The 55,487-nt window shown below is 72.6% G+C and carries 49 protein-coding genes (2 of these 49 running past the window's edge); 28 read left to right on the top strand and 21 right to left on the bottom strand.

Going from position 1 to position 55,487, the window contains the following annotated elements; all coding sequences use genetic code 11:
• Positions 1 to 1,270 carry the 5' portion of an adenylosuccinate lyase gene (gene purB, locus ACFFF6_RS04965; protein WP_376978772.1) on the bottom strand. 122 nt of this gene lie to the left of the window's left edge, so the window shows 1,270 of its 1,392 coding nt (coding positions 1–1,270); its start codon is at positions 1,268 to 1,270; the stop codon falls past the left edge of the window.
• 320 nt (positions 1,271 to 1,590) lie between these two features.
• Between purB and ACFFF6_RS04960 the strand changes: the two genes are divergently transcribed.
• Together ACFFF6_RS04960 and ACFFF6_RS04955 are read left to right on the top strand one after the other, a co-directional pair.
• A complete protein-coding gene (locus tag ACFFF6_RS04960) occupies positions 1,591 to 2,031 on the top strand; it encodes an NUDIX hydrolase (RefSeq protein ID WP_376978770.1) in 441 nt (146 codons plus the stop codon).
• A complete protein-coding gene (locus tag ACFFF6_RS04955) occupies positions 2,028 to 3,200 on the top strand; it encodes an erythromycin esterase family protein (RefSeq protein ID WP_376978768.1) in 1,173 nt (390 codons plus the stop codon). The genes ACFFF6_RS04960 and ACFFF6_RS04955 overlap by 4 nt, the downstream gene beginning before the upstream one ends.
• On the opposite strand, the gene ACFFF6_RS04950 is transcribed toward ACFFF6_RS04955, so the two are convergent.
• A complete protein-coding gene (locus tag ACFFF6_RS04950) occupies positions 3,151 to 4,062 on the bottom strand; it encodes an ArgP/LysG family DNA-binding transcriptional regulator (protein ID WP_376978766.1) in 912 nt (303 codons plus the stop codon). The two genes, ACFFF6_RS04955 and ACFFF6_RS04950, sit on opposite strands and share 50 nt — an antisense overlap.
• A gap of 84 nt (positions 4,063 to 4,146) precedes the next feature.
• Here ACFFF6_RS04950 and ACFFF6_RS04945 point away from each other — a divergent pair, with 84 nt between their 5' ends.
• From ACFFF6_RS04945 to ACFFF6_RS04930, 4 genes are all read left to right on the top strand, one after another.
• Positions 4,147 to 4,752 carry a LysE/ArgO family amino acid transporter gene (locus ACFFF6_RS04945; RefSeq protein WP_376978764.1) on the top strand — a complete coding sequence of 202 codons (606 nt, stop codon included), beginning with the start codon at positions 4,147 to 4,149 and terminating at the stop codon, positions 4,750 to 4,752.
• A 121-nt stretch (positions 4,753 to 4,873) separates the two neighbouring features.
• Positions 4,874 to 5,875 (top strand): ABC transporter ATP-binding protein, encoded by a 1,002-nt coding sequence (locus ACFFF6_RS04940; RefSeq protein ID WP_376978763.1) that lies wholly within the window; start codon positions 4,874 to 4,876, stop codon positions 5,873 to 5,875.
• Positions 5,872 to 6,699 carry an ABC transporter permease gene (locus ACFFF6_RS04935; protein WP_376978761.1) on the top strand — a complete coding sequence of 276 codons (828 nt, stop codon included), beginning with the start codon at positions 5,872 to 5,874 and terminating at the stop codon, positions 6,697 to 6,699. The genes ACFFF6_RS04940 and ACFFF6_RS04935 overlap by 4 nt, the downstream gene beginning before the upstream one ends.
• Entirely contained in the window at positions 6,692 to 7,537 is an 846-nt protein-coding gene (locus tag ACFFF6_RS04930) for an ABC transporter permease (RefSeq protein ID WP_376978759.1), read from the top strand. Before ACFFF6_RS04935 ends, ACFFF6_RS04930 begins: the two co-directional genes overlap by 8 nt.
• 61 nt (positions 7,538 to 7,598) lie before the next feature.
• Here the strand turns inward: ACFFF6_RS04930 and ACFFF6_RS04925 are convergent, their stop codons facing one another.
• On the bottom strand, positions 7,599 to 8,576 hold the full coding sequence (locus tag ACFFF6_RS04925; RefSeq protein ID WP_376978758.1) for an ArsR/SmtB family transcription factor: 978 nt from the start codon (positions 8,574 to 8,576) through the stop codon (positions 7,599 to 7,601).
• 115 nt (positions 8,577 to 8,691) lie between these two features.
• Here ACFFF6_RS04925 and ACFFF6_RS04920 point away from each other — a divergent pair, with 115 nt between their 5' ends.
• Positions 8,692 to 9,966: an MFS transporter gene (locus ACFFF6_RS04920; protein ID WP_376978756.1), complete on the top strand. Its 1,275-nt coding sequence runs from the start codon at positions 8,692 to 8,694 to the stop codon at positions 9,964 to 9,966.
• Between the two features lie 25 nt (positions 9,967 to 9,991).
• Here the strand turns inward: ACFFF6_RS04920 and ACFFF6_RS04915 are convergent, their stop codons facing one another.
• The 6 genes from ACFFF6_RS04915 to ACFFF6_RS04890 all read right to left on the bottom strand — a co-directional run bounded on the left by ACFFF6_RS04915 (position 9,992) and on the right by ACFFF6_RS04890 (position 15,627).
• Positions 9,992 to 10,837, bottom strand: coding sequence for an alpha/beta fold hydrolase (locus ACFFF6_RS04915; protein WP_376978755.1), 846 nt, complete (start codon positions 10,835 to 10,837; stop codon positions 9,992 to 9,994).
• 177 nt (positions 10,838 to 11,014) lie between these two features.
• Positions 11,015 to 11,956, bottom strand: coding sequence for a sugar phosphate isomerase/epimerase family protein (locus ACFFF6_RS04910; protein WP_376978754.1), 942 nt, complete (start codon positions 11,954 to 11,956; stop codon positions 11,015 to 11,017).
• 133 nt (positions 11,957 to 12,089) lie between these two features.
• Positions 12,090 to 12,728 (bottom strand): M23 family metallopeptidase, encoded by a 639-nt coding sequence (locus tag ACFFF6_RS04905; RefSeq protein WP_376978753.1) that lies wholly within the window; start codon positions 12,726 to 12,728, stop codon positions 12,090 to 12,092.
• 15 nt (positions 12,729 to 12,743) lie between these two features.
• Positions 12,744 to 13,685 carry a glycerophosphodiester phosphodiesterase family protein gene (locus ACFFF6_RS04900; RefSeq protein WP_376978751.1) on the bottom strand — a complete coding sequence of 314 codons (942 nt, stop codon included), beginning with the start codon at positions 13,683 to 13,685 and terminating at the stop codon, positions 12,744 to 12,746.
• 47 nt (positions 13,686 to 13,732) lie between these two features.
• The gene (locus ACFFF6_RS04895; RefSeq protein WP_376978750.1) at positions 13,733 to 14,425 is read right to left on the bottom strand and encodes a hypothetical protein; all 693 of its coding nucleotides are present in this window, start codon (positions 14,423 to 14,425) and stop codon (positions 13,733 to 13,735) included.
• A gap of 266 nt (positions 14,426 to 14,691) precedes the next feature.
• Positions 14,692 to 15,627 (bottom strand): hypothetical protein, encoded by a 936-nt coding sequence (locus ACFFF6_RS04890; RefSeq protein ID WP_376978748.1) that lies wholly within the window; start codon positions 15,625 to 15,627, stop codon positions 14,692 to 14,694.
• A 928-nt stretch (positions 15,628 to 16,555) separates the two neighbouring features.
• Between ACFFF6_RS04890 and ACFFF6_RS04885 the strand changes: the two genes are divergently transcribed.
• Positions 16,556 to 17,776 (top strand): RtcB family protein, encoded by a 1,221-nt coding sequence (locus ACFFF6_RS04885; RefSeq protein WP_376978746.1) that lies wholly within the window; start codon positions 16,556 to 16,558, stop codon positions 17,774 to 17,776.
• A 49-nt stretch (positions 17,777 to 17,825) separates the two neighbouring features.
• Entirely contained in the window at positions 17,826 to 18,350 is a 525-nt protein-coding gene (locus ACFFF6_RS04880; protein WP_376978744.1) for an HNH endonuclease, read from the top strand.
• A gap of 133 nt (positions 18,351 to 18,483) precedes the next feature.
• Here the strand turns inward: ACFFF6_RS04880 and ACFFF6_RS04875 are convergent, their stop codons facing one another.
• From ACFFF6_RS04875 to ACFFF6_RS04860, 4 genes are read right to left on the bottom strand one after another with little or no spacing between them, the layout of a single operon-like run.
• Positions 18,484 to 19,752, bottom strand: a complete 1,269-nt coding sequence (locus tag ACFFF6_RS04875) for a sialidase family protein (RefSeq protein ID WP_376978742.1) — start codon at positions 19,750 to 19,752, stop codon at positions 18,484 to 18,486.
• Positions 19,753 to 19,758: 6 nt separating this feature from the next.
• Positions 19,759 to 20,634: a carbohydrate ABC transporter permease gene (locus tag ACFFF6_RS04870; protein ID WP_446680629.1), complete on the bottom strand. Its 876-nt coding sequence runs from the start codon at positions 20,632 to 20,634 to the stop codon at positions 19,759 to 19,761.
• A 10-nt stretch (positions 20,635 to 20,644) separates the two neighbouring features.
• Positions 20,645 to 21,634, bottom strand: coding sequence for an ABC transporter permease (locus ACFFF6_RS04865; protein ID WP_376978738.1), 990 nt, complete (start codon positions 21,632 to 21,634; stop codon positions 20,645 to 20,647).
• A gap of 5 nt (positions 21,635 to 21,639) precedes the next feature.
• Positions 21,640 to 23,259: an extracellular solute-binding protein gene (locus ACFFF6_RS04860; protein ID WP_376978737.1), complete on the bottom strand. Its 1,620-nt coding sequence runs from the start codon at positions 23,257 to 23,259 to the stop codon at positions 21,640 to 21,642.
• 248 nt (positions 23,260 to 23,507) lie between these two features.
• On the opposite strand from ACFFF6_RS04860, the gene ACFFF6_RS04855 reads away from it, so the two are divergent.
• The 3 genes from ACFFF6_RS04855 to ACFFF6_RS04845 are packed head-to-tail and all read left to right on the top strand — an operon-like array spanning position 23,508 to position 26,472.
• On the top strand, positions 23,508 to 24,755 hold the full coding sequence (locus tag ACFFF6_RS04855; RefSeq protein WP_376978735.1) for an exo-alpha-sialidase: 1,248 nt from the start codon (positions 23,508 to 23,510) through the stop codon (positions 24,753 to 24,755).
• On the top strand, positions 24,752 to 25,729 hold the full coding sequence (locus ACFFF6_RS04850; RefSeq protein WP_376978734.1) for a dihydrodipicolinate synthase family protein: 978 nt from the start codon (positions 24,752 to 24,754) through the stop codon (positions 25,727 to 25,729). The genes ACFFF6_RS04855 and ACFFF6_RS04850 overlap by 4 nt, the downstream gene beginning before the upstream one ends.
• Positions 25,726 to 26,472: a FadR/GntR family transcriptional regulator gene (locus ACFFF6_RS04845; RefSeq protein ID WP_376978733.1), complete on the top strand. Its 747-nt coding sequence runs from the start codon at positions 25,726 to 25,728 to the stop codon at positions 26,470 to 26,472. The genes ACFFF6_RS04850 and ACFFF6_RS04845 overlap by 4 nt, the downstream gene beginning before the upstream one ends.
• 40 nt (positions 26,473 to 26,512) lie before the next feature.
• Here ACFFF6_RS04845 and ACFFF6_RS04840 read toward each other — a convergent pair whose 3' ends face one another.
• On the bottom strand, positions 26,513 to 27,718 hold the full coding sequence (locus tag ACFFF6_RS04840; RefSeq protein WP_376978731.1) for an ROK family protein: 1,206 nt from the start codon (positions 27,716 to 27,718) through the stop codon (positions 26,513 to 26,515).
• Positions 27,719 to 28,033: 315 nt separating this feature from the next.
• Between ACFFF6_RS04840 and ACFFF6_RS04835 the strand changes: the two genes are divergently transcribed.
• The 8 genes from ACFFF6_RS04835 (at position 28,034) to ACFFF6_RS04800 (ending at position 37,781) form a co-directional block, all read left to right on the top strand.
• Positions 28,034 to 29,302 (top strand): ABC transporter substrate-binding protein, encoded by a 1,269-nt coding sequence (locus ACFFF6_RS04835; RefSeq protein ID WP_376978729.1) that lies wholly within the window; start codon positions 28,034 to 28,036, stop codon positions 29,300 to 29,302.
• A gap of 37 nt (positions 29,303 to 29,339) precedes the next feature.
• Positions 29,340 to 30,281 (top strand): carbohydrate ABC transporter permease, encoded by a 942-nt coding sequence (locus ACFFF6_RS04830; RefSeq protein ID WP_376978727.1) that lies wholly within the window; start codon positions 29,340 to 29,342, stop codon positions 30,279 to 30,281.
• Positions 30,278 to 31,144: a carbohydrate ABC transporter permease gene (locus tag ACFFF6_RS04825; protein ID WP_376978725.1), complete on the top strand. Its 867-nt coding sequence runs from the start codon at positions 30,278 to 30,280 to the stop codon at positions 31,142 to 31,144. Before ACFFF6_RS04830 ends, ACFFF6_RS04825 begins: the two co-directional genes overlap by 4 nt.
• 108 nt (positions 31,145 to 31,252) lie before the next feature.
• On the top strand, positions 31,253 to 32,974 hold the full coding sequence (locus ACFFF6_RS04820) for a glycoside hydrolase family 13 protein (RefSeq protein WP_376978723.1): 1,722 nt from the start codon (positions 31,253 to 31,255) through the stop codon (positions 32,972 to 32,974).
• Positions 32,975 to 33,068: 94 nt separating this feature from the next.
• Positions 33,069 to 34,199, top strand: coding sequence for a Gfo/Idh/MocA family protein (locus ACFFF6_RS04815; RefSeq protein WP_376978722.1), 1,131 nt, complete (start codon positions 33,069 to 33,071; stop codon positions 34,197 to 34,199).
• Positions 34,196 to 34,963, top strand: coding sequence for a ThuA domain-containing protein (locus tag ACFFF6_RS04810; protein ID WP_376978720.1), 768 nt, complete (start codon positions 34,196 to 34,198; stop codon positions 34,961 to 34,963). The genes ACFFF6_RS04815 and ACFFF6_RS04810 overlap by 4 nt, the downstream gene beginning before the upstream one ends.
• On the top strand, positions 34,960 to 36,000 hold the full coding sequence (locus ACFFF6_RS04805) for a Gfo/Idh/MocA family protein (RefSeq protein WP_376978718.1): 1,041 nt from the start codon (positions 34,960 to 34,962) through the stop codon (positions 35,998 to 36,000). The genes ACFFF6_RS04810 and ACFFF6_RS04805 overlap by 4 nt, the downstream gene beginning before the upstream one ends.
• A 284-nt stretch (positions 36,001 to 36,284) precedes the next feature.
• On the top strand, positions 36,285 to 37,781 hold the full coding sequence (locus ACFFF6_RS04800) for a UDP-N-acetylglucosamine 1-carboxyvinyltransferase (protein WP_376978788.1): 1,497 nt from the start codon (positions 36,285 to 36,287) through the stop codon (positions 37,779 to 37,781).
• 100 nt (positions 37,782 to 37,881) lie between these two features.
• On the opposite strand, the gene ACFFF6_RS04795 is transcribed toward ACFFF6_RS04800, so the two are convergent.
• Complete coding sequence (locus ACFFF6_RS04795) at positions 37,882 to 39,135, bottom strand: MFS transporter (protein ID WP_376978716.1); 1,254 nt, start codon at positions 39,133 to 39,135, stop codon at positions 37,882 to 37,884.
• A gap of 96 nt (positions 39,136 to 39,231) precedes the next feature.
• On the opposite strand from ACFFF6_RS04795, the gene ACFFF6_RS04790 reads away from it, so the two are divergent.
• Both ACFFF6_RS04790 and ACFFF6_RS04785 read left to right on the top strand, forming a co-directional pair.
• Positions 39,232 to 39,825: an ArsR/SmtB family transcription factor gene (locus ACFFF6_RS04790; protein WP_376978714.1), complete on the top strand. Its 594-nt coding sequence runs from the start codon at positions 39,232 to 39,234 to the stop codon at positions 39,823 to 39,825.
• Positions 39,826 to 39,935: 110 nt separating this feature from the next.
• A complete protein-coding gene (locus ACFFF6_RS04785) occupies positions 39,936 to 40,514 on the top strand; it encodes a dihydrofolate reductase family protein (RefSeq protein ID WP_376978712.1) in 579 nt (192 codons plus the stop codon).
• Positions 40,515 to 40,716: 202 nt separating this feature from the next.
• On the opposite strand, the gene fdhA is transcribed toward ACFFF6_RS04785, so the two are convergent.
• Complete coding sequence (fdhA, locus tag ACFFF6_RS04780) at positions 40,717 to 41,940, bottom strand: formaldehyde dehydrogenase, glutathione-independent (protein WP_376978710.1); 1,224 nt, start codon at positions 41,938 to 41,940, stop codon at positions 40,717 to 40,719.
• 316 nt (positions 41,941 to 42,256) lie between these two features.
• On the opposite strand from fdhA, the gene ACFFF6_RS04775 reads away from it, so the two are divergent.
• The 3 genes from ACFFF6_RS04775 (at position 42,257) to ACFFF6_RS04765 (ending at position 46,122) form a co-directional block, all read left to right on the top strand.
• Positions 42,257 to 42,994: a sulfite exporter TauE/SafE family protein gene (locus tag ACFFF6_RS04775; protein ID WP_376978708.1), complete on the top strand. Its 738-nt coding sequence runs from the start codon at positions 42,257 to 42,259 to the stop codon at positions 42,992 to 42,994.
• A gap of 103 nt (positions 42,995 to 43,097) precedes the next feature.
• Positions 43,098 to 44,408 carry a type III PLP-dependent enzyme domain-containing protein gene (locus ACFFF6_RS04770; RefSeq protein WP_376978706.1) on the top strand — a complete coding sequence of 437 codons (1,311 nt, stop codon included), beginning with the start codon at positions 43,098 to 43,100 and terminating at the stop codon, positions 44,406 to 44,408.
• Between the two features lie 19 nt (positions 44,409 to 44,427).
• A complete protein-coding gene (locus ACFFF6_RS04765) occupies positions 44,428 to 46,122 on the top strand; it encodes an N-acyl-D-amino-acid deacylase family protein (protein WP_376978705.1) in 1,695 nt (564 codons plus the stop codon).
• Positions 46,123 to 46,202: 80 nt separating this feature from the next.
• Here the strand turns inward: ACFFF6_RS04765 and ACFFF6_RS04760 are convergent, their stop codons facing one another.
• Positions 46,203 to 46,460 (bottom strand): DUF7218 family protein, encoded by a 258-nt coding sequence (locus ACFFF6_RS04760; RefSeq protein WP_376978703.1) that lies wholly within the window; start codon positions 46,458 to 46,460, stop codon positions 46,203 to 46,205.
• A gap of 271 nt (positions 46,461 to 46,731) precedes the next feature.
• Here ACFFF6_RS04760 and ACFFF6_RS04755 point away from each other — a divergent pair, with 271 nt between their 5' ends.
• A complete protein-coding gene (locus ACFFF6_RS04755) occupies positions 46,732 to 47,496 on the top strand; it encodes a DUF402 domain-containing protein (protein WP_376978702.1) in 765 nt (254 codons plus the stop codon).
• A 76-nt stretch (positions 47,497 to 47,572) separates the two neighbouring features.
• Here ACFFF6_RS04755 and ACFFF6_RS04750 read toward each other — a convergent pair whose 3' ends face one another.
• From ACFFF6_RS04750 to ACFFF6_RS04735, 4 genes are all read right to left on the bottom strand, one after another.
• Positions 47,573 to 48,613, bottom strand: coding sequence for an alkaline phosphatase family protein (locus ACFFF6_RS04750; RefSeq protein ID WP_376978700.1), 1,041 nt, complete (start codon positions 48,611 to 48,613; stop codon positions 47,573 to 47,575).
• Positions 48,610 to 51,798 (bottom strand): alpha-mannosidase, encoded by a 3,189-nt coding sequence (locus ACFFF6_RS04745; protein ID WP_376978698.1) that lies wholly within the window; start codon positions 51,796 to 51,798, stop codon positions 48,610 to 48,612. Before ACFFF6_RS04745 ends, ACFFF6_RS04750 begins: the two co-directional genes overlap by 4 nt.
• 98 nt (positions 51,799 to 51,896) lie before the next feature.
• Positions 51,897 to 53,282, bottom strand: a complete 1,386-nt coding sequence (locus tag ACFFF6_RS04740) for a family 4 glycosyl hydrolase (RefSeq protein WP_376978697.1) — start codon at positions 53,280 to 53,282, stop codon at positions 51,897 to 51,899.
• A complete protein-coding gene (locus ACFFF6_RS04735; protein ID WP_376978695.1) occupies positions 53,279 to 54,091 on the bottom strand; it encodes a DeoR/GlpR family DNA-binding transcription regulator in 813 nt (270 codons plus the stop codon). The genes ACFFF6_RS04740 and ACFFF6_RS04735 overlap by 4 nt, the downstream gene beginning before the upstream one ends.
• Positions 54,092 to 54,288: 197 nt before the next feature.
• On the opposite strand from ACFFF6_RS04735, the gene ACFFF6_RS04730 reads away from it, so the two are divergent.
• Entirely contained in the window at positions 54,289 to 55,332 is a 1,044-nt protein-coding gene (locus tag ACFFF6_RS04730) for a carbohydrate kinase family protein (RefSeq protein WP_376978693.1), read from the top strand.
• Between the two features lie 96 nt (positions 55,333 to 55,428).
• Positions 55,429 to 55,487, top strand: the start of a protein-coding gene (locus tag ACFFF6_RS04725) for an ABC transporter substrate-binding protein (protein ID WP_376978691.1). Its footprint extends 1,261 nt past the window's final position; 59 of the gene's 1,320 nt are visible here — the first part of the coding sequence; it begins with the start codon at positions 55,429 to 55,431; the stop codon falls past the right edge of the window.

Below are 55,487 nucleotides of genomic sequence, written 5' to 3'. Positions count from 1 at the left end.
AGGAGCGGAGGGTCCCGGCGTCGAAGCGGGAGCTGACGCGCGGGTCCTCGAGCAGGACGTCGGCCAGGTGGCGGCCGCTCTCGACGGCGGCCATGGACGCGTCGTAGACGATGTGGTGGGCGGTCTGCTTGCCGAGCTCCCGACCGATCTCGAACATGGCCTTCTCGGAGAGGATCAGCCCGCCCTGGAGCGCGAGGTTGCGGGCCATGGCGTCCTCGTGGACGACGAGGCCGGAGAGGATCCGGCCCAGGGTCGCGAGCTGTGCGGAGAGGTAGAGGTGGATCTCCGGCAGGGCGATCCATTCGGCGCGCCAGGAGATCGCGTCGCGCTCATGGACGGTCGCGGCGCCGTCGAGGACGAGGGCGGCGGCGTGCTTGATCGGCGCGGTGAGCGCGGCCGCGCCTTCGAGCAGGGCGGGGTTGCGCTTGTGCGGCATGGTCGTGGAGCCGATCTTCCCGGCGGTGAAGGGCTCCTCGATCTCGCCGATCTCGCTGTGCATGAGGGTCGACAGCTCGGTGGCGATCTTGCCGAGGGTCGTGGAGACGAGGGCGAGCGTGCTCGCGTACTCGCCGATGCGGTCGCGGGCGGCCTGCCAGCCGATCCGCGGGGTCGCCAGGCCCAGCCGGTCCAGGGTGCCGCGCTCGATCTCGCGGCCGCGGCCCTGGAAGGAGGCGTAGGTGCCGATGGCGCCGTTGATGTTGCCGGTGAGCACGCGGCCCGCGACGGCATCGAGGCGCTCGAGGTGGCGCAGCGTCTCGTCGAGCCAGACCGCGGTCTTGAAGCCGAAGGTGGTCGGCAGTGCCTGCACATAGTGGGTGCGGCCGGCCATGGGGGTGGCGCGGTGGCGCTCGGTGAGGTCGCGCAGGGCGGCCGCGAGCGCGACGAGGTCGCGCCGCAGGGGGGCCAGGGCGTCCTTGATCTGCAGGATCGTCCCGGTGTCGACCACGTCCTGGGTGGTCACGCCGTAATGCACCCATTCGCCGTGCTCGCCGGCCGCTGCCTGCAGGGCGCCGACGGTCGCGTTCAGGGAATGCATGGCCTTCGCGCCCTCGGCGGCGATGGCGGCGAGGTCGAAGTCGCCGCCGGCGGCGTCCGCGATCGCATCGGCCGCGTCCTGCGGGATCACCCCGAGCGCACCCTCGGCGGCCGCGAGGGCGGCCTCGACGTCGAGCTGGCGGCGCAGGCGGCTCTCCTCGCTCCAGATGCCCCGCATCTCCGGGGTGCTGAAGCTGTTGCCGATCGTGAGCATGTCGACGACGTGGGAAGACATGGGGGGTCCTTCCGAGGTGGGGTCTCGTGGCCCCGGGACGGGTCGTTCCCGCGGCCGAGGATCCTCGGGCACATGCCTCGGGGACGCACGACCCGGGCAGCCCGGGGCTGAGGCATCACGCTAGGTGATGTGCGTCTGCAGTGGACACCAGGCGTCGGAATGTGAACACCGGTCGGCGTTCCCGCAGGCCGGGCTCTCGGCCGTCATGCCTCAGCGGTGGCAGCCCTCACAGCATCGGCCCTGGGGAGCGCCCGGGGACCGGGACGCACCGGGAGGCGCCTGCGGGGCCGCGGCACCCGAGGCCCCCTAGGCTCGCTCCCATGGAGTTCACCGAGTACCGCACCCGCCTGGCCGCCTATGCCGTGATCGTCCGGGAGGTCGCACAGCAGCAGGAGATCCTGCTGAGCTGGTTCAACGGCGAGACCCCCGGGTGGACGATGCCCGGCGGGGGCGTCGACTTCGAGGAGAGCTGCGAGCAGGCCGTGGTCCGGGAGGTCCGCGAGGAGACCGGCTACGACGTCGAGGTGGGAGCTCTGGTCGGGGTGGACAGCCCCTTCACGCACCATGATCCCCGCAGCGGACGTCCCTTCAAATCGGTGCGCGTCGTCTACGAGGCGCGGATCATCGGCGGCGAGCTGGGCACCCTCGAGGTGGGCGGCACGACCGACCGCGCCGAATGGGTCCCGCTCGCCGCGCTCGATGCGGCCGGACCGCGGACGAACCTGGTCGATGCCGCGCTCGAGGCGTGGAGGCGGCGATGATCGACGGCTCCGGTTTCACCGACGACGCGACGGAGCTCGCACGGCTGGACGCGCTCGGCCTCGTCCCGGACCACGGCGTCCTCGCCCTCGGCGAGCCGACCCACGGCACGGGAGAGGCGTTCGCCTGGAAGATGGAGGTCATCCTCGCCCTGGCCCGCCGCGGCCGCCTGGCCGCTCTCGCCTTCGAGGACCCGTACGCGACCGGTCTGCTCGTCGACGACGCCCTGCGCGGGGACGGCGACCTGGACGCGGCATGGGGCAGGGCGTCCTCGGTCTGGCGAACGGGGACGATCCGAGACGGGCTCATGAGGCTTCGCGACCTGAACCGCAGGCTGCCCGTGCGGAGGCGGATCCGGTTCCTCGGGATCGATATCCGCCGACCCTCTGCGGCAGCCCAGCGTCTTCTCGATGCAGGCTGCACGTCCACAGCCCTCGATCGGTTCGCACGCGGTGCCGAGCCGTCCCCCGAGGATCTGGCCGCCCTCGGCACACTGCTCCCCGCCATGGCGGAGGACGCCGCCGCGGTCGAGGTCCGCGGCGCGGCCCGTCAGCTCGCACGGCACATCGACGCCTACCTTCTCGAACCTGATCTGGAAGGGCTCCACCGGCGTGATGCGCACATGGCGCGGACCCTCCTCGAGAACCTTCCTCGCGAGGGACTCACCGTGCTCTGGGCGCACAACGAGCACATCGCCCGCGATCCCGACAACTTCGGCGGACCGAGCACCGGGCACGTGCTCGCCGAGGAGCTCGGCGGCGCCTATGTGCCGGTCGGCGCGCTGTGCGGGGAGGGCACCTGCCGCGCCGTGGACCCGTCCACCGGAGACCCCGGCTGGAGGTCCGTCCCTCTGCCTCCCGTACGCCCGGGGACCACGGAGGATGCGCTCCGCACCCGGGGCGAGGCGATCGTGCTCACCTCGGACCTCGCACATCCGGGCCCGCGCCGCTTCATCGGCTGGAGCCTCGACACGTCCCTGTTCGAGTCCGCGCCCGACACCTTCGAGGTGCGCCGACCGAGCAGCGACTTCGAGGCGATCCGCTGGTTCGCGACCAGTACGGCCGATACCGACACGGGTCGAGTCGGCTGGCCCGGCGTTCCCGCGGGAACGCCCGGTGCCCTCATTCCTGCCGCAGCTCCCGGCGCGCGGTCGACACGACGGCTTCGGTGAGCTCGTCCAGCAGCCGCGAGGGGGTCTTGGCGACCTGCCAGAACAGCGGGGGCGTGACGGGCTCGCCGCCCAGCGGGAGCAGCCTTCCGGAGGCGAGCAGCGGATCGGCCTGGAAGGTCAGGAGCATCCCCCAGCCCAGTCCTGCCTCGACCGCGGCGGCCAGGTCGTGGGTGCTGGGGACGAAGTGGCGGGGAGTGCCCGCCGGATCCACGCCCAGACGGCGCAGCCAGGTGGCCTGGAGCTCGTCGCTGCGGTCGAAGTCGATGCGCGGGGCACAGGTGAGCGCCTCGGCGGTGACCCGAGTGGTCTGCGCCCGGTCGCTCGGGCCGATCCATCGCTCCCACCAGGCGGGAGCAGCCGCGGCGACGTAGACGAGGCTGCCCAGGGCCGTCACCGAGCAGCCCGGGGACGGGACCGGCGAGCTGGTCACGGCGGCGACCGCCGCGCCGCTCGCGAGATGCCGCGCCGTTGCGTCCTGGTCCTCCCGCAGCAGCTCGAGCTGCGCATCGTGCCGGCGTGCGAAGCCGGCGAGGGCTCCCAGGAACCAGGTCGCCATCGAATCCGAGTTCACGGCGATGCTGAGCCGCGGGCTCTCTCCGCGGGCCTCGAGCCCCAGCTCCGCGAGCGCCTCATGCTCGATGAGCGCGTGGCGGCGGGCGAAGCGGACCACCGCCTGCCCGGGCTCGGTGAGGCGGGCCGGCTTCGCGCGCACGAGAAGCCGCTGCCCCAGCTGCTGCTCGAGGAGCCGGAGCCGCTGGCTCACGGCCGATGCGGTCATGTGCTGGCGCCGGGCCGCCGCCTCGAGCGTCCCCTCCTCGGCGACGATGCGCAGCGTCTCGGCGAGTACGGGATCGATGGGCATGCTCGCATCGTAGATGAAGCGCTGCTTCATCAGCATCAGAGATCATCGCTGGTGCTTCACTCGAAAGGTTCCTACCGTCGAGGGGTGACTGCTGCTCTTCACGGCCTCCTGACGGGGCTGACCCTGATCATCGCCATCGGCTCCCAGAACGTGTTCGTGCTGCGGCAGGGACTGCGTCGTGAGCACGTCCTCGCCGTCGTGCTCGTGTGCCTCGCCTCCGACGTGGTGCTCATCAGCGCGGGCGCCAGCGGGCTCGGCGCGCTCCTGCGGGCAGCGCCGCAGGTCGTGGCCGCAGCCCGCTGGGCAGGGGTCGCGTTCCTGCTGGGCTACGCCGTGCTCGCGGCTCGACGCGCCCTCCGCGGTGACGGCGGCGGGATGGAGGCGGACGCCCGCGGCACACGCACAGGCCGGGGCGCCGCCGTCCTCACCGCGCTCGCCCTGACCTGGCTGAACCCGCACGTCTACCTCGACACCGTGCTCCTGCTCGGCTCCGTCGCCGCGAGCCACGGCGAGCAGGCGCGCCTCTTCGCCCTCGGGGCGATCGGCGGCAGTGCCCTCTGGTTCACGGCCCTGGGCTTCGGCGCCCGACGGCTCGGGACGTTCCTGCGCAGGCCCCGCGCATGGCGGATCCTCGACGGTGCGGTCGCCGTGACGATGCTCCTGGTGGCGGGGATGCTCGCGGCGGGCTGAGGACGCGGCGCCCGTCCTCGCCGCTTGCCCTCTCGCGCAGGCCATGGCAGGGTCGAACGATGCGCCTCGCTGTCGACGCCGTCCCCTCCTCCCCTGCCGCCGCCCCGCTGCTCGCCCCCGCATGATCCTCGCCGAGAACCTGGTCAAGGAGTTCAGCCGTCCCGCACGCGTCGAGGGCCCCTTCGCCGGGCTGCGCTCGTTCTTCTCCGCGAAGCGCGTGGTGACGCGCGCCGTCGACGACATGTCCCTGCGGATCGACGACGGCGAGATCGTCGGCTACCTGGGCCCGAACGGCGCCGGGAAGTCCACGACCATCAAGATGCTCACCGGGATCCTGCGCCCCACCTCCGGCCGCGTCGAGGTCGAAGGCGTCGTGCCCTGGCAGGACCGGCGCGCAAACGCCCGGAACATCGGCGCCGTGTTCGGGCAGCGCTCCCAGCTGTGGCTGGACCTCCCCCTACGGGACTCCTTCGAGCTCATCGCCAAGCTGTACGGGCTGAGCCCGGCGGACTACCGTCGCTCCCTCGAGCAGTTCGTGGACCTGCTGGACATGGGTCCTTTCCTGGACACGTCGGTGCGCTCGCTGTCTCTGGGGCAGCGGATGCGCGGCGACATCGTCGCAGCCATGCTGTACCGCCCGCCCGTGCTCTACCTCGACGAGCCGACCGTGGGCCTGGACGTCGTGGCGAAGACACGGATCCGCGCGTTCATCGCCGAGCAGAACCGCACCGAGGGCACCACGATCCTGCTGACCACCCATGACCTCGCGGACATCGAGCAGCTCGCCCGGCGCGTGGTCATCATCGACGAGGGCCGGCTCCTCTACGACGGCGACCTCACCTCCCTGCGCGACCGGTACGCACCCTTCCGCGAGGTCGTGGTGACCGCCGCGCACATCCCCGCGGGCCTGGACCTCGACGGGCTCGAGCTGCGCGAGGTGCAGGACACCGGCACGGCGGGCGAGCAGCGGGCGTCGTTCCGCTTCTCCCCGGCCGCGCTGCCCGCTCCCGCAGCGATCAGCCGCATCACGAGCGCCCTCGAGGTCACCGATCTCACCTCCCGCGAGCCGGGGGTCGAGGACGTGATCCATCGGATCTACACCGAGCGCGGGGTCGTCCGATGACCGGCGCACCTGCCCGCATGCCCGCCGCCCTGGTCCGCGATGGGATCCTCGCCTCCGTCCGCCAGGCCGCCCGGGCTCAGTTCGTCTTCCGCACCTCGACCTGGACGGGGATCATCGGCTGCGTGCTGCAGGTCGTGCTCGTGCACCGGGTGTGGACGGCCGTCTACGGGGCACGGACCGAGGTCGCAGGCATCGACCAGCGCGACGCCATCACCTACGCGGTGCTCGGAGTCCTCATCACCACGATCTTCCAGCCCTTCGTGTTCGACACCCTGTTCGGGCGCCTGCGCACGGGCGCGATCGCCTTCGACGTCATGCGCCCCGTCTCCGCGGTCCCGCTCGCGCTCGCGCAGCAGGTCGGTGCCGCCGCCGGGCAGCTGCCCGCGGTCGGGGCCGCCCTCGTGGCCGGACTGCTCGTCGGCGCGATCGCCCTGCCCGGATCGGTCCTGTCCGGCCTCGCATTCCTGATCTCGATCACGCTGGGCTTCGCGATCTCGCTGATCCTCAACTTCACCGTCGGCCTGGTCGGCTTCTGGACGGTCGAGGTGGGCGGCGCGTTCCTCATCTATCGGATGGTCGCGCAGTTCTCCTCCGGCGCCCTGATCCCCCTGTGGTTCATGCCGGGATGGCTGTCCGGGACGCTCACCGCGCTGCCGTTCTCCGCGCAGGTCTTCGTGCCGCTGTCGATCTACGTCGACACCGCGCCCGGCTGGCACACGGCAGGGGCGATCGGGCAGCAGATGCTGTGGGTCCTCGCGCTGAGCGCGCTCGCCGCGCTCGTATGGCACCGGGCCGTGCGGAGGCTGGTGGTGTTCGGTGGCTGATCCGTTCACACCCCGCCCCGGCACCCTCGCCCATCCGATCCCGGCCTGGCGCACCTACTTGATCCTCCTCGGCGCCGCCTGGCGCAGCGTGCGCGTCCACCGTATGAACCTGGTCCTGACCTTCTTGGGATCCGCGGCGCTGCAGGGCACGCAGCTCGCCTTCATCGGGGTGCTGCTCGGCGCCTTCGGAGCGATCGCCGGCTGGGATGTCGCCGAGGTCGCCTTCCTGTACGGACTGCGCCTGACCGCGCACGGCGTGTGCACCGTGAACTTCGGACAGCACCGGTACAGCGCACCGGCGATCCGCAACGGGGAATGGGACAGGTTCCTGCTGCGTCCCGCGGGACCCCTGCTGCAGCTGCTCACGAAGGCGCTGAACCCCGGGACGCTCGGCGACCTGGTGCTGGGACTCGCGATCCTGCTGACCGCCGCGAGCCGCGTCGAGGTCACGTGGACGCCGTGGATCGTGCTGTACGTGGCGCTCGCCGCGATCGGCGGCGGCCTCGTCGAGGCGGGGCTGCAGATCGGGATCTCCGGCCTGGACTTCCGCATGGGGCCGACCACGCGGATCAAGGACACCGTGGACAGGATCCTCACCGACTTCGGCGCCTATCCCATGTCGATCTTCGGCACCGCCGGCACCTGGCTGCTGACGTTCCTGCTGCCGCTCGCGTTCATGGCCTACCTGCCCGCGACCGTGGTGCTGGGCCGCACCGGGGACCTCGTCGTCCCGCTCTGGCTCGCGGTGATCGCCCCGCTCGCGGGCCCGATGATCCTCGTCGCCGGGATCGCCGTGTTCGGACGGCTCAGCCGCGGGTACGTGAGCCCGGGATCCTGAGGCGCGGGTGCGTCGGGCCCGCGCGGCGCAGAGCAGAGGGGCACCCCCGCCGGCAGCCGGCTCACGGTTCCTCCCCCTGCTCCCCGACGAGCGACTCGCCCAGCTCGGTGCGCCGGTAATGGACCTCCCGCCCGGTGCGGGCGCGGTGGACCAGGCCCGCGTCCTCCAGCACGGCCAGGTGCCCGCCGACGGTGCCGAGGGCGTAGCCGAGCTCCGCATGCAGCTGCGAGGGCGTCCCCGGCAGGTCCAGGGCCAGCAGCACGGCCGCCCGCCCTGTCCCCAGCAGGCGGCCCAGCGCCTGTCCCCGGCGCGGCGCGACCGCGGCACGGGAGCCGCGGGCCCCGTAGACGAGGGCGACGCCGGCGGGACCGTCGCAGGTCCAGCGGCCCCTCACCTGCGTGGTCGGGATGAAGGACAGATGCTCGTGCACCAGCAGGCTCGTGCCGGTGCGACGGGAGACGAGCAGCGCATCGGGGTCCTCCCAGAGGACGTCCCGGGCGATGCCGTCGACGGCGCCGGCCCAGCCGGAGGAGCCGATGAGCGCGGTGCGGAATGCGATCTCGCGCCGCAGGATCCGCTGCCGGCGCGCCCAGTCCGGGACGATCAGCCGTGCCCAGGCGCTGCGCAGCGCGGCGGCGAGACGGACCGGCAGCGCCGGGGTGCGCAGCCACGCGGTCTCCTGCGGCGTCCACGCCTGGGCGACCGAGTCCTCGAGGGTGCGGACCGTCGCGTCCGGGTCCCAGGCGGCGAGCTGGGCCAGCTCGGCCTCGAGCCGCACCTCCCCCGTCGCGGGCGGCGCGAGCCCGATGAGGTCCGGGAACCACTTCGTGTGGCCGATGAGATCGACGAAGGAGGCGTGCAGCGGATCCTCGGCGCGCCACCGCCGGAAGGCGACCGTTCCGGCAGCCCCCGAGCCCACCGCCTGCCGCGGCGCCTCGAGGGCGGCGGCCCCGCCGGTCAACGCGCCGATCAGCTCCGCGAGCGGGGAGATGACGAACCGCGTGCGGGCCAGCGCCCCGGGGGTGAGGACGAAGCGCATGGTGCTCCCCTTCCACGGGCCCGTCCGGCACCGACCTCGAGACGTCCCTGTTCTGCATGTTTCGCCTGTCACCGAAAGCCTAGGGGGAGCGGGCCCGTCCGCGGACGATGGCACGATGCCTCCAGCCCCACCCGCCGCCGCATCCCCGTGGACCCCGGCGTTCCGCCGCTTCTTCGTCGCCCAATGCCTCTCCTGGCTGGGGAGCTCGATGACCCCGGTCGCGCTCAGCTTCGGCGTGCTGCGGGAGACCGGCTCGACAGCAGCACTGGGGCTGGTCCTCACCGCGAGCACGGTGCCCATGATCGCGCTGCTCCTGGTGGGCGGGGTGGTCGCGGACCGCGTGCCCCGGCGGGCGCTGCTGACGATCACGCACCTCGTCGCGGGCCTCGCCCAGCTCGGCAGCGCCTGCTGGTTCCTGCTGGACGCCCGCTCCCTGCCGGTCCTCGTGGCCGTGACGGCGCTCGGCGGGCTGGCCTCCGCCTTCACCGCTCCCGCCCTGCGCGGGATCATCACGGACCTCGTCCCTCACGAGGCGATCGGGCGGGCGAACGCGGTCCGCACCACCTCCCGGAACGTCACCCGCATGCTGGGGCCCGGCGCGGCCGGGCTGCTCGTGGCCGTCGCCGATGCCGGCTGGGCGCTCGCCCTCGACGCCATCTGCCTGGGGCTCGCCGCCGCCGTGCTCGCCACGATCCCGAACCCGGACTCCTCGCCCCGCCCGCCCGGTGCGCCGACCCCGGCGCCGACGGCGGCCCGCACGAGCCTTCCCGGTGCCGTGCGCGAGCTCCTCGCCGATCTGCGAGGAGGATGGGAGGAGTTCACGAAGCACCGCTGGCTCTGGCTCGTGACCTGTGCGTTCACCGGGATGAACGTGCTGATCGGCGGGGTCTGGCTGGTGCTGGGGCCGGTGAGCGCGGAGCACACCATCGGTTCCGCAGGCTGGGGGCTCGTCCTGGGCGCGCGCGCCGCCGGACAGGTCGCAGGCGGCGTCCTCGCCTACCGCTGGTCGCCCGCGCGCCCCATGGTCGCGGTGCTCCTGCTCCCCCTGCCGTACGCCGCCGTGTTCGCGGCGCTCGCGGCCGGGGGCGGGCTGCCTCTGCTGCTGGGGCTCGCGGTGCTCGCGGGGCTGGGATCGGCGATGGGCGACGTGCTGTGGGAGACGACGCTCCAGCAGCGGGTCGCCCGCGACGCCCTCTCCCGCGTCGCCTCGATCGACATGCTGCTGAGCTTCGTCTCGGTGCCGGTCGGGCAGCTCGCCGCACCCGCGCTGTCAGCGCTGCTGGGCGCGCCGCTGGTCATCGGCCTGGGGGCGGTGCTGTGCGCAGGGACGCTGCTGGCCCCGCTCGCCTCGGCGGACGTGCGAGGGCTGCGTGCGCAGGCTCCGCGCTGAGACGGGCGCGGGACGCGGAGCCGGGTCAGTCCGCCTCGCCGGTCCCGCCCGTTCCCACCGGCACGAAGCGGCCCAGGAAGGCGAGAAGATCGGCCATGACCTCGGCCCGGTTGGTCTCGTGCAGCAGCTCGTGCCGCGCTCCCGGGTAGAGCTGGGACTCGGTCGCTGGCCCGGCGATCTTCGCGAGGCCCGCGACCGCGTCCTCGACCGGGACCAGGCGGTCGTCCTCGCCGTGCAGGTGGAGCACCGGGACGCGACCCAGGCGGCCCGCGATGCTGATGCGCTGCAGCTCGTCCCGCAGGGCCTGCAGGGTGGGCCGGGCGAAGCCGCCGTGCCAGACCAACGGGTCGGCGGCGTAGGCGGCTGCGACCTCCGGGTCACGGGACAGGAGTTTCGGGTCGATGGGGGTCTCGGGGATCTCCGGCAGGGGCAGCAGCTCCTCGATGGTCTCCCAGCGGCCCAGCACCGGGCTGAGGAGGACGAGGGCGGTGAGCCGGGCGCCGAATCGCTGCGTGCAGCGGGCGCTGAGCATCCCGCCCATCGACACGCCGATCAGCACGACGGGCAGGCCGGGGTTCTCGGCGACAGCATGGTCGATCACCCGGTCCAGGTCCTCGACCGCGGCCTCGGCATCGCGGATCAGGGCCCGGGCGCCGTCGCTGCGACCGTGGCCCTCGTGGTCGGCGGCGTGGACGGCGGCCCCGGCCTCATGGAGGCGGGCGGCCGTCCAGCGGAAGCGGCCCACATGCTCCCCGTAGTCGTGGGCGATCACAGCGATCCACCGCGGGTTCCGCGGCGTCCAGGACGTGCCGACGAGCCGGCCGGCGTGGCCGTCGAGGGTGAAGTCGGTCGTCGTGACACCGTTGCTCATGGGGACATCATCGCGCGGAACCGCGTGCCGCGGGACGGTCGTCCCGCCTCGGGAGGTTCGGTCCGTCCGCCCTGCGGGGGCGGCGCCTCCGGCCTGGGGAGCGCGGCTCATCCGTTCCGAGGAGAGCGGCTGGTCTACGGCGGGACGAGCAGGGGCCCCGCGGCGCCCGACAGCTGCTCAGGCCCGCCTCGCGAGGCGGCGCTCGGCCTCCTCGAGGATCCGCGCGGATCCCTCATGGACCTGCCGCACGCCGTCCTCGACCGGGAGAGCACGCAGCCGGGAGGAGATGATCTCGACGCCCCAGTCCCCTCGCCAGCCGGCCTCGTGCATCGCCAGGACGAAGCCCGCGACGTCGAGGTCGCCGTGACCGGGCAGGCTGCGCTCGGCGAGGCCGTGGCCCTCGCGGGCGCGCGCGGCGAGCGCCGCGTCGATCACGGCATCGCCCAGCTCGACGACATGGACGGGGACGCCGTCCAGCAGCGCGGGCAGGTCCTCGAAGCCCTCGCCGCTGCGGGCCAGCTGGAAGGCGTCGACGGCGAGGCCGGCGCGGGGGTTTCCGACGCTCCGCACGAGGTCGATCGCGTCGGGGAGGGTGGGCAGGACGGTGTGGGACATGGGCTCGAGGGCCACGTCGACGTCGTGGGGCGCGGCGGCCTCGGCGAGCTCGCCGAAGGCGTCGATGAGCCGCTGTCCGGAGGGCTGGTCGCGCAGGGGCGTGCGGGCGGGGGCGCCGACCTTGAGGGCTCGGGCGCCCAGCTGGGCGGCGGCCTCGAGGAGCTCCCCGCGGACCCGATCCGAGGCGTCCTTGCGGGGTCCGCTCTGCCACCAGTCCTCGAGGAACTCGACCTCGATGCGATCGATGCCGGCATCGGCCAGACGGCGGCGCAGGGCGTCGAGGCCGGGGGACGCCGTGTAGGCGCGGAGGTCGGGGTGGGACAGTCCCACGCCGTTCCAGCCGGACGCGGCGATGGCGGCGATGCGCCGGTCCAGCGGGACGGGGCTGCGTTCATCGGCGCTGCCGGGGCCCACATCCCCGGCCCAGGTCCAGCAGGAGGCGAGGAGCCGCCGACCGATCCGCGGCTCCGCCGCACCCTGGATGCCGCCGGATGGAGCGGGCATGCTGTCGTGGTGGATCATCGGTCCTCCGCATCGTCGGGGAGCGCGCCGGATCCGCACGGCGGGCGCGGCCGCGCGGAACCGCGGCAGGGACGATCGTACACACAGCGGGAACGGGTCCGGAGGCCCTGTCATCTCAGTGCACGTCGACGATCTCCCCGCTGCGGGGCAGCGCGCCGCCGCTGCCGCGGGTGACCGCGACGCCGAAGGTCAGGGGCACGGCACCGGCGTGGTCGGGATCCTCCCCGTCCATGGCCTGGACGTGGAGATGCGGCTCGGTGCTGTTGCCGGAGTTGCCGCAGCGCCCCAGCAGGTCTCCGGACCTGACCGGGTCACCGGGACGGACCACGATGCTGCCGCGCTGCAGGTGGCACAGCGCGATGACATGCGGGCCGATGCGGAGCAGGACATGGTTCCCGGCCAGGGCCGACCATCCCCCGGCGGCGCGCCTCCCCTGGGTGACGGCGTAGCCGAGGGACGGGAGCCCGCGGTGGGCGTCGTGGTCGGGGGCGTCGGAGCGGATGGCGAGGACCGTGCCGGGCCCGGGAGCGAGGATCGGCCGACCGAATCCGGGGAAGCGCTGCGGGGGCTCGGGGGCGATGAGGGTCCGACCCCGTATCGGAGCGGTGCGTCCGTCCTCGTCGACCGGGACGAAGTCGATCGCGTGGGCGCTCGCGAAGCGGTGCGTGCCATGGCTGGGGACCTGGTCGGCAGGGCTGTTCTGCACGAGCCAGCGCCCGGTGAAGGGGTAGTCGAGCGCTGCTGCAGCGATCATCGGCACCTCCTTGCCTCAGCGCCCGGGGCGGCGGCGCCCGTCGCGGAAGGCGCTGAGCAGCCACGGCCAGTCGGTCTGGACGAGGTCGGCTCCCAGGTCGAGCAGCGGCCCCCACCCCTGCTCGGGCCCGCAGAGGACTGCCAGCTCGTCGTCATGGTCGCCGAAGAGCCGCTTGTCGTTCGCCAAGCGCTCGGCGTTGAGGAGGACGCACAGGCCGCGGGCGTGCAGAGCCGCGATGTAGGCGGGGTCGGCGAAGGGATGGTCCAGGGTCGGGGTCAGCAGCTCGACGCCGACGACGTTCAGATCCCGGTCGCGGGTGATCTCCTCGACCTCCTGGGGACTGCGGCAGATCGGCAGATAGGGATGCTTGACGGGGTGCGCACGCAGGACGTCGAGCTGCTCGCGCAGCGGTGCCGGGGACTTCAGCAGGATCTGGCCCGTCATGCCCAACTCGTCGAGGGCGGGCAGCAGTCGCGGCCACGCGGTCCAGGACCGGTCCAGGTTCACGAGCGGAGCGAGGTCGGCTCCGGGCGTCGGTGCGAGGGAGACGAGCACCTCGAGCAGGCCCTCGACCCGTGCCGTGCGGCCCGGGCGGGCGACGTGCACGTACTCGAGCTCCCGGATCTGCGCCGCGGTGAGGAGACGGAGGTTCTCGGAGATGCCCAGGAGCCGCGGCTCCTCGCCGTCGTGGAAGGCGAACCACGCGCCGTCGGCCGATTCGGTCAGGTCGATCTCGACGACGTCCGCTCCCGAGGCGAGGGAGGCGCGAGCCGCGGCGCGCGTGTTCTCGACGATGCTGGCGATCCCGGTGCCGCGGTGCGCGATCACGAGCGGGCCCCGGCGCGCGAGATGCGCGTTCAGCAGCGCGTTGGTCCCGGCATGCTCCGGCCTGCCGACCACGAGAGGGTCGCGTGAGGGAAGGGGTCCGGCGACGGCGGCGCTCGCCGAAGTGCTCATGACCGTGCCCATTCCCGTCCTTCCGTCGCGGCGGATCCTGGACCTGTCTACCAGACCGGGGCCCCGCCCGGCGGCACCGGACCCCCTCGCTCGTCCGCGCGGACGAGCCGCTCGAGGGCGAGGAGAGCCGAGGCGACCGCCTTCGGAGCCGTCAGGCGCGGCCCGTCGCCGCCCACGAGGCCGTCCTCCCGCAGCACCCGCAGCTCGTCCAGGACGCCGTCCATGAGGAGACGGGCGTTCCATGCGGTGACCGGGTCCTCGATCGCCTCCAGCTGCTTTCTCACGGCGAGATCGTCGGGACCGCGCAGCACCAGGCCGTCGCCGCGGCTCGCGCACAGGACCAGGCGGAAGGCGATGATGCTCGGAGGGTGCCAGGAGCCGGTCGTGAGATCCCGGCGCTGCATCGCCAGACGGGCCATCAGCAGCGACTCGGCGAAGTGGGCGAACGCGCCGGGGTCGATCTCGGCCTCCACGTAGGGAGCCGCGGTGTCGCCGGGCCGCAGCCTCGTCTCCTCGCAGACCAGCCACCCACCCGCGCACAGGTCGTGGATGACCCGCTCGACCTGTTCGGCGCGGGAGCATCCCCGCGACGGCCCGGTCGTCCCTGCTGCGAACACCGAGGCCAGGGCCCGCAGATCCGCGGTGTCGACACCGCCGTCGAGGTCGAGGGCTCGGCCGCGGCCGATGTGCTCGAGCACCAGCACCGCGCGGCGCACATAGCCCACCGCGGCGTGCTGCACCGCGCTCCCGCCCTCGTCCCGCACCTCGGCCCTGGACGGGGGAGAGGCGCACCCGGCATCCCAGCCGGGCGTCAGCAGCCTGCCGGCGAGCTCGAGCTCGGGGCATCTCGCATCACCCGTGCCGCCCCTGCCTCGGGTCCCGACCGCGTCACGTCGTCCCACCGCCCCGGCAGCCCCGGCATCCGGATGTCGACGGCTCTGCTTCTTCCTGCCCATGTCCTGGTCCTCTCTGTCCTCTCTCATCTCCCGCGCCGCAGGTCGGGTGCTCAGGCCCGGTCCTGCTCGGCGCCGACCTGCTGCGCCACCTCGGCGACTGCTGCACGGACCGGGGCGGAGCCGGTGAACAGCAGCCCGTCCCCGTCCAGGACGCCCATCTCGCGCAGGGTGACCAGGTCCTCGAGCACGTCCTCGAGCAGCACCTGCGCCCCGCGGACCAGCCACTCCTCCCGCGCCTCCCAGAGGTCACGGGCCACCTCCGCTCCCCAGGGGTCGCGCAGGCGGACCCCGCAGGGCCGGCAGGCCATCGGCAGGATCGCGAGGGTCAGCTGCGAGGACGGGTGGCGCTGACGGACGGTCTCCGCGCCGTGCAGCAGGAACAGGGCGGAGACCAGCAGACGATGCGCCCCGTCGAGATGGCCGATGGGGTCCGCTCCCGGCTCCGGCGGCGCGGGGACCGGCCCGGGGCCGATGCGATCGCCGTCGACGCGCAGCCAGCCTCCGTCGAGGAGGTCCCGCAGCAGCGCGCTCGCGTCCCTCGGAAGGATCGGCTCGGCCCCGGGGTCCTCGCCCCCGGAGGGTGCCTCCCCCGGCAGGGCCCGCAGCGTGGAGCACAGGCGTGCGAGGTCCTCCCCGGCGAGCACGCCGCTGGGCTCGTAGGGGCGCCCCTCCCCGATGTGCCGCAGCGCGCGGGCGGCCCGTTGCACATAGCGGTTCCGGGGAGCCTGGACGAGGGCCTCGTCGAGGTCCGGGGCCGGCTCCGAACCCACACGGGGCATCGGATCGTCCCGGAGGAGGAGAGCCCCGGCGAGGTCGGCGCAGCATCGCGGGGCGAGGGGCCGGTCCAGGGTGAGCTCGCCGGTGGAGGGGTCGATCCGGAGCTGCGCGAGATCGCCCGCCGAGGCCGTCCCGTCCGGATGGTCCCTCGGCTCCGGAGCGATCCGGGCCGAGGGAGGGATGTTCCTGTGCGTGGTCTTCGTCGTCATGCGGTCCAGCGTCTTCCCCGGGACGTGCGCGGGGCGAGGCCCGCGCTCGGATTGGGGATAACTCGGGATGGGGAGGACCAGCTTCCTGACCCGACGATCGCGTGGAGCAGCAGGTCACGCTGGAGATCTGTCAGGAGCAGGCGGCGCCGCGGGCTCTGCGCCGGAACGCCCGGGGAACTCCGGATGAATTCAGTTGCCGCTGGGGAGAGGGGCAGGACATACTGGAGGAGCACACCCGTTCGAGGGCTTCTTCCCGTGATCTTCTGCGTTCACGGGAGGCCCGCTCGAGGCTCGCAGGTCATTTCCCGGAAGGAGGAGCCGTGTCGTTCACGAATTCGTCGCAGAACATCCCGTCATGGGAGCGGACATCATCCTCGCCGGGGCATCGCCCCCTTCCGCAGGGCCGCTCCCAGCGCCGCCGCCCCGCGGGTCCGGGCCCCCGCACGAGCCCGGAGGCGCCTCCCGCGCCGCCCGAGCGCAGCACCCTCGCGATCCGACCTCTGAGCCTCCCGCTCGGCGTCTGATCCTCATGCGTCACGGCCGCCCCGCATCGGCCGTGACCTGTGCCCATCGCCCTCGGCAGCGGGCCTCCGCCCTCCCCCTGTCCGCAGGGGATCCGGGGGCGCGATCCCGACGGGAGGACGGCGCCGCGAACGGTCCCTGCGACCGCTCGCGCAGGCCGGATGCGGGGGCAGCCCCCGCCCCTCCCACGGGTCCCCTGGCACCGGGACATCCAGAGCCGCGACCGTGCCCGCACGGTCCTGCGGAGAGTGCCCACCCGTCGCGTCGTGCGCCCCGGCCATCCGGTCGGGGCCGCGGCCCGCACCTGCTCCCGTCGCGCCGCCCCCTCCGGGCGGCGACGCGGCGAGCACCCCTCCGCCGACAGGACGCGCCTGACGGCGCGACCGCCTGGAAGGAGGCGAGAGACATGACCGCCGCATCGGCGAACCTCCCGACGACCCTGCCCGGTACCGCTGCCCCCGTGAGGATGTGGCTGCCCGAGCAGGAGGTCGAACCTGCCGCGCTCCAGCAGCTGCGCACCATCGCAGACCTCCCCTGGGTCCATGGCCTGCGGGTCATGCCCGACTGCCACCTCGGCAAGGGCGCGACCGTCGGCTCGGTGATCGCGATGCGCGGCGCCGTCTCCCCCGCGGCGGTCGGCGTCGACATCGGCTGCGGCGTCGCCGCGCTGCGCACCGACCTCGTCGACGACGATCTCGAGGATCTGCACGCCCTCCGCTCCGCGATCGAGGCCGCGATCCCCGTGGGCTTCCACGAGCACTCCGCCCCGATCGGTGACGGCATGCTCACGCAGCTGGGCGTGCGTGCCGGGACCGACCGGTTCTGGGACGGCTTCGCGGCTCTGCCCGAGAAGGTCCTCGGCCGCGAGGCGAAGGCCCGCCGCCAGCTGGGGACGATGGGCGGCGGCAACCACTTCGCGGAGCTGTGCGTGGATGCCCGCGACTCCCGGGTGTGGATCACCCTGCACTCGGGGTCGCGGAACATCGGCAAGGAGATCGCGGAGGTGCACATCGCCCGTGCCCGGGGGCTCGAGCACAACCGGCACCTCGCCGACCGCGACCTCGCCGTCTTCCTCGCGGACACGCCCGGCATGGACGACTACGTGCGCGACGTGCACTGGGCGCAGGAGTACGCGGCCCGCTCGCGCGCGATCATGATCGGCCTGCTGCGAGCGGAGGTCGCACGGCATTGGGCCGCGCGGGGTCGGGAGGTCGCCTTCGACCTGCCCATCAACTGCCACCACAACTACATCTCGATCGAGCAGATCGACGGCGAGCACATGATCGTCACCCGCAAGGGCGCGATCTCCACGCGCGAGGGCGGTCTCGCCCTGATCCCCGGGTCGATGGGCGTGGGCTCGTACATCGTGCGGGGTCTCGCGAACCCGGACTCGTTCTGCTCGGCCTCCCACGGCGCCGGGCGCCGGATGAGCCGGACCGCGGCGAGGCGCTCGTTCACCCGCGAGGACCTCCTCGCCCAGACCGAGGGCGTCGAGTGCCGCAAGGACACCGGGGTGATCGACGAGATCCCCGGCGCGTACAAGGACCTGCATGCGGTGATGCGGTACCAGAGCGATCTGGTGGAACCCATCGCCCACCTGCAGACGGTGCTGTGTGTGAAGGGATAGCGGGCCGGAGGCCGGACCGCGGGAGAGCAGGAGGAGAGGAGGCCCCGACATGGGGATCGTGAAGGTCTTCAACAAGGGATACGACCCCGCGACGGGGATCGGAGAGCTGCTGCACACCACGACGGTCCGCCACGCCTTCGGCATGATCCGCCGCGGCGTCGCGGACCCCGTCGAGCTGATGCTCGCCGCGGAGGACCGGATCGTGCCCACGGCCCTCGAGCTGACCCGCGAGCTGTCCGGCGCCTGGGTCGAGGGCGCCGGCAGCCGTTCGGTCGGCTTCTCCTACCGGGCCGTGCACGAACGGGATCACTGGACCTGCGCCTACTGCGGTCACAGCGTCTCCAAGAGCCCCGCCCGCGAGGCGCTGCTGGCGACTGTCGACCACATCCAGCCGGTCTCCCGCGGCGGGGAGTCGTCCTGGCTGAACCTGGTCAGCGCCTGCAAGGAGTGCAACAACCGCAAAGCCGATCGCACCCCCGAGGAGGCCGGCATGCCGCTGCGCTTCGAGCCCTACGACCCGGCGCTCGCCTACCGGGTCGGCGGACACGTCGAGACGCTCCCCCTCGCGGGCTGACGGTGATCCGGAGGCGGGCCGGGCTCGACGTCCCTCCCGCGCGGCAAGCGATGCACGCCCGTGGGCCGAGCTCCCGGCTCCGGTTCCCGGGCGCCACCGCATCCACACCGCACCCCACCCGCCGATGCGAACGTCACCGCAGGTCGGAAGCCTGGAAGACGATCCGGTCGCGGGCATCGCCGGACTCGAGGCCCGTCTCGTAGAGCACTCCGACGGAGTCGGCATCGAGCATGACCATGTCGGAGTAGCCGGAGCGGTTCAGGGTCAGCGTGTCGGTGCGGGCCCAGCTGTCCCCGGCATCGGTCGAGACGAACACGCCCAGGTTCTTGCGCAGCGTGCCGTGCTGGGGCGCGGCGTACACGAGCGTGTCCGTGGCCGGACGACCGGGCTGCACGGCCGAGAGCACCGAGCCCTGCACCTCCGGGGTGGTCAGCAGGTCGCTCTGATAGGCGAAGGTCTTCTCCTCGAAGGTCTCCCCGCCGTCGGTGCTGCGGGCGACGGCACGGGAGAACTCGCGGGTCTCGACGCTCTTGGGACCCTTGCGGCTGCGGCCGATCGCGTACAGCCCTCCGTCCGCGGTCTCCGCGACCGCGACCTCGGAGAAGTGATCGGCATCGGCCGGCATGGGCGCGCTCGCCCCGGCCTGCCAGGTCACGCCCCCGTCGTCGCTGTGGATCAGCCCGCCCTGGGAGCGGTCGGACTGCGCGGTGTTCAGGTAGTTGACTCCGGCGACGAGGCGACCCCGATGCGGTCCGTGGGTGAGCTCGATGCCGTGCTGGGGCCCGGTCGCGTACCAGCCCTGCTCGGGGAAGCCCGGCTTCACGGAGTCGGTGAGGTCCGCCGCCTCCGACCAGGTCCGCCCGGAATCGTCGCTGTACTGGACGAAGGGGCGGCGCTCGGCCCGGGAGCCCTCGACGTTCCAGGTGCTCAGCAGGACGATCCGTCCGGCGTGCTCGCCCTGGGTGAGGACGATGGGCACGGGGTTGCCGCGGGTGGCGCCCACGTCGCGCCCCCACGGGTCGCCGGCGAGGATCGTCTGCGAGTGCGACCATGACCAGCCGCCGTCGGTGCTGCGGCGCATGACGAGGTCGATCGAGCCGTCGTCGTAGCAGTATCCGGCGGACTCGCTGCCGCGGCGCGCCTCGGCGAAGGCGAGCAGGCTGCCGTCCGGTGCACGGACGATCGCGGGGATCCGGAAGCACTCGAAGCCGTCCTCGCCCTTGTCGAAGACGGTCACGCCGTCGGTGTGCGCGGGCCAGTCCCCGGAGGTCCCCTCATCGGCCGATGCGGGGCCCGCGAGCGGCAGGGCCACGGCGAGCACCGCCCCGGCCGCGAGAACACGGGCGGAGAGCGAGGAGAACGAGGAGAAGGAGGAGGACGCGGAGGAGGTCGAGGGGGTCATGACGGATCATCCCTTCACGGCGCCGGTGAGGACGCCCTGGGCGAAGTGCTTCTGCAGGAACGGGTAGACGAGGAGGATCGGGACCATGGAGACCACGAGGATCGCCATCTGGAGCGAGGACTGCGGAGGCAGGAACTCGGTCGCGAGATCCGCCTGGCCCATCGCGGTGTCGCCGACGACGTAGGTGCGCAGCACGAGCTGCATCGGCCATTTCGCGGCGTCGTCGATGTAGAGGAGCGCGGTGAAGAACGAGTTCCAGTAGCCGACGGCGTAGAACAGGCCGATCACCGCGAGCACGGCCTTCGACAGCGGCATCACGATGCGGGAGAACACGGTCCATTCCCCGGCGCCGTCGATGGTCGCGGATTCGGTGAGCTCGTCGGGGATGTTCTGGAAGAACGAGCGCAGCACGATCACGTTGAAGCCGCTGACCATCGTCGGGATGATGAGGGACCAGAGGCTGTTCAGCAGGCCGGTCTGCTTCACCATGAGATAGACGGGGATGATACCCGGGGAGAACAGCATGCCGATGAGCACGATCAGCAGGATGGGCCTGCCGAGCACGAAATGCGGGCGGCTCGTGGCGTAGGCGAGCAGGCACGAGACGAACAGGCTCAGCGCCGTGCCCACGACGGTCACCCCGACGCTCACCAGCAGCGCGCGCGTGACCACGCCGCCGCTGAAGAGTGCCTGATAGGCCGTCAGATCGATGCCGCGGGGCAGCAGCACCAGCCCGCCGGCGCGGCTGATCTGCTCGCGCGGCGCGATCGAGGTCGAGATGACCGAGACGAACGGCAGGATCACGAGAGCGCACAGCACGCCCAGCACGAGGATCTTCACCGCGCTCTCCCCCATGCCCGGCGCGGGCTGACCGTGGACCAGCACGGACCGTCTACTTCTTCGTCGGGGACGCATACACGCCTGCCTCTCCGATCATGTGGGCGAGCTTGTTGGCCCCGAGGACGAGGACCACGCCGACCACGCTCTTGACCAGGCCCACGGCGGTCGCCATGCCCCAGTTCCCGCCGATCACGCCGCGGTTGTAGACATAGGTGTCCAGCACCTCGGATCTCGCGAGCCCGACTGCCTGCTGCTGCAGGAGGATCTGCTCGAAGCCGACGCTCAGCGACGTGCCCAGCTGCAGGATGAACAGCAGGATGACCACGCCCTTCATGCCCGGCAGGGTCACGTGGAGGAGCTGTCTCCAGCGGCCGGCGCCGTCGACGGCGGCGGCCTCGTACAGATCGGAGCTGATGGCGGCGAGCGCGGCGAGGAAGATGATGGTCGCCCAGCCGGTGTCCTTCCACAGCACCTGGGCCAGCAGCAGCGGCCGGAAGAGCTCGGGGTTGCCGATGATGCCGAGCGCCTCGATGCCGTGGGAGCGCAGCACGTTGTTCAGCAGCCCCGCCCCGCCCAGCAGCTGCTGGAACAGGGCGACGACCACCACCCAGGACAGGAAGTGCGGCAGGTACAGGATCGACTGGACGATGCGCTTGATCCGCTCGCTGAGCAGGGAGTTCAGCAGCAGCGCGAGGACCACGGGGGCGGGGAAGACGAGCACCGCCTGCAGCAGGGTGAGGATGAGGGTGTTCACGAGCGCGTTCACGAAGGCGGGGTCGCCCTCGTAGATGACCCGGAAGTTCTCCAGCCCCACCCAGTCGCTGCCCCACACCCCGCGGTAGGGCCGGTAGTTCTTGAAGGCGATGACGTTCCCGAGCACCGGCAGGTAGTGGTAGATCATCAGCACGAGGAAGCCGGGCAGCGCGAACAGCAGCAGCAGGCGGTCGCGCCATACCTTCTGCCAGAAGGTCGGGCGGGGACGCGCCTCGTCCCCGCCCGCAGCGGACCGGGTCCTCGCCCGGTCCTCGTCGAGGCTCGTCATCGCGCTCACGCGAGCCCCGATGCCTCATGCGCCTCGGCGAGCTCCTCCGCGATCCGGGCGCCGCCGTTCTCGCGCCAGGTCGCGACGACGTCGGGGTACTCGGAGAGGGAGCGTCGCCCCTGCACCATCTCGTTCATCGCGTCCCAGACGGGCGTCTCGATCTCCGCGGCCTTCTGGTCGCGGGTCGCGGAGTACAGGCCGTAGCCGTCGTCCTTCGACAGCACGTCCTTCATGCGCTCCTGCACCGCATGCTGCCGCTCCGGGACACCGGGGTCGCCCGGGAAGTAGTAGGCGGTCGGGGCATCGCAGATGTACTGCAGGCCGATGCCGACCTCCTGCACCCCGCGGGAGGTGGGGATCGGATCGGTGCCGTCCAGCTCGTGCTGCTCGCCGCGGACCCCGTACTTCTTCAGGAGGTACTCGGCGGTGCCGAAGGGGGCGGCGAGATAGTTGGCGATGCCCAGCAGGGTCTCCGCGGAATGGGAGGAGTCCGCGGAGAACCCGGTGATGTTGTTGAGCGCGCCGCCCAGCCATTGCACGGGCTCCGCCCCCTGATAGGAGGGGGCGACGATCCCGCCGACGGAGAAGTCGGGGGTGCCGAGGTTCTCCGACTCGTACTGCGTCCAGGCGATGAAGGAGTCGTAGTCCATCGCGGCGGAGCCGCCGGAGAACCATTCCTTCCGGGTCGAGGCGTTCGCGACGAAGGAGTCCGGGTTCAGCACGCCCGCCTCGAACAGCTGTGCCTGCGCCTCGAGGCTCGCGGTCATGTTCTCGTGCTCGATGTAGTGGGTGAAGGAGCCGTCCTCGGCGCGGTGCCAGCCGTTCGGGATGCCGGCGGCCATGTGGGCGATGTTCGCGGGCACGCGTGTGAGCGCCCACGTGTTCTCCGCCGGGCGGGTCAGCTCCCGGCACAGGTCCACGAACTCATCCCACGTCGTCACCTGCACATCGGGATCGACCCCGCGCGCCTGCAGCAGGTCCCGTCGGGTGAGGACGACGAAGTTGCGGGAGAACAGCCGGGGCACGGGGACGCCGTAGATCGCGCCGTCCGCGACGCAGCCGCGCCAGTACTCGGGTCCCAGGTTCGCGAGGTACGGGTACGCGGAGACCGCGTCGCCGGACAGGTGCTCGGTCAGGTCCATGCACGTCGCCGAGAGCAGCCCGGGCAGGTCCGGGGTCGTCACGGGGATGTTGATCATGTCGGGCAGGTCACCGCTGGCGATCCGGGTCTGGAACTTCGTCTCGTAGTCCGCGTTCGGCGCCATCTCGATGCGCAGCTCGGAGCCGATGGCGGTGTTCATGGCCTGCCAGAACGGGTTGTCGGCCATCTGCGGCGGGATCGCCCCGGGGATGTTGGTGATGAAGGAGACGGGCTCGCCGTCGCCGGGCGGCTCCTCGACGCCGACGATCGGATCCGCGGGGTAGGTGCGGTAGCCGTCCAGGAGGACGTCGTCGCCGGGCCAGTCCGGCGGGGCGCCGTCGAACGGCGTGTACGTCGGCAGGGCGAGGTCACCGCCTGCGGTCTGCCCCGAGCCGTCGCCGGGGCCGCTGCAGGCGCTGAGGGCGGCGCCGGCGCCCAGGGCGGCGGCGCCGAGGACAGCCTCGCGGCGGGAGATGTGGACCATGGGGTTGCTCCCCTCGTCGGGTCTGAGCCGTCGTCGTCGACGGATGCGGACACTATGACATGGGATGTCCTGCCCGACAACCCCCACCGTGAACCGCCGCACCATGGCACTCATTCACACCCCCACGCCGCCCCCGCCCCTCAATATCCGCCTTTCATCGCAGGTCACGGCCTCTAATGGACCAGGATCGACACCACCGGAACCAGTATCTCTTGCTGACAGGAGGGCACCGTGACATAGTACGTCCCATGAGTTCCAGGCCCTCTGCCCCCTCCACGCCGCTGCCCGGGATCCGGTGCAGCACGGTGCTCACCCCCGCGGACGTCGGCGCCGCCGCCGTGCGCATCCCGGCCCTGCTGCGCTGCACGGACGGACAGGTCCTGGCCTTCGCCGAGGCCCGGCGCGACGGCCCCGGCGACACCGGGGAGATCCACGTCGTCGGCCGCAGCCTGCCTCCCGGCACAGCCGCGGCGAGGATGGCCGCGCAGGCCCCCGGGATCCCCGCGCCTCCGGCATCGACCCCCGAGGAGTCCCGGGGCTGGTCCGGGCCCACGATCCTCGCGCAGGCCGCGGGGCGGACGATGGGGAACCCCGCCCCCGTGGAGGCGGCCGATGGGAGCATCCTCCTGCTGACCACCTCGAACGCCGCATCAGCTCACGAGGAGGAGATCCGCGCCCGGGCGGTCCCCGAGGCCGAGGGCCGTCGCGTCCATGTCACGCGCCTGGGCCCCGACCTCTGCCGGATCGGTGCGACCTCGGAGATCACCGCCGCGGTGAAGGATCCCGCCTGGGGCTGGTACGCGACCGGCCCGGGCCACGGCGTCCGCCGGGAGGACGGCACGCTGGTCATCGCCGCGAACCACTCCCGGCCCGACGGCCGCTATGCCGCGCACGGTCTGGTCAGCGACGACGACGGCCACAGCTGGAGGATCGGCTGGATAACCGAGGACGTCGCCGGTGCTCGCGGGCCGAACGAGTCGTCGCTCTCGCTGCTGCCCGGGGAGGGCGGGACGGACCGGCTGCTCGTGACCTGCCGCAACGAGGAGCGCGGGGATGCCTCCCGGCGGATCATCGGCTCCCTCGACCGCCTCCCCTCCCACGCCCCGCTCCGAGCCGGCCCGCTGTTCGCCCCGCTCTCGGGATTCCCCGGGCCGCGCATCCAGTGCGGCCTGGTCGCGACTCCGGGGCTGGAGGGCGTCGAGGCCCTGCTCACCTCGCCGGCCCGCGCCGGGTCCCGGACGGACCTGACCCTGTTCGCGATCGCCCACGGACGATGCACGGAGCTCGGCCTGCTCCTGGCCGGACCGGCGGGCTACTCGGATCTCGCCCTGGACGGCCCCGACCTGCTGGTCCTGGTCGAATGCGGGGACGAGCGCACGCACGAGCGCATCGCGCTGCTGCGCGTGCCGCTGACCACGATCGCGGCGGCCGCCGCGGCGCACCTCGGGGCGGGCCCGGGCGGCGCACCCCACCACGGCAAGGAGCAGACCGCATGAGCGCATCCCTCGGAACCGGGGTCATCATCCCCGTCCTCACCCCCCTGGACCCCGGCGGCGAGGTCGACGAGGCCTCGCTGCGCCGCCTCCTGGACCATCTGCTGGACCACGGCGTCGACGGCGTGTTCCTGCTCGGCACCAGCGGGGAGTTCGGCTTCCTCACCGACGCCCAGCGCGTCGCCGTGGTCACCGCGACCGTCCGGCACGTCGACGGGCGCGTGCCGGTCCTCGTGGGCATCAGCGACACGGCGACGGCGCGCGCGATCGAGCAGGCCCGCCTGCTGCTGCCGCTCGGCGCCGATGCCGCGGTCGCGACGGCCCCTTTCTTCGCGGAGACGGGCCCGCTCGAGATCGGCGAGCACTTCCGCCGCATCGCCGAGGCGATCGGGGACGTGCCGCTGCTGGCCTACGAGAACCCGCCGCGGGTGAACGGCATGTCGATCCCGGTTCCGCTGCTGCTGGACCTCGCCGCCGAGGGCGTGATCGCGGGCGTGAAGGACTCCTCGCCCGATCAGGGGCACCTGCTCTCCCTGCTCGCGGGCCGGTCCGCGCGGGGGCTCTCCGCGCTGCGGGTCCTCTCCGGTTCCGAGACCGCCGCGGCCGCGGCGATCCGGGCGGGGGCGGACGGCCTCGTCCCGGGCCTCGGGAACGTGGATCCGGGCGGCTATGTCGAGCTGCTGCGCCTGGCCCGTGCCGGGGACCCCGGGGCCGATGCGCTCCAGGCGCGGCTGACCGCCCTGTTCGGCATCGTCGACATCGCCCCGCAGGCGCCGATGGGCGGCAGCTCCCGGGCGCTGGGGGCCTTCAAGGCGGCGTGCCGGCTGCTGGGGGTGATCGCCGAGGACCGCTGCGCGGTGCCATCAGTGCTGCTGGGGGAGGCCGACCGCGCGGCGGTCGCCGCGGTGCTCGCCGCCCACGGCCCCGCGGGCGCGGCGGCAGGATCGGCGCGCGCGGCTCGTACAGTGGGCCCATGAACGCCTCGCCCGCCGCGGACCCGCCCGGTCGCCCGCGCAGCAACCAGGAGCGCCTTCAGGACGCGATCAAGCAGCTGATCCTGTCGCGGCAGCTGCACCCGGGGGACATCCTGCCCACGGAGAGCGAGCTGATGGCGCTGCTGGGAACGAGCCGGAACCCTCTGCGGGAGGCGATGAAGGCCCTCCAGGCGCTGGGCTTCGTGGAGATCCGGCACGGGCACGGCACCTATGCGGGCTCCCTCCCGCTGAGCCCGCTGCAGGACTTCCTGTCCTTCCGGCTGCGCCGCTCGATCGGCACGGATCTGCGGGAGGTCGGGGATCTGCTGCAGCTGCGCGAGGCGCTCGAGGTGGGGATGGCCTCCGACGTGGTGCGCACGCATCTGGCCCACGGGACGGAGGAGCTGCGCGGGATCGTCGGGCAGATGGAGGCGAAGGCCGCAGCGGGCGAGTACTTCCCGGACGAGGACCTCGCCTTCCACGGAGCGCTGTACCGGCCGCTGGGCAACACGCTGATCCTCGAGCTGCTCGAGGTCTTCTGGAACACGTTCCACCTGATCGACGCGGAGCTGCCGGGGCCGCACTACACCCCGGCGGAGGCCTGCGCCTGGCATGCGGGCCTTCTCGCCGCCCTCGAGCGCGGCGACGCGGACCAGTACCGGTGGCGGATGCGCGAGCACTTCGACGGGATCCGCATCCGCATATCCCGCGCGGATCACGGCCCCGCCGAGGCGCCGGGGCCCTGAGCCCCGGACGCCTCGGACCGCCGGGCACCGCCGTGGCGGCTCAGGCCGCGACGCCGGCGGGGAGGATGCTGAGCGGCTCCTCGCGGATCCGGGCGAGGGCGAGGGCGATGCCGCCGCGGGCGATCACGTCGCGGCCCAGCCGGCTCGCGCGGAGCTCGGGGAAGGGCGGGTAGAAGTCGGCCTCGAGGGTGCTGCGCGCATGGCCCAGGACCGGGCCGATGCCCGCGGCGATCCCCCCGGCGATCACGATCTCCTCGACGTCGAGGACGCTCTCCAGGATCACGGCGACGTGGGCGAGGCGACGGCCCAGGCGGCGCAGGATCCCCTCGGCCAGGGCGTCCCCAGCGGCAGCGGCCGCGAACACCGCCTCCGCGTCGAGCTCGCCGGGGGCGAGGTCGCGCAGGCAGGAGGGGATGTCGGTGCGCGCGAGCTCCCCGCGCGCCCAGCGCCGGGCGAGGGCACCGAGGCCGTCGACCGCTCCGGCATCGGGGTCCTCGCGCACGAGGACGTCGAGGAAGCGCATCTCGCCGGCCCCGCCCCGGCCGCCGCGCAGCAGGCGCCCGTCGACGATGAGCCCGGCCCCGAAGCGCTCCCCGGTCAGGAGGGTGGCGACGTTGCGGCGGGGGCGCTCGGCCTGCTCGGCGAGGGCGGCGAGGTTGGCATCGTTCTCGAGGATGACCAGTCCGTCGAGGCCGTCCTGGAAGCCGGCATTCATGACCTGCCAGAAGGCGCCGTCGTCGTCGGGCGAGCGGCCTTCGGCATCGACGGGAGCGGGGACGCCGATCACGGTGATGAGCAGCTCCGCGCTCTCGCGGCCGGCGGCGGCGAGGACCGCGGCGGCGAGCTCGCGGACCAGGGCGACGCGTCCGTCGCGGTCGAGCTGGGCGGGGTCGGCGCGACGATGCTCCGCCGCGAGCTCCTGTCCGCGCAGGTCGGCGAGGATCGCGTCGAAGCGGCTCTCCCCCGCGTCGATGCCGAGCACGACGCCGGCGGAGGGTCGCAGCCGGTAGCGGCGGGCGGGGCGGCCGCGACTGGAGATCCCGGCGGCGCGCGAATCGGCGATCTCCTCGAGCCACCCGGCGTCGACGAGGTCCCCGCACACCCCGAGGACGGTGGCCCTGGTCAGTCCAGTCGCGGCCATCGCCTCAGCCGCCGTGAAATCCCCGTTGGCCAGCGCGAACCGCAGCAGCTCGCCGCTGTTGATGCGGCGCAGCAGCCGGGGGGAGCGAGCCGTGCTCTGGGGCATGCCTTGACAGTACCGGAGGAGGGACCCATACTTTCTGCAGATCTTAAATCTACTGTCTAAATCTTCTGGTTCCGGGTGATCGCCACCCGGTTCCCACCCCGCTCCCCCGATCCGGCACGGCGATCCCGTCCGGCCCCGGGGATCACGGCTTCCACCTAAGCTGGCAGTCCCTCGGCCGATGCCGTCCGGGGCTCGCGGCGCGAGGGATCCTCCTCGCCTCGACGCCCCTGCCGTCCTCGGCCTCCCGCCCCGGGCGTCCGCGCCCATCCGCAGAGAACCCGGCCCGAGCGCCGCCTCACCCCTTCGAAGGAGACGATGGTGTCACCTACTTCCCTCTCCCGGCGGCAGCTGAGCAGGCGAGGCCTGCTCGCCGCCGGCGGGGCCCTCGCCGCGACCAGCCTCGCCGGCTGCGGATCGGGCCGCCCGAGCGTGACGTTCTACCAGTCCAAACGCGAGATCTTCGACCACGTCCAGATGCTCCTCGGCGAGCTCCGGGCCGAGCAGCCGAACTACAACTTCGTCCACGACGTCGCCTCCAACCTCTCGGCCGGGTTCGCGCGCCGCAACCCGCCGGACGTCGCGCTGCAGAACTACAACCTCGAGATGTCGAGGTTCCGCGAGCGCGGGGGCCTCTCGGACCTCTCCGACATGGAGGAGGCGTCCCGGATCCGCGACGACATCAACGAGCTCGCCGACTGGTACCCGCCCTTCCCCGGGGAGACCAGCGTCCTGCCCTGGTCCGTGGCGAGCGCCGCGGTGATCTACAACCGCGGGATCTTCGACGAGCACGGGCTCTCCATCCCGACGACCTGGACCGAGTTCACCGAGCTGTGCGCTGCGCTCCAGGACGCCGGGGTCACGCCCATCTACGGCACCTTCGCCGATCCGTGGACCCTGAACCAGGGCATGTTCGATTACACCGTCGGCGGCATGACCGATGTCCGCGCCACCTTCGAGACCATGACCGAGATCGGTGAGGACGTGGGTCCGGACTCGGAGGACTCCTTCTCGAAGGCGTGGGCCGAGCCGATCGCCCGCATGCTCGAGCTGCTCCCCTTCCACCAGGAGGACGCCCCCGCCCGCACCTACAACGAGGGCAACACGGCGATGGCGCAGGGCAAGGCCGCCATGCTGCTGCAGGGCCCCTGGGCGCTGCCGGAGATCGCCAAGGCGGAGACCGGCGTCGAGATGGGCATGTTCCCGCTGCCCGTGACCGAGGACCCCGCGGACCTCAAGATCCGCGTGAACATCGACCTCGCGCTGTGGATCCCGCGATCGGCCGATCAGCAGGAGGGTGCCCGGGAGCTGGTGAAGTTCTTCATGCGCCCCGAAGTCCAGGACACCTACAACCAGGACTTCCTGTACCTCGGCACGACGAAGGACGCGCCGCCCGCGACCGACCCCCGGATCGTGGAGATGCAGAAGTACTACGACGAGAGCCGCTTCTACATGGGCGCCTCGCAGTTCATCCCCTTCACCATCCCGTGGGCGAACTACCTGCAGGCGATCGTGTTCGGCGAGAAGCCGGAGACGATGCTGGCCCGCCTCGACCGCGAATGGGCGAGCATCGCGTTCCGCTCCTGAGCACGTGACCCTCTCCGAACCGACCAAGGATCCCGCCATGTCAGAGTCGACATCCACCGCTTCACGGGCGAGCGCGCCTCCGCCCCGCCCCGCCCCGGCCAAGGAGTCCCCGCGCTCCCGCCGCACCGACCCGGTCTACTACCTCTTCCTGTTCCCGGCGCTGATCGTCTTCAGCCTTGCGATCACGCTGCCCGCCGTGCTGGGCTTCGGCTACTCCTTCACGAACTCCATCGGCTTCGGCGAGTGGCGGTTCATCGGGGTCCGGAACTACATCGCGGCCTTCCGCGACGAGGGCATCGTCAGCGCCTACGCCTTCACGCTCGGCTTCGCCCTGGTCACGGTCATCGTCACCAACGCGATCGCCTTCTTCCTCGCCCTGGGCCTGACCGCGAAGATCCGCCTGCAGCGGACCCTGCGCACCGTCTTCGTGCTCCCGATGGTCATCTCCGGCATCATCATCGCCTACGTCTTCAAGTTCCTCTTCTCGAACACCGTGCCCGCGATCGCGCAGTCCCTGGGCATCGACGTGCTGTCCGAGTCGATCCTCGCCAACGAGAACCTCGCCTGGATCGCCCTGGTCATCGTGCACGCCTGGTCGACGATCCCGCCGGCGCTGCTCATCTACATCGCGGGCCTGGTCACCGTCCCGGAAGACGTCTACGAGGCCGCCTCGATCGACGGAGCGTCGCCCGCCGGCAAGCTGTGGCACATCACGCTGCCCCTCGTGTCCGGCTACGTCGTCATCAACACGATCCTCGGCTTCAAGGGCTACCTCAACGCCTACGACATCGTCGTCGGCCTGACCGACGGCGGCCCGGGCGTGGCGACGCGCACGGTCGCGATGTCGATCATCCGCGGCTTCGAGGGCGGCGACTTCGGCTACCAGATGGCCAACGCCGCCGTGTTCTTCATCATCAGCATCGTCATCGCAGTCCTCCAACTTCGCCTCACCCGCGGGAAAGCGAGCTTCGGATCATGAGCACCATCTCCGCGTCCTCGGGGCGCATCCCGCCCAAGGCCTCTCGCGAGCGTTTCAACATCCCGGCGACCATCATCCTGCTGGTCTGCGGACTCTCCGTCGCGATCCCGCTCTTCGTGGCCGTCAACATGTCGCTGAAGACGACCGCGCAGGCCGTCGACGGCCGGGCGTTCACCCTGCCGGCTCCGTTCTCCGGCGAGGCCTTCGCCGAGGCCTGGAGCCTCACGGACTTCCCCCGCGCCCTCGCGATCAGCGGCATGATCACATTCGTGTCCGTGGTCGGGGAGATCGTCATCTCCGCGCTCGCCGCCTACGCGATCGTCCGCAACTGGCACCGCCGCCTGTTCCGCTGGTCGTTCTTCTACCTCCTGGCCGCCATGTTCATCCCCTTCCCCGTCGTCGCCCTGCCGCAGGTGCAGCTGACCGGCATGCTGGGGCTGGACAACCCCGCAGGCGTCGCGATCCTGCACATCGTGTTCGCCCTCGCCTTCAACACCATGCTGTTCACCGCCTTCCTGCGCTCGATCCCTCTCGAGCTCGAGGAGTCGATGCGCATGGACGGCGCGACCACCTGGCAGGTGTTCTGGAGGCTGATCTTCCCGCTGCTGGGCCCGATGGCCGCGACGGTCGGCATCTTCGCCTTCCTGCAGTCCTGGAACGACTTCATGATGCCCAGCCTGATCATCTCGAACCCCGAGCTGCAGACCCTCCCGGTGCTGCAGTCGATGTTCCAGGACCAGTTCAGCAACAACTACAACGTGTCCTTCGCGAGCTACCTGATGGCGATGGCCCCGGCCATCATCGTCTACCTGTTCGCGCAGCGCTGGGTGATCTCCGGCCTCACGCAGGGCGCCGTGAAGTGAGCTGACCCCTCCTCGCGTCGGGCCGGGCGCACGCCGCCCGGCCCGACGCACCATCCCCGCCCAGCCTCGATCCCCCCCCGACCCACCCAGCTTCATAGAGGAGCCCCGTTGTCCCTCACCGCCCGCGCCGACGTCCCCCTCGGCATCGACGCCGACTGGTGGCGCCAGGCCGTCGTCTACCAGATCTACCCGCGCTCCTTCGCCGACGGCACGGGCGACGGAATCGGCGACCTCCGCGGGATCATCTCCCGCGTGCCCTATCTCCAGCAGCTGGGCATCGACGCCGTCTGGCTGAGCCCCTTCTACCCCTCGGCGCTGGCCGACGGCGGCTACGACGTGGACGACTACCGCGACGTCGACCCCCGCATCGGCACGCTCGAGGACTTCGGCGAGATGTCCCGCGCCCTGCACGCCGCGGGGATCCGCCTGATCGTCGACATCGTCCCGAACCACTCCTCGAACCGGCACGTGTGGTTCCAGGAGGCCCTCGCCGCGGGCCGCGGCTCCGCCGCGCGCGAGCGGTACATCTTCCGCGAGGGCGCCGGGGAGAACGGCGAGCTGCCGCCCGCGGACTGGACCAGCGCCTTCGGCGGCCCCGCCTGGACGCAGGTCGAGGACGGGCAGTGGTACCTGCACACCTTCGCCCGCGAGCAGCCCGACCTGAACTGGGACCACCCCGAGGTCCGGGAGGACTTCCTGACCACGCTGCGCTTCTGGTCCGATCGCGGCGTCGACGGCTTCCGCGTCGACGTCGCCCAGTGCCTGACCAAGGACCTCCGCGAGCCGCTGCCCACGAGCGCGCAGCTGGCCGAGATGCCGCAGGACGGCACGCATCCCCTCGTGGACCGCGACGACGTCCACGAGATCTACGCCGCCTGGCGCCGCGTCTTCGACGAGTACACGCCGCCGCGCACCGCCGTCGCCGAGGCCTGGGTCTCCTCTCCCGCGCGCCGCGCGAAGTACGCGAGCCCGCAGGGGCTCGGGCAGGCCTTCAACTTCGACCTGCTCGTCGCCGACTTCGAGCCGCACGCCTTCCGGCGCATCGTCACCGAGAACCTCGCCCAGTCCGCGCAGACCGGCTCCTCGAGCACCTGGGTCCTCTCGAACCATGACGTGGTCCGCCACGCGACCCGCTACGGCCTGCCGCCGCTCGAGGGCCGCACCGTCAAGCAGGGCGCCGAATGGATCATGGCCGGAGCCCCCGCCGCGGGGATCGACCGCGAGCTCGGCGTGCGCCGTGCCCGCGCCGCGACCCTGTTCGAGCTGGCCCTGCCCGGCAGCGCCTATCTCTACCAGGGCGAGGAGCTGGGCCTGCACGAGGTCGCGGAGATCCCCGATGCCCAGCGACAGGACCCCGCCTTCTGGCGCACCACCGCCGCGGACCGCAGCTTCGACGGGCTGGGCCGCGACGGCTGCCGGGTCCCCCTGCCGTGGGCCCGCTCCGGCGCCTCCTTCGGCTTCGGCCCCGATGACGCCGCCGGCGTCGACGGGAAGGGCAGCGCCCATCTCCCCCAGCCCGCCTGGTTCGCGGACTCCTCCGTCGAGGCGGAGGACGGCACGCCCGGATCGACCCTCGAGATGTACCGGACGGCGCTGCACCTGCGCCGGACGCTGCAGGGCGCCGAGGACCTCGCCTGGGACGAGGAGCTCAGCCGCGACCAGGTCCTCGCCTTCACCAGGCCCGGCGGCTGGCTGTGCCTGACCAACTTCGGGGATGCGCCGATCGGCCTCCCCGACGGCGAGGTGCTCGTCACGAGCACCCCGCTCGAGACGACGGCCACGGGCCCGGCCGTCCTCCCCGCAGCCACGACCGCGTGGCTGCGCCGCTGAGCGCGTCCTGCCCGGACACGCGGCAGCACCGCCCCGGGGTCGTTCGTCCCGATCCCGCCCCCCGACCACGGACCACAAGAAAGAAGGTCACCCCATGACCAGCACCGCACCCCTTCGCGCCGGCGTCGTCGGCGTCGGCTGGGCAGGCCAGCAGCACATCGCCGCCTACCGAGCCCTCCCCGGCGTCGAGCTCGTCGCCATCGCCGGGCTCGAGCAGGAGGCGCTGGACGCGGTCGCCGCCGAGCACGGCGTCCCGCACACCCACATCGGCTGGGAGTCCCTCATCGCCCGCGGGGACCTCGACGTCGTCAGCGTCGCCACCCCGACCGGCCTGCACGCCCCCATCGCGATCGCCGCCCTGCAGGCCGGCATCCACGTCCTGTCGGAGAAGCCCATCGCCCGCACGGGCGACGAGGGCCAGGCCATGGTCGATGCCGCCCGCGCCGCCGGACGCGTCTTCGAGGTCGTCTTCAACCGTCGTCGCCGCGGCGACATCGCCGCGATCCGCGCCGCGGTCGAGGACGGAACCATCGGCCGTCCGTACCACGCGCGCGCGACCTGGCTGCGCCGCTCCGGCATCCCGTCGCTGGGCAGCTGGTTCACCAACGCGGAGATGGCCGGCGGCGGACCGCTCGTCGACCTCGGCGTGCACATGCTCGACTGGACCCTGCACATCATGGGCGAGCCGCGCATCACCGGCGTGTCCGCCGTGACCCATGCCGAGCTGGGGCCCCGCGGCCTGGGCGGCTCGCAGGACGAGGCGAGCGGTGCCGGCGGCGCCAAGAGCGGCGGCGGCTCCGCCTACGAGGTCGAGGACTTCGCCACCGCGCTGCTGCGTTTCGAGGGCGGCGGCTCGATCATCCTCGAGACCAGCTGGGCCTCCCACCGCCCCACCCCCGACCAGTTCGGCATCACCCTGTACGGCACCGACGGCGGCGCCGATCTGTCCGTCACCGGCTACGCCGACCCCGGCGAGCTCACCCTCTACACGGGCAACGGCGCGGACGCGGTCGACCAGGTCGTCGAGGCGCCCGAGGGACGCGGCCACACCGAGGTGATCGAGGAGTTCCTCGCCCATGTCGCCGACCCGGCCACGTGGGCGCAGCACGACGGCAGCCTGGGGCTGAGCCGGGCCCGGATCGTCGACGCCTGCTACGCCTCCGCCGCGACCGGCCACGAGATCGCCCTGGACGAGAACCTGCACATCATCGGAGGAGACGCATGACCATCCGCGCACTCGTGTGGAACGAGAACATCCACGAGACCACCCAGCCCGAGATCCGCGCGATCTACCCCGAGGGCATCCACGGCGCGATCGCGCAGGGGCTGACGGAGCTGCTCGGCGACGAGGTCGAGGTCGCCACCGCGACCCTCGCCGATCCCGAGCACGGGCTCACCGCGGAGGTCCTCGCCGCCACCGACGTGCTGCTGTGGTGGGGGCACATCGGCCACGACCGGGTGGATGACGAGGTCGTCGCCCGCGTGCAGGAGGCGGTGCTGGGCGGCATGGGCCTGCTGGTCCTGCACTCCGGCCACTTCTCGAAGATCTTCACCCGCCTGCTGGGCACCACCTGCTCGCTGTCCTGGCGCAACGCCGGCGAGCGCGAGATCGTGTGGACGACGTCTCCGGGCCATCCGATCGCCGCGGGCGTCGAGCAGCCGTTCGTCATCGATCAGCAGGAGACGTACGGGGAGCACTTCGACATCCCCGAGCCGGAGAGCCAGGTGTTCATCAGCTCCTTCGAGGGCGGGGAGGTCTTCCGCTCGGGGGTGACCTTCACCCGCGGGCGCGGGCGGATCTTCTACTTCAGCCCCGGCGATCAGGAGTACCCGGTGTACTTCCACCCGCAGGTGCGCCGCGTGCTCGCCAACGGCGTCCGCTGGGCGGCGCCCGCGAGCGACGTCCGCGCAGCTCCCGCGGTCAGCAACGTCACCCGGCGCGACTGGAGCCGGGCCGACGACGGCGCCCTCGAAGGCGCCCCGGCATGACCCTCCGCATCATCCATGTGGGGCTGGGCGGCTGGGGAGGGGACTGGGCCCGCACCGCGATCCCGCCCGTGCCGGGGATCGAGGTCGCCGCGATCGTCGACCCGGTGGAGGCGACCCTCCGCTCCGTCCAGGAGGATCTGGGGCTCGCCGAGGACCAGGCCTTCCCGAGCCTGACGGCGGCGCTCGCCGCGGTCCCGGCCGATGCCGTGGTCATCACCGCCCCGGCGGTCACGCATGTGCCGCTGGCCCTCGAGGCGCTCGAGGCGGGCAAGCACGTCCTCGTGGAGAAGCCCTTCGCCAACACGGCGGAGGAGGCGGCCCTGGCCGTACGGCGGGCTGCGGAGCTGGGCCTGATCATCCAGGTCAGCCAGAACTACCGCACCTACCCGGCTCCCCGGGTCGCCCAGCGGCTGCTGCAGGAGGGCGTGCTCGGGGAGCTCGCGGCGATCAGCATCGACTTCCGTCGATGGGACAACGACCTCCCCTTCGAGGAGCATCCGCACTACCGCTTCCCGCACCCGCTGATCAACGACATGGCGATCCACCACTTCGATCTGCTGCGCAAGGTCACCGGACAGGAGGCCGTGCGGGTGTACGCGAAGGTCAAGGACCCCTCGTACAGCAAGTACGTCGAGGAGGCCTCCGCGGTGATGACGATCGAGATGGCCGATGGACTGGTCGTCTCCTACCGCGGCAGCTGGCTCAGCCGCGGCGAGCCCACCCCGTGGGCCGGAGAGTGGCGCATCACCGGCGAGGACGGGGAGCTGTTCTTCACCAGCCGCGACGGCACGGCGGAGGATCCTGCGGCCGCGGACGTCGTCACCGTGCGTCGGCCCGGTCAGGAGCCCGAGCCCGTCGCGCTGCCTGCCCAGGACTTCTACGACCGCTCCGCCGGGCTCGAGGTCTTCCGGGACGCGATCCGGGACGGCTCGGTCCCGGAGACGGCGGGGGCGGCGAACCTGGGCAGCCTCGCGCTGATGGAGGCAGCGGCACGCTCGGCCGCCTCGGGGCAGGTCGAGGAGGTCCGCATCCCCTGATATCCCCTGGTCCCGGCTCGTCCGGCGTCCGGGACCCTCGCCTCGGCGGTGGTCCCGGACGCCGGCCCGGCCGAGGCGTCCGGGGCCGGGATGTGCCCGCGCTCGCATCTCTCCGGCCCAGGGGCCTGCCCGGGCCCCGTCTGACCAGCGCAGGCCACATCACAGCACATCCCCTCCCCCGTATCTCACATATGAGTTAGAGTCGCGACATGACGGCTATCGACACCGATATCGAGACCACCGGCGCGGAGACCGACGCGCACTACCTCGCGAAGCTCGGCGACATGATCCGCGAGTCCCGACAGGGGGCGGGACTCACCCAGGCGCAGCTCGCGGCGCAGCTCGGCAGCAGCCAGAGCGCGATCAACCGCATCGAGAAGGGGCAGCAGAACCTGACCCTCGAGATGATCTCCCGGATCGGCTCCGTCCTGGACTCGGAGCTCGTGAACCTCGGCACCTCCGGCCCCAGCCATCTGCGCGTCCACGGTCAGCGCACCCTGCACGGCTCGATCGACGTGAAGAGCTCGAAGAACGCGGGCGTCGCCCTGCTGTGCGCCTCCCTTCTGAACACGGGCACGACGGTCCTGCGCAAGGTGGCCCGCATCGAGGAGGTCAACCGGCTCATCGAGGTCCTCGTCTCGATCGGCGTGAAGGTCCGCTGGCTGGGCGAGAGCAACGACCTCGAGATCACCGTCCCCGAGAAGCTCGACATCGGTGCGATGGATGCCGCGGCCGCGCGCCGCACCCGCTCCATCATCATGTTCCTGGGCCCGCTCATGCACCGCGAGGAGACCTTCCAGCTGCCCTACGCCGGAGGTTGCGACCTGGGAACGCGCACCGTCGAGCCGCACATGACGGCGCTGCGGCCCTTCGGCCTGACCGTCGTGGCGACCGAGGGGCACTACCAGGCCTCGGCCGCCCGCAGCGAGGCGCCGCGCCGTCCCATCGTCCTGACCGAGCGCGGCGACACCGTCACCGAGAACGCGCTGCTGGCCGCGGCCCGCATCGAGGGCGAGACCGTCATCCGCAACGCGAGCCCCAACTACATGGTCCAGGACCTGTGCTTCTTCCTCGAGAAGCTGGGGGTGCGCATCGAGGGCATCGGCACCACGACGCTGCGCGTCCACGGGAAGGCGCAGATCCGCACGGACGTCGAGTACGCCCCCAGCGAGGACCCGATCGAGGCGATGAGCCTGATCACCGCGGCGATCGTGACCCGCTCGAGCATCACCGTGCAGCGGGTGCCGATCGAGTTCCTGGAGATCGAGCTCGCGATCCTCGAGGAGATGGGCTTCCGCTACGACCGCTCCGAGGAATACACGGCCCAGAACGGGCACACCCGCCTGGTCGACATCACGACCCACCCCTCGGATCTGCGCGCCCCGATCGACAAGATCCATCCGATGCCGTTCCCGGGTCTGAACATCGACAACCTCCCCTTCTTCGCGGTGATCGCCGCGACCGCGGAGGGCCAGACGATGCTGCACGACTGGGTCTACGAGAACCGCGCCATCTACCTCACCGAGCTCACCAAGCTGGGAGCGAACGTGACCCTCATGGACCCGCACCGCGTGCTCATCGAGGGCCCCACCCGCTGGTCCGGCACCGAGATCGTGTGCCCGCCCGCGCTGCGGCCCGCGGTCGTGATCCTGCTGGCCATGCTCGCCGCGAAGGGCACGTCGGTGCTGCGCAGCGTCTACGTCATCAACCGCGGCTACGAGGACCTCGCCGCCCGCCTGAACGGACTCGGCGCGCGGATCGAGACGTTCCGCGATATCTGAGCAGGCCGATGGGGATGGGGCGCGTCCGGTGATCCGGACGCGCCCCATCCCCATCGGCCCCGGGAATCAGCCCCGCAGCCGCCGGACCGCCCGATGACCCTCACCCCTGTGCGTCGAACCTCCGCAGCGTGGGGCTCGCCGCGCCGACGCCGGCGGTGAGCAGGAACCCGGCCCCGGCGATGCACAGCGCCCAGCCGCCGCCGAGGGAGCCGGCGAGCACTCCGCCCAGGAGCGGCCCGAGCGGCGTGAGACCCATCGACGCGACGGCGAGCAGGGACCCGACCCGGCCCAGCATGTCCTCGGGGACGAGCTCGGCGGTCACTGCGCCGGCGGCGACGTTCAGCGCGGGCGTGACCAGGCTGAACGTGAGGATCGGGAAGAACGGCCACCAGGGAGCGAGCGGCAGGGCGGCGAGCATCAGGCACACGCCGAGCACAGCGGGCACGCCGAGGGCGAGATACCCGGTGCTCACGCGGGCGGTCAGCCGGCCGGAGGCGAGGGCGCCGAGCAGCCCGCCGATCCCGATCCCGGTGAGGACGAAGCCCGTGAGGGCCGAGCCGCCGCCGAGGGACTCGATGTGCACGATCAGCGCGAGGGTGACTCCGCCGCCGAAGAAGTTCATCGCCATGAGGACGAGGCACAGCTCGCGCAGGCCGCGCTGCGCGAGCAGCCAGCGCAGGGCCGTCCAGGTCTCGGCGAGCATGCCGCGACGCGCCGTGGCGGGGGCCGCGCCGTCACCGGCGTCCCCCGCACGCGGTGCGGGCCGGCGCGGCACCCGGGCGAGCAGGGCGAGCACCCAGGCGGCAGCGATCGCGACCAGGGTGGCGAGGTACGGGGCGAGCAGGCTCATGCCGTAGAGGAGGCCGCCGATCGCAGGGCCGAGCACGCGCCCGGCGTGGGAGCGGGACTCCTCCTGTACGAAGGCGCTGCGCAGCTGGGCGATCGGGACCACGGCGCGGATCGAGACCTGGCGGGCGTTGCCCACGAACGCCGCGCACACGCCGTCCATCGCAGCGAACAGCACGAACGAGAGAAGCCCCGCTCCCCCGGCGGCGAGGCTCCCCACCAGCACCACCGCGTTGAGCACCTGCACGGCCTGGGCGGCAAGGAGGATGCGGCGGCGGTCGTGGCGGTCCACCCAGATCCCGGCGGGTATCTGGGCGAGCAGCAGGGCAGCGGTGAGCGTCGCGCCCACGAGGCCGGCCTGCGCGGCGCTGCCGGTGAGGGCGAGCAGGGCGAGCGGCAGGGCGAGGCGGGTGATCTCGGTGCCGAGGGTGGAGCACGCCGCTCCCGCCCACAGCAGCTGGAAGCGGACGTTGCGCCGCAGCGGCGTCAGGGGCGTCGCCGCATCCACGACACACCAAAACTCTGAAAGATATGTTTCACAAATGTGAAGGTATCGCTTCATGGTCTCGGCGGCAAGCAGACCTGACGGCCTACGATGACCGGCATGGCCCTGGATCCCCCGCCTCTGCTGGACGACCACGAGCGCATGCGCGCGGTGAGCCATCCCGCGCGCTGGCGCGTGCTGCAGGAGCTGTGGGACGGCCACACGCTGACCAGCACGGACGCCGCGAAGCTTGTGGGACTCACCCCGTCGGCGATGAGCTACCACCTGCGGCGCCTGGCGGCGCTGGGGCTGGTGGAGCAGGCGAGCTCGGACGATGGCCGCGCGCGGCCCTGGCGCGCGAGCACCGATGGGCTGAGCATGACGGGGCAGCCCGATGCGACGCTCGGCGGGATGATGATGCAGAACTTCGCCGCGGACATCGGCCGCACGCTCGCCACCCCGCCGCCGTCCGAGGGCGACCCCCGGCCATGGCCGGCGAACTTCACCCACCGTCGCGTGCGGATGAGCCGTGCCGAGGCGAAGGCGCTGCACGCGCGGATCTGCGCCCTGCTGGAGGAGGTCGAAGCCGCCGGTCAGGCACGTTTCGAGCGCGGGGAGGAGGCCGACGGGGAGGGTCTCCCGGTCTACCGCTATGACACCTTCTGGGCCTCCGGGGCCGCCGCCGAGGACGCGCCGGGAGAGCCGCGGAGCTGAGCCCCGCGCAGCGGTGCAGCGCGGCTCCCCGTTGCCCCGGGGCCGCCGATGCGGCAGGCTCGCCCCCGACGCGCCCGAGCATCAGCGGCGCCGGAGGCATCGGAGGAACCATGGCCCGCGAGATCGTGTACACCGGATTCATGTCGCTGGACGGGGTCGTGGACTCCCCCGGAGGCCGGGAGGAGGGACACCGCAGCGGGGGCTGGGTGGCACGCACGCCGTTCCTGCCGGAGGCGTTCGCGCTCAAGGGCGAGGAGCTCGCGGAGACCTCCGCCCTGCTGCTGGGACGCCACAGCTACCAGGCCTTCGCGCCGATCTGGCGGGACTCCGAGGAGCATGCTCCCTGGAAGGACATGCCGAAGCTCGTCGTCTCCACGACGCTGCGCGAGGGCGACCTGGTCGGGGGCTGGGGGCCGACGACGATCCTGCCCGGGCTCGACGAGGTGGCGCGCCTGCGCACGGAGGACGACGGCGGGGCGCTGTTCATCCATGGCAGCGCACAGCTCGCCCGCTCCCTCGCCGAGGCCGGTCTCGTGGACCGCTACCACCTGCTGGTGTTCCCGCTGCTGCTGGGGGCCGGCAAGAGCATCTTCCCTCGTGCCGACCGCGAGGAGCAGGGGCTGTCGCTGCGCAGCTCGGAGTCCTACGACAACGGGATCGTCAAGCTGATCTACGACGTGGTGCGGTGAGCTGAACGAGCGGAGGCGATCAGCCCCGCGCAACGACGACCGATCGTGGGCTGACGTTCCCGTTCCGACCCGGATATGGAACGCCAGCCCACGATCGACACGAGCACCCGATCAGGCGCGGGGAGGGGATGGCCCGACCGACAGCGCACCGGCCTGCGGCTCCCCTCATTGCTCGGGGCACCTCCGGCCGGGGCGCAGCCGGTCAGGCGGCGACCAGACCCGTCGTGTTGTGCGGGTCGATGACGAACTTCTTGGCGACGCCGGAGTCGAACTCGGCGTAGCCCCGGGGAGCATCGTCCAGGGAGATCGGGGTGGCGTTGACGGCCTTCGCGATCTGCACCCGGTCGTGGAGGATCGCCTCCATGAGCTGACGGTGGTAGCGCATGACGGGGCACTGGCCGGTCGTGAACGACAGCGCCTTCGCCCAGCCCAGGCCCAGCCTCAGCGACAGCGAGCCCTCCTGCGCGGCCGCGTCCACGCCGCCCGGGTCGCCGGTCACGTAGAGGCCCGGGATGCCCAGGGCACCGCCCGCCTTGGTGATGTCCATGAGGGAGTTCAGCACGGTCGCAGGAGCCTCCTTCGCCCCGTGGCCGTGCCCCTTCGCCTCGAAACCGACGGCATCCACGCCGCAGTCGACCTCCTCGCGGCCCAGGATCTTCGCGATGCCCTCGCGCGGATCGCCCTCGCCGACGTTCACGGTCTCGCAGCCGAAGGCGCGGGCCGCGTCCAGCCGCTCCTGCTGCATGTCCGCCACGATCACGACGGAGGCGCCCAGCAGCTGCGCCCCCACCGCGGCGGCCAGGCCCACCGGTCCGGCGCCCGCGATGTACACGGAGCTGCCGGGCTTCACCCCGGCGCTGACGGCGCCGTGGAAGCCGGTCGGGAAGATGTCGGAGAGCATCGTGAGATCGAGGATCTTCTCGAGCGCCTGGTCCTTGTCGGGGAAGCGCAGCAGGTTCCAGTCCGCGTAGGGGACCAGCACGTACTCGGCCTGGCCGCCCACCCAGCCACCCATGTCGACGTAGCCGTAGGCGCTGCCGGGACGGTCAGGGTTCACGTTCAGGCAGATCTCGGTGCGCCCCGTCTTGCAGTTCACGCAGCGGCCGCAGGAGATGTTGAACGGGACCGAGCACAGGTCGCCCGGCTGGATGAACTCGACGCCCGGGCCCACCTCCACGACCTCGCCCGTGATCTCGTGGCCCAGGATCAGGCCCGCCGGCGCGGTGGTGCGGCCGCGGACCATGTGCTGGTCGGAGCCGCAGATGTTGGTGGTGACGACCTTGAGGATCGCCGCGTGCGGCAGCTTCCTGCCCACGTTCGCCGGGTTGACCCCCGGCCCGTCCTGGAGCTCGTAGGTCGGGTAGTCGAGGTCGACGACCTCGACCTCGCCCGGACCCTTGTACGCGACACCGCGGTTGCTGGTCATATGAAGGCCTCCTTGCCATCACAGGTCGCAGACCCGACGCCGATGTCGAGCCTGCCGAATCCTCCCACCATGACCCTGCACGGGCACCCGAGTCAACCGTCCGGACGGGTGGAATCCGCGAGGTCTTCGCTGCTGAGACGTACCCCCCGGCGAGCACCGTCGATGAGACACTGGACCACGGTGCCCGCGCCCGGCAGGGACGAGAGCCGGCCCCTCCCACCGACCCCTCGCCCGCTGTTCGCGCACCCGCCGTCCTCGCGGTGCGCCCGGCCCGCACCCGCTCGTCCTCCCTCCCCCGACCCCGGAAGGGCTCGCCGTGTCCGAACCGAGCCTGCCGCTGATCTTCGGCATGGCCCTGTGCACCGTCGTCGGCGCCGCCGCGCAGCGCGCCACCGGCATGGGCTTCGCCCTGCTCGCCTCGCCGTTCCTCGTGCTCGTCCTGGGACCGTTCCAGGGGATCCTCGTCATCAACGTCGCCGGCGTCATCGCCAGCTCGATCGTGCTGCTGCAGGTGGGCCGCGACGTGGACTGGCCGCGAGCCGCGGTGATCGTCCCGATGGGGGTGATCGGCGTGATCCCCGGGGCGATCGCGGTCGACCTGCTGCCCGGCGGTCCGCTCGCGGTCGTCGTGAGCCTCATCGTGATCCTCGGTCTGGCAGGGACGATGCTGCTGCGCGGACGCACCCTGCCCCACTCCCCGGCCCTCGGTGCCGCCGGTGGCCTCGCCTCCGGGTTCATGAGCGTCACCGCGGGGGTCGGCGGTCCCGGTGTGGTCGTCTACGCACGGGCGACCGGCTGGGAGCACCGGCACTTCGCGGCGACCGCCCAGCTCGTCGGCGTCACGATGGGCATCGTCTCCCTCGCGGCGAAACGATCCCTGCCCTCGCTGGGCGCGGCGGGCTGGACCGCGCTGCTGCTCGCGATCGGGGCAGGGCTGCTGGTCGGGAACGTCGCCGCCCGCCGCATCGACGAGCAGGCCGCGATGCGCGCCGTCATGGTGATCGCGATGATCGGAGCGCTGCTGGCGCTGGGTCAGGGCATCATGCGCCTCTGAGGCGCTCGTTCTCGCCGCCGACCAGCGGCGTCGCCTGGACATCAGGCCGCGCGGGGACATAGGTTCAGCTCATCCCAGGCACCGGTGCGGAGGAATCGCGGACATGCGCATGGACGACGTCGACCAGCTGATCATCGGCCCCGCGCAGAAGGGCCTCCCCGCGGACTCGGCGGAGCTGAGCGTCCGCGCTCTGCTGGACCGCGGTCCGCACCTGAGCGATCTCACGACACCGCTGCTCACCCTCGACGGGCCGGGCATGGACGCGAACGTCGCGGTGCTCGGCCGCTACTGCGCGGCGCACGGCCTCGCCCTCGCTCCGCACGGGAAGACCACGATGGCCCCGCAGCTGTGGCGGCTCCAGCTCGAGGCCGGGGCCTGGGGCATCACCGTCGCGAACCCCGCGCAGCTCGCGGTCGCGCAGCTCGCCCAGGTGCCGCGCGTGCAGCTCGCGAACACGCTCGCGGACCCGCACGGGATCGCTCTGGCCCAGTCCATGACCGCCGACGGCCAGGAGGTCGTCTCCTGGGTCGACAGCCCCGCCGCGGTGCGACGCCTCCAGGAGCATCTGGATCCGACCGGGCCGCAGCTGGACGTGCTCGTCGAGCTGGGAGCACCCGGCGGCCGCACCGGCGCCCGCTCCGCCGCGATCGCCCTCGAGATCGCGCACGCCGTGCAGGCATCGGCCGTGCTGCGGCTTCGCGGCGTCGCCGGCTACGAGGGGGCGCTCGCCCACGACCGCTCGGACGCGGGGCTCGCCGCCGTGACCGCCTATCTCACGACGATGACGGAGCTGTACGTGCGTCTCGCCGAGGACGGTCTGCTGGATCCGCTGGCCCGGGCAGGGGTCGACGGGATCCTCACCGCGGGCGGGAGCGCCTACTTCGACCTCGTCGCCGAGGCCTTCGCCGACGTGCCCGCGCGTCTGCCGGGCGATGCGCCGCAGACCCTCCTCATGCTGCGCTCGGGCGCGTACATCGTCCACGACGACGGCTTCTACCGGGGCATCTCCCCGCTGCGGGACGAGGAGTCCGCGGCCGCCGCGGGCGGGCAGCGGCTGCGCTCGGCCATGCACGGCTGGGCACGGGTGCTCTCCCGGCCGGAGCCGGGCCTCGCCCTGCTCGACGCCGGGAAGCGCGACCTCCCCTTCGACGAGGGCCTCCCCGAGGCCCAGCGGGTCCAGCGAGGCTTCGGCGCGCCCGTCCGGGAGCTGCCGGGAGCACGGGTCACGGCCATGAACGACCAGCACACTTTCCTCGAGGTCCCTGCCGATGCCGACCTCGAGATCGGCGACGTGGTGCGGCTGGGCCTGTCCCATCCGTGCACCGCCTTCGACAAGTGGCGGCTGATCCCCGTGATCGACGACGCCGACGCCGCGGATCCCGCGCTCACCGGCCTCGTGCGGACCTGGTTCTGAGCCGGGACCCGATCCGCCGATGACCGCCGCCGCACGCCCTGCCGACGCCCCGCACGCCCCCGCCCGCACCCCGGGTCACGGGTCCGCCCCGTCCGCCGTCCCGCTGCTGCTGCGGGGAGCCGATGTCGTCGACGGCACCGGCGGGCCCCGCTTCCGGGCCGACGTCCTCGTGCGCGAGGGGCGGATCGAGAGCATCGGCCGCCGCCCCGGGGAGCTGAGCGTCCCGGCGGGATCCCGCGTGGTCGAGGCCGAGGGGCAGGTGCTCTCCCCCGGCTTCATCGACCTGCATTCGCATGCCGACCTGCGGATCCTCATCGAGCGCACGCATCCCTCCCGGATCACGCAGGGCTTCACCACGGAGGTGCTGGGCCAGGACGGTCTGTCCTATGCGCCCGTGACCGATGCGGTGCTCCCGCAGCTGCGCGGGAAGATCGCGGGATGGAACGGCGACCCGGAGGGCTTCGACTGGTCCTGGCGGAGCGTCGCCGGCTACCTCGACCGCCTCGATGCGGGGATCGCGACCAACGCCTGCTACCTCGTGCCGCACGGGAGCATCCGCGCCGTCGCCGCCGGCTGGGGCGAGGGCGCGCTCACCCCCTCCCAGCTGCGGACCATGCAGGAGCTGCTGGCCCGCGGCATGGACGAGGGCGCCGTGGGGCTGTCGACGGGGCTGACCTACACCCCGGCGATGTACGCCGATCGGGCCGAGCTGACGGCCCTGTGCGAGGTGCTGGCCTCCCGCGGCGGCTTCTTCAGCCCGCACACCCGCTCCTACGGGGCAGGGGCTCTCGAGGCCTACCGGGAGGTTCTGGGCCTCGCACGGGCGACGGGCTGCGCCGTGCACCTGACCCACGCGACCATGAACTTCCCGCCGAACACGGGACGTGCCCCGGAGCTGCTGGCGGAGGTGGACGCGGCGCTCGCGGACGGCTGCGACATCACCCTGGACACTTACCCGTACCTCTCCGGCGCCACGACGCTCGCCGCCGTCCTGCCCAGCTGGGCGAGCGCCGGCAGCGTCGAGGACACCCTGGCCCGGCTCGCGGATCCGGCCGCGCTCGCGCGGATCCGCGAGGCCCTCGAGGTGACGGGATCCGACGGCTGCCACGGCGTCACCGCGGACTGGGACACGATCGAGATCAGCGGCGTCGCGCATCCGGAACTCGCACATCGGGTGGGGCGGACGCTCGCGCAGATCGCCGCCCAGGAGGGCCGCGACCCCTTCGACGTGCTCGTGGACCAGCTGATCCGCGACCGGCTCGGCACGGGGATCCTGCAGCATGTGGGGCATGAGGAGAACGTCCGCGCGATCATGCGGCATCCGGCGCATCTGGTGGGCAGCGACGGCCTGCTGGTCGGCGCGAAGCCCCACCCGCGGGCATGGGGAACCTGCGCGCAGCTGCTGGGCCGCTACGTGCGGGAGCTGGGCATCCTCTCCCTCGAGGAGGCGATCGCGCATCTGACCGGGAACGCCGCTCGGCGCCTGCGGCTGCGGGAGCGGGGGCTGGTGCGGGAAGGCTTCGCCGCGGACCTGGTCCTGTTCGATCCGACGAGCATCGCGGCCGGTGCGACCTATGCGGAGCCGCGTCGACCCGCGACCGGCCTGTCCTTCGTGTTCGTGAACGGGCATGCGGCCCTCGAGGACGGCGAGCCGACCGGGGCGCTCGGCGGCCGGGCGCTGCGCCTGCGGGACGGGCAGGTCGCGGCCCGGTAGCCCGGAGACGGGCTCCCTCTCCCGAGGGCGGCGGGGCACGCGACCTGGTCGGGATGCCTCGGCGCCCGGTTCGACGCGGCTCAGCTGTTGCGCAGCATGTCGATGAGATCGGCCTTGCGCCGGTCCGAGTATCCGTGGAGCCCGATCTCCTTCGCGCGGCGACGCAGCTCGTCCACGGTCCAGTCCTCGTAGGGCTCCGCCTCGCCGCCCCGGCGACCGACCGCGGAGCGGCCGTCGCGCGCCGAGGCGTTGGCGATGCGCGCCGCCTTCTGCTTCGACGCACCGTCCTCCCGGAGCTCCTGGTAGACCTCTTCGTCCTTGATCCTGCTGCTGGGCATCAGCCTCTCCTCTCGCCGTTCCTCGCAGCCGGGCGTGCGGCTCTCGCGTGGTGAGCGTCGAGGTCCTCGACGATGGAGGTTCTCCGCGTTCCGCCGGACGACCTCGACCCGGACCACGCTACCCCCGCTCCCCCGGCATGGCCACGCCCCATCGCCCTGCTCCGACCTCGGCCGGCCGAGGGATCGGCCCCGACCGGAGGAGCTCGAGCGATGCGGCGACCGGATGCGCGGCGCATCGGAGGCGCAGGAGCGGCCCCGCTAGGGTGACGGGATGGACGACGACGACACCACCCGCCCCGGGAGCCATCAGGTCCCCGTCTCCTCAGCCGCCGTGGTCCGCACGCGGGATCGGCCGCACGCGGTCGGTGCACCGGTCGCGCTGCGGAGCGTCCGAGACCTGCCTGGCCGGGGACCGACCGTCAGCTTCGCCGTCGCCGGGACGGTCCTGCAGGATGACGAGGAGCTCCTGGTGGTGATGACCCGTCCCGGCTCCGGCCTGGCCTCGCGTGCGGGGCGGCGCGGCGGTCCCCGAGGCCGGAACGTGGTGAACGCCCAGTGGGAGGGCCTCTACGACGTGGCCTCCTGGGAGGGGTCGACCGTGGTGAGGGTCCATCTGCGCGGGGAGAGCTGGTCGCTGTGGCGCTGGCACGACGGCCGCGACTGGACCCGCCGCTGGTACGGGAACCTCGAGGACCCGTGGCGGCGGACGACCATCGGCTACGACACGCAGGACTGGGCGCTCGACGTCGTCGCCGAGGGCATCCCCGGCACGGACGACTGGGAGGTCTTCCTGAAGGACGAGGACGAGCTGGCCTGGTACGCCGAGGAGAGCGTGTTCGACCCCCAGCAGGTCGAGCACATACGGCGCACCGGCGACGAGCTCATGGACCTGCTGCGACGCGGGACCGGGCTCGTCGGTGCGGACTGGTCACGATGGCTGCCGCGCGACGACGCCCCGGTCGTCCCCCTCCCCGCGGCGTGGGGGACCTCGGTGCAGACGACCGCAGAGACCGACGGGACCCCTACGGGGACATGAGCGCGTATCGGGGCTCATGCCCCCGTCGTGGTCCCGCGGATCTCGAACGACCGCGGTCCCTGCGCGTCCCCGCTCCTCACCACTCGTAGGCCAGGTTCCGGGTGGGGCCGGCGGACTCCCCCGCGGTCTCGATGTCGCAGCGCACCCCCACCTCGTGCCCGGCGTCCCAGCGTCCGCCGGTCACGCCCAGCAGGCGCAGCAGCAGCGGGGTCACGTCCTCGCTGCGCAGCGATCCCTCGCCCGCGATCCGGGAGCGCAGGCGCTCGGCGGCGTCGGGACCTCCCACGACGTGCAGGGCGAGGAAGGAGCGGCGCACGTCGACCTCGTCCTCGCCGTGCCCTCCCTCGGGCTTGTGCCCGTGGTCGGTGACGACGGCGATGAGCCATTCCTCGCCGATCGCCTCGTAGCGCTCGCTGACGGCCTTGACGAGGTGGCGGACGTGCTCGTCCACGGCGCCGATGGCGGCCCGGTACTCGCGGCTCGCGGCGCCATGGGCGTGCCCGGCCTCGTCGGCGCCCTCGAAGTAGACGAAGGCGGCATCGGGGCCCTCGTGATTGAGGACCCCGGTGGCATGGGTGCGGACCTGGATGTCGGCGCTCGCGCAGCCGCGGGAGAAGTCGCTCGCCGCCATGAGCTGATGCTGACCGCCGCGCTGCTGGTCCACCCGCTGGTGGATCACGGGGCCGGGCCCGGCGGCACCGACGAGCGCGTCCCAGGTCGCGGCCGCGTAGGTACGGGCGGAGGGCTCCGCGAAGAAGATGCGGGAGAGGACGTCGGGTGTGCGGGCCAGGCGATGGCCCGCGAACTCGTTCCACCACACGTTGTTCTGCTCATGGCGGGTGCCCGTGAGCAGCGAGGACCAGCCGGGGCCCGAGTCGGTGGGCGGGGTCATCCACACCGGCAGCACGGCGCCGCCGTCGATGAGCCGCGCGAGCGTGGGGGCGGCGGGCGCCGCGACCGGCTCGGGCATGGCGGGGGCGCCGGGCACGGGAGCCTCCGCGGCGAAGCGGGGGTCGCCGTCATGGTCCGGCGCGGCGAATCCGGGGTGCAGGGTCAGCGCGGCGGGGACGGCGAGGTCGATCCGCACGCCGTCCAGGCCGATGAGCAGCAGCTTCATGGGGTGTTCTCCAGGGTCAGGCGCAGGGACAGGATCTGGAAGGGCCGCAGGTCGAGGTCGACGGAGCGTTCCCCGGCGACCGGGTCGAGCATGCGGTCGATCCCCGGCCGCGGCAGATCCGCGTCGAGGGGGTCGACCTCGCGCACGCGCACGGCGGGCACGTCCAGGTGCAGGCGGGTGCGGCAGCGCGCGCCGCGGCCCTCGTACAGGCGCAGGATCAGGTCCCCGGAGCCGTCGTGCGCCGGCAGGATCGCCTCGAGGTGCACGCCCGCGTCCTCGATGCGCGCCGCCCCCGCGGCAGGGGCGGCGCCCGTGAGGCGCAGCGGGAGGTTCAGGGCGTAGCCGGTCTGGGCCGCGGAGACGGGATCGGCGCCGACCAGCAGGGAGTAGCGCAGGCTGCGCCGGCTGAGGTCGGCGCGCGGATCCGGCCAGTTCGGGGAGCGCATGAGGCTCAGGCGGAGGAGCGTTCCGGCGGAGCTGCCCGGTCCCTCCGCCGCGTCCAGCGGCAGCGCGTCGTAGCCGTACGTCGAGTCGACGACCAGGGCGGCCCCGTAGCCGGGCTCGGCCGCGAGCACCCAGCGGTGCATGGGCATCTCGAACTTCGCGAACTCCCAGGAGGTGTTCTCGTGCAACGGGCGGGTCACGTGCCCGAACTGGGTCTCCGCCACCGTCGAGCTGGCGTGCACGGCAAGGGGGAAGGCGGCCTTGAGGAGCGTCTCGCGGCTGCGCCAGTCGACGTCGAGACCGAAGTCCAGGCGCGAGGACCCTGCATCGAGGCCGATGCTCAGCAGCGCTGGGGATCCGTCCAGGAGCAGGTCGGTCTCGAGGACGATCCGCGCCGCGCAGCGTGTGCGCACCCGCAGCCCCTGCGGGCCCGGCACGGCCGTTCCCCTGCTGCTGCCGCGGTAGTGGCGGTCGATGTCCCAGGCGTCGAACTCGTTGGGGACGTCCTCGAACAGCTGCAGCTCGTGGCCGCGCGTGCCGGGGGCGAGGACCTCGCGGCCGCGGACCAGGTCCACGATGCGGGCGAGGGTGCCGTCGGCCGCGATCTCCGCGCGGAGCAGGCCGTTGTCCAGGACCGCGGCCCGCCCGTCGGCGCTGAGGTCCAGGACCACGGGATCCTCGACCTCGCGCAGGGCATCCGCGAGCGGGACCAGGGAGGATCCCTCGATCTCGACGAGGCGGGGCTCGCCGTCCACCTCGAGGACCTCGTACCGCTCATGCGGGCCGGGGTTCAGCAGGGACGGCCCGGTCTCCGCGGTGGGCTGCGGAGCATCGGGACCCCGGGTATCGGCTGTGCCGTTCTCGGCGCCCTTCTCCGCGTCCCCATCGGTCCTCGCGAGCAGGGCGAGGCCCTCCGCGACGAGCTCCTCGGCCCGGGCGAGGATCGCGGCGTGGTCCTCGCGGGCCTCCCGGTGCACCCAGGCGATCGAGCTGCCGGGAAGGATGTCGTGGAACTGCAGCAGCAGGGTGCGCTCCCACAGCCGGTCGACGGCCTCCTGGTCGATCCTCCCCAGGCCGCGCGCGGTCACGAGGGACCAGACCAGCTCGAGGGTGCGCAGGGCGTGCTCGGCCCGGCGGTTGCCCTGCTTCATCTCCAGCTGGGAGGTGAAGATGCCCCGATGGAACTCGAGGTAGAGCTCGCCGCGGTGCACCGGAGCGGCCTGTGCGTACTCGGCGCGGGCGGCGTCGAAGAACGCATCGGGCGTGCCCATGCGCAGCTGCGGGGAGCCCTCGAGGTCCGCGCGGCGCCGGGCCTTCTCCGCCATGTCCGCGGTGGGCCCGCCGCCGCCGTCGCCGTAGCCGAAGGGGATGACCTGGTGGCGGGCCCTGCCCTTCTCGCGGAAGTTCCGTTCGGCGTCGCGGATCTCCTGGGCGGTGAGCATCGAGTCGTAGCAGTTCACGGGCGGGAAGTGGGTGAAGATGCGGGTCCCGTCGATCCCCTCCCACCAGAACGTCGAGTGGGGGTGCTGGTTGGTGCGGTTCCAGGAGATCTTCTGGGTGAGGAAGCCCTCCATGCCCATCTGCCGGGCGATCTGCGGCAGCGCCGCGGAGTAGCCGAAGGAGTCCGGCAGCCACAGGGTGCGGGAGCGGACGCCCAGCTCCCGCTCGAAGTACCGGGTGCCGTAGGCGAGCTGCCGCACGAGGGCCTCGCCGCCGGGCATCATCACGTCCGATTCGACCCACATGCCGCCCGAGGGAGCCCATCGGCCGCCGGCGACGGCCTCGCGGACGCGGGCGAAGGTGTCCGGGCTGTGCTCCTGCAGCCAGGCGTACTGCTGGGCGCTGGTCGCGGTGAAGGTCAGCTCCGGGTACTCCTCCATGAGGGCGAGCACGTTGGAGAAGGTGCGGCCCACCTTGCGGATCGTCTCGCGCACGGGCCAGAGCCAGGCGGAGTCGATGTGCGCGTGGCCGATGGTCGTGATCTGCAGGGCCGAGGCGTCGGCGCGGGCGGCGAGCGCGGGGGCGAGCGCCTCCCGCGCCCGGGCGGCCGTTCCGGGGACGTCGTGGAGATCGAGCGCGTCGAGGGCGTCCTCGAGCGCGGCGAGGATCCGGGCCCGGCGCACGGAGTCCTCCGGCAGCACGGAGGCGAGGTCCACCAGCACCTCGAGGTCGTGCTGGAGGTCCCAGACCTCGCGCACCCGCACGGTCCAGCGGGCGTGCCGCAGGGTGTAGCGCGGATCGGCGGGGGCGGTGAGCCGGTCGCCCAGCTCCGTCGGGGTCGTCCCGTCCTCCATCATGTCCGGGTTCGCGGCGGCCTCGATCAGCAGGGCGATGCGCTCCCCGGCCGCCCCGTCCACGCGAGCGGTGCGGTTGCGGGAGTTGATGGCCTTGAGGACCCGCAGGTCCTCGGTGAGGAGGAGTCCCTCGCACTGGTTTCCGGGCCAGTCGTCCTTGAAGCCCAGGTCGACGTCCAGGAGCGGCACCTCGCCCTCGCCCACCCGGGGGACGGTGCCCTCGAGGCGGAACCAGGTGGTCGCCCAGGCCCGGCCCCACGGGTGCGGGAGCACGACGGGGGCGAAGGCGTCCGCGGGCACCTGGGCGGCCGGGACCGGCTCGCCGTCGCCGGGGACGTCCCAGGCGCTCACGGCGAGGTCTCCCAGGATGCGATGGGAGGCGGGGATGATCCGCTCGCGCAGGGCGCGGCGGGCGCGCGCGAGGATCCGGGTGCTGTCGTCGAACATGGGGGTCCTCGAGATCGGGGCGGCTCAGCGGGGGAGAAGCGGTGGACGTGCCGGGACCTGGACCGCACCGGGGGCGGCCCAGGCCCGCGGCCGGGGGGTCAGCGCAGGTAGGACAGCTGTCCGAAGGTGTCCTGGGCGAGGGCGAGGGCGCGGCGCGCGGTGCCGACCCCGTCGATCAGCGGGTGCAGGGCGAGGGCCTCGATCGCGAGCTCGGCGCTGCCCTCATGGGCCGCGCGGATCACGGTCCGCTCGACCTGCTTCACGGACTGGACCAGACCGCGGCCGTGGCCGGGGACGTCGGAGACGGGCAGCGGGCGGGCGCCGCGGGAGTCGACGAGGCACGGCACCTCGATGACGGCGTCCTCCGGCAGGAAGGGGGCGGCGCCGCGTCCGGCGACGTTGAGGATGAGCTGGGCGGGTTCGTCATCGGCGATCGCATGCATGATCGCGAGGGCGACGCGGTCGTACCCCCCGGACTCGAGGTCGCTCTCGTCGCGCGGGACGCCGCCGGCGGCCTCCCGGTTGGTGGCCATGTAGGTCTCCTCGCGGTCGCGGCGGATCTGCTCCCACAGCCGGGCGACCTCCTCCGGGGAGGCGGCCTGGGCATCGGAGTAGAAGGCGCCCTGCTGCTGCTCGAGGAAGACCCCACGGGTCTGCTGCGCCTCGCGGTCGGCGAGCACCGTCTCGCGCGCGTAGTAGTAGTAATGCAGGTACTCGTTGGGCACGCTGCCCAGGGTCCGGATCCAGTCGGCGCCGAACAGCCGCCCCTCCTCGAAGGACTCGATGAGCGCGGGCCGCGCCAGCAGCTCCGGGAGCACGTCGCGGCCCGCGACCTGGATGCCCTGCAGCCAGCCCAGGTGGTTCAGGCCGATGTAGTCCAGGCGCACCTCTCCGCCGCCGATCCCGACCTTGCCCGCGGTTCCGGCGGGGACGAGCTCGGCGGTCTCGAGCGTGCTGAGCACCCGGCGGGCGAGGCCGATGGGCGAGTCGCAGATGCCGATCACGCGGTCGCCGAGCACGCCGCGGGTGGCCTCGGTGATGATGCCGGCGGGGTTGGTGAAGTTGATGAGCCACGCCTCGGGGTTGACCTCGGCGATCGTGCGGGCGATGTCGAGCGCGACGGGCAGGCCGCGCAGGGCGTAGCTGATGCCGCCGAAGCCGGTGGTCTCCTGGCCGAGGATCCCGACCTCCCGGGCGATCCGCTCGTCCTGGGCGCGGCCGGCGGTGCCGCCCACCCGGATGGCGGAGAAGATGAAGTCGACGCCGCGGACGGCATCGGCCAGGTCCTCGCAGACGACCACCGCGGGCGCCGCCGGGTCGCCCCCGGCGAGGGAGTCGAGGATCTTCGCCATCGCCCCCAGGCGCACGGGGTCCACGTCGAACAGGCGCACCTCCCTCACGCGATGGGGCGAGGGATCGCTCATGAGCGTGCGATAGACGAGAGGGACGCGGAAGCCTCCGCCTCCGAGCAGGGCGAGCTTCATGGGACGAGGACCTCCAAGGACGTGCGGGAGAGGTGGCGCTCGAGCGCCGAGGGGAGCGGGGCGTCGGTGATCAGCCGGTCCAGGGCGGACAGCTCGAGAGCGGTGAAGGCTCCGATCCCGGGGAGCTTGCTCGCATCGGCCAGGAGCGTGGAGTCGCCGGCCGCCGCGACGGCCGCCCGTTTGACGGCCGCCTGCGAGGCGTCGGTGTCGCGGACCGTGCCCTGCTCGGTGATCCCGGAGCAGCCGAGGATGGCGCGGTCGATGTGCAGGCGTCCCAGCCCCTCGAGCACGGCCTGTCCCTGGGTGCAGCGGTACTCGCGGTTGTACTCGCCGCCGAGGATCTCGAGGCGCACCTGGGCGGAGTCCCCGAGCGCCTCGGCCACCCGCAGGGAGTTGGTGACGACGGTGAGATGGCGCCCGCTCAGCAGCCGGGCGACCTCGTAGACCGTCGTCCCGATGTCGATGAACAGCGTCTCCCCCTCGGCGACGAGCTCGGCCGCGGCGGCGGCGAGACGCTGCTTGGTCTCCGAGTTGCGACCCAGGACCTCGTCGAAGGGCTCGTCCGCCGGGGCCGGCTCGGCATGCGGATCGCGCGCGGCGAGGGCGTCCTCCTGCCCACGATCGGGGTCGGTGACGAGGCGTGCACCGCCATGGACCCGGTCGATGAGCCCTGCGCTGCCGAGATCGTCGAGGTCGCGACGGACGGTCGCACCGGAGACGCCGAGGGCGTCGGCGATCTGCTGGGTGGACAGGAACGAGGCTCCACGCAGCAGAGTCTCGATCTCTTCGAGGCGGGCGGCTTTGATCACCTCGCCAGGATAGGCCTCCACCGCCTCGCGATCAACACTTCCGCTCAATCTCGCTCAATCATGCGCACGTCTCAACGGGGCGCGGGCGCCTGTTGACGATTGATGCTCAGCTATGCACACTTGAACCGAGGCGGACTGAGCACATGTGCGCAGTTGTCCCCGCATCGATGCAGGATCCCCGAGCGAACGGAGCAGGGATGACGAACCCAGCGCCCAGCGGTTCCGGCCGGCCGACGGCCGGTCCGCCCCTGCCGTCGCGCCCGCCCGTCACGGGCACGTCCGTCGACCTGCTCGCCGTGGGCCAGCTCTTCCTGGACGTCCTCTACGGGCCCCTTCCGGCAGCGCCCGTGCTGGGGCAGGAGTGCTTCACCGAGCAGGTGCGGCTGGTCCCCGGCGGGATCGCGAACTTCGCCGCCGCCGCGGCCGCCCTCGGCGCGCGCACCGGCATCACCGCCCGCATCGGCGACGGCCCGGTGAGCGCCCTCGTCACCCGACTGCTGGCGGAGGCCGGGATCGGCACCGAGCGCCTCCTCGTGGACTCCGGAACGGACCTGCAGGTCACCTCCGCCATCTCCTACGACGGCGACCGTGCCCTCGTGACCGGCGGCGCTCCCCCGCGACCCGGTCTCGGGGTCGACGGCTCCGACCCGGGCGTCGGCGCGATCGCGCTCCACCTCGAGCCGGGCGACATGCCCTGGCTCGCCTCCTCCACGGCCCCGATCTTCGCGGACGTCGGCTGGGACGCGACCGGAGCCTGGGACCCGGCGATCCTGCGGCACCTGCAGCACTGCCACGGCTTCCTCCCCAACGCCGAGGAGGCGCAGGCCTACACCCGCACGGACTCGCCGCGCGCCGCCGCCCGCCGTCTCGCCGAGCTCGTCCCCCTCGCGGTCGTCACGTGCGGGGCGGACGGGGCTCTCGCGATCGACTCCGCCCGCGGCCTCGAGGTCCGCTCCCGCGTCCCGGACCTGGGCCCGATGGACCCCACCGGGGCCGGGGACACCTTCGGAGCCGCCCTGATCACCCTGCTCGGGCGGGGGCTGCCCCTCGCCGAGGCGCTCGAGGCCTCCTGTCTCGCCGCGACAGCGCGCGGAGCGGGCACCTTCGGCCACGCCGTCACGCCCTCCCCGTCGCAGCTCGCGGCTCTCGCCCGCAGGCACGACCTCGCCTGCGCCGCTCCGCTCGAGGATCTCCTCGTCGATCCCCCATCGCCCTCGACCTCCGCCCCACCGGGCTCCTGAGGTCGCGCCCCGGTCATCGGTCGCCGACCTGCCGCAGAGCCCGCAGTGCCGCCAGAACCCGCAGTGCCCGACAGTTCATCCTCGAAGGAGAGTTCCATGATGTCCTCCCGCACCACGCCCCACCCGCTGTCCCGCCCGACCCGCCGCACCGCCCT

Source organism: Brachybacterium hainanense, assembly GCF_042434575.1.
GTDB classification, from domain to species: domain Bacteria; phylum Actinomycetota; class Actinomycetes; order Actinomycetales; family Dermabacteraceae; genus Brachybacterium; species Brachybacterium hainanense.
Note: the sequence above shows the minus strand (reverse complement) of the source record. Positions and strands in the feature narration are given on the sequence as shown.

Bases quoted from the DNA above. Each gene is read 5' to 3' on its own strand.
- ACFFF6_RS04865 (WP_376978738.1), bottom strand. From the start codon at position 21,634: ATGACGAGCCTCGACGAGGACCGGGCGAGGACCCGGTCCGCTGCGGGC.
- ACFFF6_RS04890 (WP_376978748.1), bottom strand. From the start codon at position 15,627: ATGACGACGAAGACCACGCACAGGAACATCCCTCCCTCGGCCCGGATC.
- ACFFF6_RS04740 (WP_376978697.1), bottom strand. From the start codon at position 53,282: ATGAAGCTCGCCCTGCTCGGAGGCGGAGGCTTCCGCGTCCCTCTCGTC.
- ACFFF6_RS04815 (WP_376978722.1), top strand. From the start codon at position 33,069: ATGACCAGCACCGCACCCCTTCGCGCCGGCGTCGTCGGCGTCGGCTGG.
- ACFFF6_RS04915 (WP_376978755.1), bottom strand. From the start codon at position 10,837: ATGAGCAACGGTGTCACGACGACCGACTTCACCCTCGACGGCCACGCC.
- ACFFF6_RS04960 (WP_376978770.1), top strand. From the start codon at position 1,591: ATGGAGTTCACCGAGTACCGCACCCGCCTGGCCGCCTATGCCGTGATC.
- ACFFF6_RS04730 (WP_376978693.1), top strand. From the start codon at position 54,289: ATGACGAACCCAGCGCCCAGCGGTTCCGGCCGGCCGACGGCCGGTCCG.
- ACFFF6_RS04825 (WP_376978725.1), top strand. From the start codon at position 30,278: ATGAGCACCATCTCCGCGTCCTCGGGGCGCATCCCGCCCAAGGCCTCT.
- ACFFF6_RS04955 (WP_376978768.1), top strand. From the start codon at position 2,028: ATGATCGACGGCTCCGGTTTCACCGACGACGCGACGGAGCTCGCACGG.
- ACFFF6_RS04830 (WP_376978727.1), top strand. From the start codon at position 29,340: ATGTCAGAGTCGACATCCACCGCTTCACGGGCGAGCGCGCCTCCGCCC.
- ACFFF6_RS04935 (WP_376978761.1), top strand. From the start codon at position 5,872: ATGACCGGCGCACCTGCCCGCATGCCCGCCGCCCTGGTCCGCGATGGG.
- ACFFF6_RS04760 (WP_376978703.1), bottom strand. From the start codon at position 46,460: ATGCCCAGCAGCAGGATCAAGGACGAAGAGGTCTACCAGGAGCTCCGG.
- ACFFF6_RS04765 (WP_376978705.1), top strand. From the start codon at position 44,428: ATGACCGCCGCCGCACGCCCTGCCGACGCCCCGCACGCCCCCGCCCGC.
- ACFFF6_RS04790 (WP_376978714.1), top strand. From the start codon at position 39,232: ATGGCCCTGGATCCCCCGCCTCTGCTGGACGACCACGAGCGCATGCGC.
- ACFFF6_RS04880 (WP_376978744.1), top strand. From the start codon at position 17,826: ATGGGGATCGTGAAGGTCTTCAACAAGGGATACGACCCCGCGACGGGG.
- ACFFF6_RS04785 (WP_376978712.1), top strand. From the start codon at position 39,936: ATGGCCCGCGAGATCGTGTACACCGGATTCATGTCGCTGGACGGGGTC.
- ACFFF6_RS04905 (WP_376978753.1), bottom strand. From the start codon at position 12,728: ATGATCGCTGCAGCAGCGCTCGACTACCCCTTCACCGGGCGCTGGCTC.
- ACFFF6_RS04860 (WP_376978737.1), bottom strand. From the start codon at position 23,259: ATGGTCCACATCTCCCGCCGCGAGGCTGTCCTCGGCGCCGCCGCCCTG.
- ACFFF6_RS04805 (WP_376978718.1), top strand. From the start codon at position 34,960: ATGACCCTCCGCATCATCCATGTGGGGCTGGGCGGCTGGGGAGGGGAC.
- ACFFF6_RS04940 (WP_376978763.1), top strand. From the start codon at position 4,874: ATGATCCTCGCCGAGAACCTGGTCAAGGAGTTCAGCCGTCCCGCACGC.
- ACFFF6_RS04745 (WP_376978698.1), bottom strand. From the start codon at position 51,798: ATGTTCGACGACAGCACCCGGATCCTCGCGCGCGCCCGCCGCGCCCTG.
- ACFFF6_RS04845 (WP_376978733.1), top strand. From the start codon at position 25,726: ATGAACGCCTCGCCCGCCGCGGACCCGCCCGGTCGCCCGCGCAGCAAC.
- ACFFF6_RS04900 (WP_376978751.1), bottom strand. From the start codon at position 13,685: ATGAGCACTTCGGCGAGCGCCGCCGTCGCCGGACCCCTTCCCTCACGC.
- ACFFF6_RS04950 (WP_376978766.1), bottom strand. From the start codon at position 4,062: ATGCCCATCGATCCCGTACTCGCCGAGACGCTGCGCATCGTCGCCGAG.
- ACFFF6_RS04800 (WP_376978788.1), top strand. From the start codon at position 36,285: ATGATCCGCGAGTCCCGACAGGGGGCGGGACTCACCCAGGCGCAGCTC.
- fdhA (WP_376978710.1), bottom strand. From the start codon at position 41,940: ATGACCAGCAACCGCGGTGTCGCGTACAAGGGTCCGGGCGAGGTCGAG.
- ACFFF6_RS04755 (WP_376978702.1), top strand. From the start codon at position 46,732: ATGGACGACGACGACACCACCCGCCCCGGGAGCCATCAGGTCCCCGTC.
- ACFFF6_RS04885 (WP_376978746.1), top strand. From the start codon at position 16,556: ATGACCGCCGCATCGGCGAACCTCCCGACGACCCTGCCCGGTACCGCT.
- ACFFF6_RS04920 (WP_376978756.1), top strand. From the start codon at position 8,692: ATGCCTCCAGCCCCACCCGCCGCCGCATCCCCGTGGACCCCGGCGTTC.
- ACFFF6_RS04850 (WP_376978734.1), top strand. From the start codon at position 24,752: ATGAGCGCATCCCTCGGAACCGGGGTCATCATCCCCGTCCTCACCCCC.
- ACFFF6_RS04840 (WP_376978731.1), bottom strand. From the start codon at position 27,718: ATGCCCCAGAGCACGGCTCGCTCCCCCCGGCTGCTGCGCCGCATCAAC.
- ACFFF6_RS04875 (WP_376978742.1), bottom strand. From the start codon at position 19,752: ATGACCCCCTCGACCTCCTCCGCGTCCTCCTCCTTCTCCTCGTTCTCC.
- ACFFF6_RS04770 (WP_376978706.1), top strand. From the start codon at position 43,098: ATGCGCATGGACGACGTCGACCAGCTGATCATCGGCCCCGCGCAGAAG.
- ACFFF6_RS04855 (WP_376978735.1), top strand. From the start codon at position 23,508: ATGAGTTCCAGGCCCTCTGCCCCCTCCACGCCGCTGCCCGGGATCCGG.
- ACFFF6_RS04810 (WP_376978720.1), top strand. From the start codon at position 34,196: ATGACCATCCGCGCACTCGTGTGGAACGAGAACATCCACGAGACCACC.
- ACFFF6_RS04750 (WP_376978700.1), bottom strand. From the start codon at position 48,613: ATGAAGCTGCTGCTCATCGGCCTGGACGGCGTGCGGATCGACCTCGCC.
- ACFFF6_RS04910 (WP_376978754.1), bottom strand. From the start codon at position 11,956: ATGCCCGCTCCATCCGGCGGCATCCAGGGTGCGGCGGAGCCGCGGATC.
- ACFFF6_RS04835 (WP_376978729.1), top strand. From the start codon at position 28,034: ATGGTGTCACCTACTTCCCTCTCCCGGCGGCAGCTGAGCAGGCGAGGC.
- ACFFF6_RS04925 (WP_376978758.1), bottom strand. From the start codon at position 8,576: ATGCGCTTCGTCCTCACCCCCGGGGCGCTGGCCCGCACGCGGTTCGTC.